This window comes from Nocardiopsis sp. NPDC057823, from assembly GCF_042797335.1.
Lineage (GTDB): Bacteria > Actinomycetota > Actinomycetes > Streptosporangiales > Streptosporangiaceae > Nocardiopsis > Nocardiopsis changdeensis.
In genome coordinates this window covers 1-57,671 of the sequence record NZ_JBHVLR010000017.1, presented here as the reverse complement: position 1 = coordinate 57,671, position 57,671 = coordinate 1, and the positions used below count along the sequence as shown (strand labels likewise).

Below are 57,671 nucleotides of genomic sequence, written 5' to 3'. Positions count from 1 at the left end.
TCACCGGGGACCACGGCGGTCTCCTCGCCGGAGGTGTCCACCGGTTTCGTGGACGCCTCCTCGGCCGGGGCCTCGCGGGTGTCCCTGCTCTCCGTGACCACCGGGGATTCCACCAGGGGTTCGACCGGTTCCTCGACCGGTTCCTCGACCGGTTCCTCGACCGGTGTCTCGACCGGTTCCTCGACCGGCTCCTCTACCGGGGGACCCTCTACCCCCGGCTCCTCCACCGGTGTCTCCGTGATCTCCTCCGCCGGCTCCTCCATCGGCGCCTCCGTCGGCCTCTCCGCCGTCCGCGGGTTGAGCGCGCGCAGGTCGCGCAGGGCGTCGACCATCTCCCGCATCGCCCGGTCCCTGGCCTCCTCCAGTTCGCGGTACCGCTCGTCCCGCTCCTGGTAGTCGATGCGCAGCGTGTCGTCGGCGAGGTCCGGGTCGACCCGGTTCACGAACTCGAACAGCTCCCCGCGCGCCTTGATATAGGCCGCGTCGGCCTTGGCGAAGGCCGCCTCCGCCTCCGCGTACCGGTCGATCTCCGGTGCGCCGGTGTCCAGCCCCCAGGCGCGCGCCCGGTCCTCGTCCACCCACCGCAGCACGGAGGAGTCGCTCTGGCTCCCCACGGGCGGGGTCCCAGGCTCGGCGGAGTTCTCCGCCCACACCAGCCACCGGGCCGGAACCCGCACCAGGAACATCCGCCTGGTCCCCGGCCCCTCGGCCAGCGCCCCCTCGCGCTGGCCGGACGACACCCCGTCCTTGGCCCCGCTCAGGGCCGCGTTGTCGGCGTCGAGGTTCTCCCGGAGGCGGTCCGCCGGGCGCGCGGTCTCCGTGACCTGGCCGCCCAGGCCGGCGTTCTGCGCCCGGTTCTCCGAGGTGTTCTGGGACCGGCGGACGCCCTCCTGGTCCGAGTCCCGGGCGCGGCTCTCGCTGCTCACCCCCTCGATCACGGCGCCGTCCGTGTTCAGCAGCGCCCGCGTCTTGACCACCGTGTCGCCGTACTCGGCGAGCACCGCGGCGTCCTGCGTGGCCTCGGGGGTCAGGGACAGCAGCAGCATCTCGTGCCGGCGGACGGTGATCCCGGCGGCCCGCTCCAGGTCCGTGATCCTCCGGTCCAGGAACCGGGCCGCAGCGTCGACCTCGGCGGGGTCCAGGAGGCCCGGGCCGCCCGTGCGCGTCCACCCGGCCAGGAGCGCGGCGTTGACCACCGCCGCGTCGAGCACGCCGCGGCCCTCCCCCTCGATCGCCACGGGCACGGAGTCGAGCCCCGCCGTGCCGTCCTGGTACCCGCGCCCGTCGCGCCCCCGGTGCAGGTCCGCCCAGTCGTCCGGGTACGTCTCGGTCCCGGTGTGGTCGAAGTTCGCGGGGGTGTACGGGGTCCCGGTCGGCGCGGAGCCGTTGCCGGGGCCGAGCGTCTCCAGGTAGGGGAGCGGGTAGACCGCCTGCGCCTGCCGGTCCAGGACCGACGTGGTGAAGACCTGGTCGCCGATGCGCAGGCTCGCGTCCACCCGGGTCGGCGTCGTGACCACGGCGAAGGGCGTGAACACGACCCGCTCCTGTGTCTCCTCGCGGGTCCGGTTCCGCGAGGAGGAGTCCTCCACCAGCGTCTGCTGCCGGTACGCGGGGGTGCCGCCGGCGCTGATCGCGCCGACCTGCCGACCCGTGGCGGGGTCCTCGCGGTTGCCGATGGGCGCAAGAAGGTCGATGCCGGCGCCGTGGCCGTACCCCCGGAACGTGGTCTCCTTCTCGGAGGAGGAGGTCGCCTTGATGTTGCGGTCGACGAACTCCATCTTCCCGCCGATCTGCTCCACGCGGGACCCCAGCGGGCGCAGGTCCAGGTCGAGGGTGGCCGTCCGCGACCGGCCGTTGACGAGCGTGTTCGCCGGGACCACGCGCACCTCGATGCCCGACAGGTGGGTCATCCCGCGGTTGAGGTCCGAGGTGACCGTCTCGATCAGGTCCTCGCGCGAGTGGGTGGTCAGCTCCCAGCCTCCCCGCCGCAGCCGCTGCTCCAGCTCGGAGACGAGGGAGGCGACCTGGACGGGGCGGGAGTCGTAGCCCTTCCCGGCCAGGTCCGGCTTGAGCACCATCTGCCGGTGCGGCCCCCGCGGCGGCGGGTGCGGGCTCTTGTGGACCCGGCCGTCCGGCCCCCAGGTCAGGTGGTCGTCGACGAGCCCCTCCGCGAAGACCCAGAGCGCGGGGACCATCACCTTCTGCGCGTCGCGGACCTGGGACGTCCACGCCGTGTGGTCGCCGGTCCCGGGAGACCGCGGGACGGAGAACAGGAAGTCGAAGTCCTTCTTGTGCTCGGTGGCCTGGAGGACGACGCCGTGGGTGACGAACTCGAAGGTGGAACCGGTGAACTTGACCTCCCTGCGGGTGCGGAAGGACACGGAGGTGGATTCGCCGCGCCCGTGGCCATGGGGGGTGTACCGCAGCTCCACGCCCGGCTGGGCGATGGGCGCGGAGGAACCGCGCGGTGCCTGTTCCGCGGTCTCCGCGGTGGGCTGGGAGCTGAACACCCCCCGGGCGATCAGGACCGTGCTGAAGACCGAGTCCCGGGTCGTGCCGAACCCGTAGGAGATCTCCTTGACCTGGTTGGGCTCCATCACCGCGAACTCGCGCAGGACCACCGACGCGACGTGGGTGGGCACGTACCAGGTCACCGTGGTCGGCCGGGTCCGCCACGGGGCGATGCCGTCGTCGAGCTGCACCCGGAAGCGGGAGCCGCCGTCCCGCTGGATCCCCGGCGAGGCGGCCAGGGACTGCGGCGACGTGTGGTTGGCGATGATCGCCGCCGCGCCCTCCCGGGAGGACGCGGCGCGGGAGAACGCCCAGTGGTCGCGGTCCAGGCTCGCGTAGGTGAGCGAGGAGACGGTGATGATCTCGGAGCCCCGGCGCATCAGGGCCGGGTTGAACGCCTGGACGCTGGAGAACAGCCCCGACAGGCGCCGCGCCCGGTCCGTCCGGTCGATCCGCAGCTCCGGCTCGGGGACGGGGGCACGGCGGCGGCCGCTCCGGCCGGCCGGAGCGTCGGTGGTCCGCTCTCCGGGCGGTGCCGTCTCCGTCGTCCGCCGGGTCCCGGTCCCCGAGGTCCCCGTGTCCGTGTTCCCCGGGTCCGGGACCCCCGTCCCCGTGTCGGTGTTCCCGGTGTTCGTGCTCCCCGGATCCGGGGTCGTGGCGTCAGCGGTGTCCGCGGCCTCCTCGGTGCCCTCCCCGCTCTCGGTGACGGTCTCCGGTCCCTGTCCGGCGGGAGGGGGGAGCAGGCCCAGGTTCTCACTGAGGAACGCCGAGGGGCCGCGGTCGAAGAGCCGCTCCGCCTGGGACGGCGGCAGCCTCCTGGGCGGCTCCGGGGCCTGCGCCGGGGGCGTGTCGAGGGTGAACCGCCGGCCGGTCCGCGGGGTGTGCAGCTCCACCCGGGCCCGCACCGGGTCCGGCATGCCGTCGCCGTCGCCGAAGAGCTGTCGCCCCATCCCCGTCCGGGACGGCGCCTCCCACCGCGAGGAGCGCGGCACCACGGAGTCGTCGGGTCCCATCCACGCCGAGAACTCCACGTCGGCGAACAGCACCCTGCTCCCGCTCTTGTCCTTGACGTTGGTCTCGGAGGCCGCCGAGACCCCGTACTCGCTCTGCTTGCGCGAGCGGAACTCGTTGGCGGCCCGGAAGTACACGCCCCCGGCCCGGGAGGGCGTGCCGAAGGAGTCGACGCCGGCGGAGATGCTGCGCAGGGTCACCCCCGTCCGGCCCTCGGCGGTGACCGATGTGACCTTGTCGGACTTGCGGCCGATGCCCGAGGACGCCCCTGTGGTGCTGCCGGTGTGCGAGGAGTCCAGCGGGGCGGTGGCCTCGGAGTAGCCGGTGACCCGGACCCGCGGCCACACCGAGATGTGGTCCGGCACGGTGAACCTGCGCTCGCGCATCTCGTTGCGGAACGGCAGGAACTTCGTCTCCACCAGCTTGATCTCGACCTGGCCGGACAGCCAGGCGTCGCGGTCGGCCCGGAAGGAGGAGGAGTTGACCTGGGCCAGGACCTTCTCGGTGTTCAGCTCGGCGGTTCTGCGGTTGCGCCGGTGGTTCCAGCCCGCGTGCGAGCGCGCGGGCTCGGGGGCGCCGGGGACCGCCAGGTGCGGCAGCACCAGGCCGGGGTACTCCCGGTCGATCTCCGTCAGGAGCCTGTGCGCGAAGTCGCGGAAGAAGGACTGCGGGAGCTCCCCGTCCTCGGTGCGCACCTCCGACCCGTCGGCGTGGGTCACGTCGCGGACCAGCGCGTCGCCGAAGTGGGTCGGACCCCCCTCGCGGTCCAGGAACGGGTCGCCCGTCCGCTCCAGGTGCTCCGTCTCGGGGCGCTCCCCGTCGAGGCGGCGGACGTCGTCGGCGGTGACGGCCTCCAGCGAGGACGCGTCGAAGTACGTGGGCTCGGCGTCCCCGTCGAGCCACACGGCGATCGTCCGCCGGGTCCGGTAGACGGCCGTGTCCGTGCTGTGGAACAGGTGGGCGTCCCACGTGTTGCCCGAACGCCCCCGGCCCGTGGACCACACCTGCTGGAAGCGCGTCTCGAAGTAGGGCGCGTCGACCCGGACCGCGTCGCCCGGGGTCCGGGTCACCATGCCGCCCGACACCGCCACGAAGAAGCCCTTGAGCCGGTTGGCGAGCACCGAGGCGCCGCGGGCGTAGCGGTCGGTGAACTTCATGTTGAAGTCCTTGGGGGTCTCCGGGACCAGCTCCATGGAGGTCGGCGGAGCCCAGATGGTCAGCAGGCGCGTCCCGCCCCCGGCGTCGGGGACGCGCACGGTCCGGGGCTCGTCCGTCATCGTGGGCAGCTGGGTCATGACGATGTCGTCGGCGAACACCTCCAGGACGCCGCGCCGGTCCAGCTCGCGGCGCAGGGCGCGCGACCCCGTCTTGGGGTGGGTCACCACCTTGGGCTCGTCGCTGCCCGGGCGCGGCCGGTGGAGCACCCGGCGGGTGTTGGAGCCCTCCCCGGGGGCCTCGAAGCCCAGGCGGTCGGCGACCCAGGAGTTGAGGCCGGTGGGCGCCTCGGCCGGCTCGGCGGACCGCGTCCCCCACGTGGGCAGCAGGCCCCGCCACCGCGAGCGGCCCCCGCGCGGTGAGCCGGTGCCCTCGCCGGGGGTCTCGGTGCGGCGCGTGATGGACTCGATCGAGATCGGGTGGGAGTTGGCCAGGTAGCCGCCGTACTTCGTGGCGTCCGGCGCCGTGGTCGGCGGGTCTCCCTCGGCCGGGTCTCCCTCGGTCCGGGACCCGTCCTCGGACGCGGTGTCCTCCGCGGCCGTGGCCGGGGGACGGAAGGGGTCGGTGAACGTGATCCGCGGGGGGAGGTCGTCGCGCCGCTTCAACCCGCCCATGAGGACGAGTTCCACACCGTCGTCGAGCCGGGTCTCGGTCCGGACCGGGCCGAGGTCCATGCCGTCGGCCGGGTCGTTCCCGCCCGCCGTCTGCGGCGGGGGCGGCCGGTGCGGGGTCCACTCGGCGGTGAGGGTGCTGCTGTAGGTGGTCCCCTCGCCGGTCATCTCCGTGGTGAGGAGCCGTGTGTGGCCGCCGTCGCCGGACTGCTGCTGGATCGCCGAACCTCCGAAGGCGGAGGCCCGGAAGCCGACGGCCGGCGCGGGGAGCCCGCTGACGCCCAGCAGGTTGGCCTGGAAGGCCACGACCGGGCGGCGCGCGGAGCCGACCAGCCCCGACTCGCCCCGCGACTCCTGGGTCTGCATGTCGTGCAGGCCCTTGTACTTGGCCACCGGGGCGCCGCCCCGGTTCCGGCCGCCCTCGTGCCAGTCGTCGTCGGAGCGCAGCCGCAGCGTGAAAGCGGTGCCGTCGGCGGAGGTCTCGGTGACCCCGTCGCGGGAGAAGAAGTCGCGGGGGTCGGTGCCGAGCCTCGTGTGCAGGGAGGCGCGCACGTCCGCGGGCAGGTCCGGGCGCGTGTCCAGGACGGCGTCCGGGTCCACGCGGACGCCGTAGGACTCGATCCACCGCGACTCGATCAGGTAGTTGAGCCGCAGCGGGTCCGCGCCCTCCTCCGTGCCGTCCGATTCCTCGGTCGGGACCTCGGTGCGCACTTCCTCCTCCGCGGGCGGGGGTGGGGGAGGCGGCGGAACCCTGGTGACCTCCTCGGACTCCTCGGTACGGGTGTCCTCGGCCTCTTCGGTGCGGGTCTCCTCGGGCGGGGTGGTCCGGGCGACCTCGGAGTCCGTGTCCTCGTCCTTCGGCGGCGGTGGCGGGGCCGGGGTCTCGGTGGGCCTCTCGGTCTCCGTGGTGCCCTCGGGCGGGGTGGTCCGGGTGCCCCCGGTGTCCGTGTCCTCGTCCTTCGGCGGCGGGGACGGGGCCTTGGGGGGCTCCGTGGTCTCCCCGGGGGCCCGCGTGTCCGTGCCCTCCCCGCCCGGCGGCGGTGACGGGGCGCGTTCGTGTTCGTCGGCGGGTGCGGGATTCCGGGTGTCCGCTTCTCCGCCCTGCGGCGGAGCCGGGGGTGTGAACGCGGTGCCGGACTCCCCGGATTCCGGCGTGCTCTCCAGCCGAGGGGGCCGCCCCTCGACGTTCGGAACGGTGAGGGTGCCGCGATCGGGTCCCCCTCCGGTGCCCCCGGCCGTTTCCGCGGCGGGAGCCGACTCGGTGTCGATGGGTATGTACACCGGCTCGTCCGCGAACCGGACCCGCCGCTCGCGGCGGACGCCGTTCCGTTCCTGCTCCCTCGCCGTGTCGGAACGGCCGGGGTCGCGGGTCGTGTCCTCGGGGGTGGGGGACACGCCCGACGGGGTCAGCGAGCTGAAGAAGAGGTCCAGGTCCACCCCGCTCCCGCGCCGCTCCGGGGAGCCGGAGGCAGCGGACGGCGGCGGGAAGCCCCCCGCGTCGTCCGGGGCCGTGAGGGCGCCCTCACGGCGGAACGGCCCGTCGCCGGAGGGGGTGCCGGGCGGCGTGCCGTTCCCGGTATTCCCCTCCCCATTCTCGCCCATGGCCTGGGACGGGGACGGCTCGGTCCGGTCGCCGGACACCGGGCCGCGTTCGCCCTCGGGGGACGCCGCGGCGGAGTCCCCCCGCGTATCGGAGGACTCCCCGGGAGGCGGGGCATGCCCGCCGGGGAGCGTGGTCGGCCCCTCCGGGGGCTGGGTGGAGGACTCGTCCCCGCCTTCGGCGGAGGTTTGGGTGCTTCCCTCCGGGGTGGTTTCGCGCTGGTCCTCCCGGGTGTCCCCGCCCTCTTCCTCTGGGGTGGTTTCGTGCTGGCCTTCTCGGGTTTCCCCGCTCTCTTCCTGCGGGGCGGTTTCGCGCTGGTCCCCCTGGGCGTCCCCGCCCTCTTCCTCCGGGGCGGTCTCGCGGTGGTCCTCCCGGGTGCCCTCTTCCGCGTCCCGGTTGGTGGCGGTGCTGCCGCCCTCCTCCTCGGCGGGCGGGGGAGAGGGCGCGGTGGCGGTGTCGTCCTCCTGTGCGCCGGACTCCGCGGGCGCCTCCTCGGTGACACCGCTCTCGGCTGCGCCGCCCTCGTCGGCCGGACCGCGATCATCCCCCTGGCCGGAGCCGCTCTCCGACCCGCTCCCGGACAGGGGCGCGCCCGCGCCCGAGCCGGGCCCGGCACCGGCCGGCCCACGCCCGCTCCCGCCCTCCGTCACGGGCGTGGTCGTGTGCCGCGTGTCGGGACCGCGGCTCTCGGTGCGCGGCGACCGGTTCCCGTCGTCCGACCCCGACCCAGCCTCCGAAGCGCCCGGTTCGCCGGACCCGGGGGGACCGGCGGGGACGTTCCCGGTCTCCGACCGTTCCGACCGGCCGGACACCGACGCGCCGTCCTCGTCCCCGTCCTCGTTATCCGTGCCGTACCCGTCGTCCGTTCCGTATTCGGATCCGAGGTCGAACGACATGTCGTCGCCGCCCCCGCCCCGCAGGTGCAGGACCGGCCCCTCACCGTCCTCGTCGTCCGACTCGAACCCGTAGTCCGACCCGTACTCGTCGTCCGTTCCGTATTCGGATCCGAGGTCGAACGACATGTCGTCGCCGCCTCCACCCCGCAGGTGCAGGACCGGCCCCTCACCGTTCCCGGACGAGGACCCCGGCCACCCGCCCCCTCCGGTCCCCGGCCCCGGAGCGAACGGCCGGTCGCCGGCGTCCTCCCCGTCCGGGCCGAGCCCGCGCGGCCCGGACCCGTCCGGCTCCGGGAGGTCCACCGGGGTGTTGTTGAGATTGCGCAGGTCGTCGAGGGCGTCGATGGCCCTGAGTCCGCCGGTCACGGCCAGGTCGTGCACGACCGAGGTGGCGGCGCCCGCTACCGCCGACATCCCCGACGCCTCCCACTGCTGCTCGGGGGAGAAGAGCAGGTTGGTCAGGCCCTCGCCCATGTAGCCCTCGAACGCGCCCGAGCCCGCGCCGATGCCCAGCGCGGTCAACCGGTCCCGCCACCGGGTCCCGAACTCGGCCACCGTGTCGGCGAAGGCGTTCGGGACGTCGCGGGCGAGGTGGTCCCGGGTGCTCTGCGGCAGCGGCGCGCCGCCCAGCACGTCGTCGAGCGCCGAGGTCGCACCCGGCGTGTTCCACGTCCGCAGCAGGGTCTCCGCGTACTCGCGGCCCAGCGCCCTGGCGGCGTCATCGCCCAGCTCGTCCCCGAAGTGGCGGGCGAACACGTTCCCCGCCCCGTCGATGAAGCGTTCTCCGTGCCCGATGCCGCTGCTCGCGGTGTTGGGCCGCTGCGCGGGCCCGGTGAACTCGTTGGAGTTGCGGGCGAACAGGGTCACCAGGTCCCGGTTGAACTCCGGCGTGATGCTCCCCGGCGGCCAGGTCACCGCGGGGCCGTCCTGCCCCGCCCCGTCGCGCCCGGGCCCCTCGCCCGGCGGCGGCCCCGGCGGGTCGTTCGGCGGCCCGGGCGGGCCGCCCGCGTCGTCGCGGACGTTCGGCGGCCCCGGCGGGCCGGAGCCCGTCCCGTCCGGAACCGTCTCGGGGACGTCCCGCAGCGGCGGCGGGTCCGGGGTCGGCTCCGGGCCCCGGCCGACGGGCCCGGGCGGCGGCTCGGGGACGATGTCGCGGACCGGCGGCGGGACGGGGGGATCGGGGAGGTTGTTCCCGAAGAGGTCCGCCAGCTGCCTGCTGAGGAACAGGTCGGCGCCCATGGACAGGCCCGCGCCGAGCAGCCCCTCCACGAACGCGCCCGCGGCGGCCATCCGGGTGAGCTCCTTGTCCCACTCGTCCCGGTTGCCCTGGTCCATCTGGATGCGCTGGATGAGCAGGTCCATGGTGGTGCCGAACAGCTGGGCCACGAACAGGTGGCTCAGCAGGTTCCACACCAGCCAGTTGAGGATGCGGCGGATCGCCTGGCTGCGGATGAACCTGAACATCGAGATCCACGCGAGCGACGCCCCGAACGTGAACTTCGACATCGCGATCGCCCAGGCGATCTCCAGCGCCAGCTGGACGAGCTGGCCGATGATCATCCACTTGGCGTACTCGACCTGGTTGGCGGACTCCTTGGCGTACGCCCGGATCTCCCCGGCCAGTTTCGCGGCCTCGCCGACGTAGTCCCGTTGTCCCGCGGTGAACTGGGCGAGGGAGTTCTCGAAGTACTCGGTGGTGCGCCCGTCGAACGTCGACCGCACCTTGCGGCGCAGCACCACGATCAGCTCGGGCAGCTCGGTCGCCAGGATGTACTCGACCGTGGCGTACATGTCGGAGACGTCCCGCAACCGGTCCTCGTCCACGTTCGGCCACTCGGTGCCGGTGAGGCCGTAGAAGAGGTCGGCCAGTCCGTCGGGGATCTCCATCCCCATGCGCGTCCCCGCCCCCGATCCGTTCCGCCGCCGGTCGCCCGCCGCCGGGAGCCGCGGGGCCCGGCGGACGCGACGATCCTAGGGCGGGACGGAGCCCCGGAACGGGCCCCGTGCGGTCCTTCCCGGAGTGTTCGCCCGGCCGTCACCGGGCGCCCGCCCGGCGCTGACCGGACGGCCGCGAACCCCTGGGGGACGGGTCATCCGGGCGCGGCGGACCGCCGCGCGCCGTGCCGGACCACTGCGCGCCGTGCCGGACCACTGCGCGCCGTGCCGGACCACTGCGCGCCGTGCCGGGCGGGACGGCGCCGAGGCGCCCGCCCGGCGGTGCGGCCCGTCCTGTCGGCCCAGCCCTGTTCCGCCCCGTCCGGTCCTGCCCCGTCCGGCCCCGCCGATCCCACCGCGACCGGGCCCCGCTGCGGGCCCGGGTCAGAGGTCCTCCGTGCCGAGGAACGCGCGCACCTCCGCCAGGAACCGGTCGTGGCACTCCACCTGCGCCCAGTGCCCGCAGTCCGGCACCGTGACCAGCCGCGCCCGCGGCATCAGCCGGGCGGCCCGCCGGGAGCCGCGCGGGTCCACCAGGGGGTCGTCCTCCCCGTGGAAGAACAGGGCGGGCACCCCGATCCGGTGCACCCGGCCGCTCAGGTCGTTGAGCATCCCGCGGCGTCCCACGGTGGCCCGGTTGTACCCCAGGTGCCCCAGCTGCGACCCCGGCCTGCGGATCAGGCGGGTGAACTCCTCCACCACCGGCGCCGGGATCGCCGACGGGTTCCGGACCACGGCCCGCACGGACATCTCGGGGAAGTACCGGTCGACCGCGCGCAGCACGGGCAGCACCAGCGGGTCGGGGGTGTGCACCACCGCCCAGGCGCCCGCCTGCGTGAACCGGTCGCGCAGCCGCGGCACCAGCCCGGCGGGGGCGACCAGGACCAGCCCGGCGACCCGTTCCGGGTGCTCCAGGGCCAGGTTGAGCGCGATGTCCCCGCCCATGGACACCCCGGCCACGACCGCCCGCTCCACCCCCAGCGCGCCCATCGCCTCGTCCACGACCGCCGCCAGCTCCCGCGGTCCGCCCACCGGCCCGGCCTCCAGGCTGCCGCCCCACCCGGGCAGGTCCAGCGCCCACACCCGGCGGTCGGCGGACAGCGGCTCCAGCAGCCGGTACCAGGAGACCGCCGCGCCGTCCGGGCCGCTGCCGTGCAGCAGGACCAGGGGCGCAGGTCCGGGCCGCGCGCCGCCGGCCCGCAGCACCCGCAGGCGCCCGACCCCGACGTCCACGTACTCCTCCCGCGCCCCGGGCGGTACGAGGTGGTCCATGGCGGCTCCCTTCCGTCCGCCGCCCACCCTACGCACGCCGGCCCCCGACCGGTCGGAGGATTCCCGTACCGCCGGGCCCTCCCGTTGCCCGGACCCCGTTGCGCGGGCGCCCCCGGGGACACGAGAATGCCGGTGTCGCACGGTAACGGAGGCCACGCACACCATGACCGACCCCTCATCCGACGAACACCCGCCCCCCATCGACACCACGGCGGCCCACTCCGCCCGGGTCTGGAACTACTGGCTCGGCGGCAAGGACAACTACCCCGTGGACCGCGAGGTCGGCGACTACGTGCTCGCCGCCTACCCGGAGATGGTCGAGGCCGCCCGCGCCGACCGGGGCTTCCTCATCCGGGCGGTCACCCACATGGCCCGCGAGGAGGGCGTCCGCCAGTTCCTCGACGTCGGCACCGGCCTGCCCACCCACAACAACACCCACGAGGTCGCCCGGCGGGTGGACCCCGGCGCCGCCGTGGTCTACGTCGACAACGACCCCATGGTCCTGGCCCACGCCCGGGCGCTGCTCACCGGCGGCGCGGGCGACGTCCACTACGTCGACGCCGACCTGCGCGAACCGGACAAGGTGCTGGCCGCCGCCCGCGACCACCTGGACTTCACCCGCCCCATCGGCCTGACGATCCTGGGCACCATGGGGCACACCGAGGACACCGCCGAGGCCTACGCCCTCACCCGCGCCTACATCGACGCCCTGCCCCCGGGGAGCTTCTTCGCCCTGTGCGACGGCACCGACACCAGCGAACCGATGGTGGAGGCGGCCCGCCGGTGGAACGACACCGCCGCGCTGCCCTACCACCTGCGCACCCCGCAGGAGATCGCCGGGTTCTTCGCGGGGCTCGAACTCGTGGAACCGGGTGTGGTCTCGGCGTCGCTGTGGCGGCCTGACGGGACCGAGGTGGGCGACCCCGCCCACGTGGACCAGTACTGCGGGCTGGCCCGCAAGCCCTGACCCCAGGCCGGCGGCGGCCCGCGGTCCCCGGCCGGCGGGCTCCGGCCCTCCGGGACCGGCGGCGGGCGGCCCCGGACGGACGCGCGCAGGCGGTTCCGGGCCGCCGCCCCCGAGGCCCCGAGACCCGCCCCGGAACCGGTCCCGTCACCGGCCCCTCGCCTTCCGCAACCTCCGCCACCGGCACTCGTGACACAGCGGTGACGGCCCGTTCAGCAGGGGTATCCCCCCGGGTCACCCCGGTCGGGCACGATGTTCGCCTTCCCCCGCACACCGTGAAAGCGAGCACCCGTGCCCTCTCCCACCTCCCCCGAGGGGACCGGCCCGGCCCGGCCCGTCCAGGTCGGCACCGGCGGGCACCGGCCCGGCATCGAGGGCCTGCGCGCCGTGGCCGTGCTCCTGGTCGCCGCCTACCACATCTGGTTCGGCCGGGTCTCCGGCGGCGTCGACGTGTTCCTCATGCTCACGGGCCTGCTCGTCACCGCCTCCCTGCTGCGCGCCGCCACCGGCCCGGGCATCCGCTACGGCGCGTTCCTCGCCCGGCTGGCCGCCCGCCTGCTGCCGACCGCGGCCCTGGTCGTCCTGTTCACCCTGGCCGGGACCTGGCTGTTCCTGCCCCGGTCGCAGTGGAGCGAGGCGCCCGGGGGAGCGGTCGCCGCCCTGCTCGGCCACACCAACTGGCGCCTGGCCCTGGACTCGGTGGACTACCTGGCCCGCACCGGCGTCCCCGACCCCTTCCAGCACTTCTGGTCGCTGTCGGTGCAGTGGCAGTTCTACCTGCTGTGGCCCGCCCTCATCGCGGGAGCGGTGCTGCTCGCCCGGCGCGGGGGGCGCGACCCGCGCCGGCCGCTGTTCTGGGCGCTGGCGGCGGTGTTCGCGCTCTCCCTGGCCTACTCGGTGGTGACGACCCGCACCGACCAGCCGTGGGCGTACTTCGACACCGGGGCCCGGCTGTGGGAGCTCGCGCTCGGCGGGCTGGTGGCCCTGCTGCTGCCGGCCCTGCGACCCGGGCGCACCGCCCGGCTGCTGCTGGGCTGGGGCGGGCTGGCGGCGCTGGTGCTGTGCGGGGCGCTGCTCCAGGTGTCCACGGCGTTCCCGGGCTTCGCCGCGCTGTGGCCCACCCTGGCGGCCGCGGCCGTCATCGCCGCGGGGGCGCCCGCGGGCGAGGCCGTCGGCGTCGACCGGGTGCTGTCCTCCCGGCCGCTGCGCTACCTCGGCTCCATCTCCTACGCCCTGTACCTGTGGCACTGGCCGATCCTGGTCTTCTACCTGGCCGCCACCGACCGCGACCTGGCCACCCCGCAGGGAGGGGCGGCCGTCCTGGCGGTGTCGCTGCTGGCCGCCGCCGCGACCACCCCGCTCGCCGACCGGCTCGCCGGGCTCGGGCGCGGCGCGGGCCGCCGTGCGGTGCTGCGCGGCACCGCCGTGGCGCTGGCCTGCCTTCTCCCGGCCCTGGGCGCGGCGGGAGCCTGGGCGCAGGCCCAGGAGGCCGAACGCGCCCGCTGGGACGCCCTGCTCGCCGACGGCGGCGGCTACCCGGGCGCCGCCGCCACCGACGGCGGCGCGGCGGCACCGGACCTGCCGGTCTACCCGCCGGTGTCCCTGGCCGCCGAGGACGCCCCGGTCACCTACGCCGACGGGTGCAACCAGACCACCATGGACTCCGAGGTCATCGTCTGCGACTACGGGCCCGACCACGCGGAACGCACCGTCGCCCTCGTGGGCGGCTCGCACGCCGCGCACTGGTTCCCGGCCCTGGAGGCCATCGCCGTCGAGAACGACTGGCGGCTGCTCAACATCGTCAAGGGCGCCTGCCTGTTCACCGACGCCCCGCAGATTTACAAGGGCGAGCCCTACACCTCCTGCGCCGAGTGGAACCGGGGGGTGATGGCGGAGCTGGAGCGGCTGCGGCCCGACACGGTCTTCACCACCGGCACCACCACCAGCCTGGACGCCTCCGCCGGGTTCGGCGAGGAGCAGATCGTGGACGGGTACGTGGAGCGCTGGCGCGAACTGGGGGAGTGGGGCATCGAGGTGGTCGCGGTGCGCGACACCCCCAGGTTCGGGTTCGACGTGCCCGGCTGCCTGGCCGAGGCGGACCCCGCCGACCCGGACGCCTGCACCACCGAACCGGAGCGGTCCCTGGCGCCGGTCTCCCCGCTGGCGGAGGCCGTCCTGCCCGCGAACGTGACGGTGCTGGACCTGACCGACCTGTTCTGCGACGTGGACGTGTGCCGCCCGGTGATCGGCAACGTGCTCGTGTACTGGGACGGCAGCCACATCGGCTCCACCTTCATGCGCACCCTCGCCCCGGAGCTCGAACGCCGCTGGCTCCTCGCCGAACGCCGCTGACGACCGGGACGGCCGCCCGACCGCGGAGGAAGTGAAATTGAAGGGTAGGCAAATAAAGATATATATCCATCCGGATGATCAGCCGGCGGTTCGCAATTTTGTGGAAGGTGAGGCGAAATCTCTTCTGCTCCATGAGCGCGCCGAGAGTTCGCAAGGGCTAGTGGTAGAAGATTTTGGTGATCGTGGAATATCGAGGATGATATGCCCTCGCGAGTTGTTTTTCAGGGTGGAGCCGAGATATATTGAGTCGATTGGAGAATGGAACATAGGAGTACATGAAAACCCGGTTGTCGAGTGGCGGCTATCCAAGTTGGATGGGATGGTCATCTATCCTGGAAGATTCTATTTCGTTCCCCCCGTTCAGGGCTCGAAGGGTGATGGAACAGGTGAGGTTGCAGAATTTCTCAGAATGACCAAAATGTTGTTTGGCTGGCTGCGCTCCTGGGCTGTTCTGCATCAGTTCCCGTGGGGGAGTGAAAGGCTCAGTCCTTCGGTGAGTAATCTCGTGGAGAGCGGCGCTTTGCGCCTGAATAGGAATCCCCCCGGATCGAGGATTTAAAAACCCTCTTCTGGACCCTCTGCGGTTGTTCGGGACCGAACGCGACGCCCTTGCCGGTGAGCCCCTCTCCGGGGGCGTGGTTCAGGTCGACACAGAGAGCGCGGGTATTTCGGGCCCGGCGGCGGTCGGCGACGTGGTCATTGCGACCGATGGCCCCCGTTCTGGGGCTCGGAGTTGAAGGCGTGGGTCGACGCGGTCGACCTGGCTCCGGGTATGTGGTTGCAGACCTCGGCCGGCACCTGGGTTCAGATCGACGTGATCCAGGCCTGGTCCCAGTCCGCCACGGTCCATAACCTGACCGTCCAGGGCGTCCACACCTACCATGTGGCCACGGGGACGCTCGACGTCCTCAACCACAACTGCGGTGGAGCTCGATTTGAAGTAGGTAGTGACGGTCTGGTTACTGATACGCAAACCTCAATGCCTGCGACGAGATATAACAGGAAGCGCGATTACGGGGGAGCCCGGACAAATTCCCCTGTTGGTGTGGCGGCTCGAGCCGCTGGAGAGGGGAAGCCGTGCCCCGAATGTGGTATTACCATGCAATCGGGAACAAAAAATGCTCCGACCCCCGAATATGACCTCCCGCTTGTTGGTCATTTTTGCTTCCATGGTGGTTGGAAAATGACCGATGGGCATCGCAGGGCTCATGCTTGAATTTTCATCAATGGCGCCGTGTGTCACACTTGCCAGAACAGGCGGGGCTCTGCCATGGCTGCAATCTCTATTCGGATGGCGAGGGCTTTTGGGATGAAGAGATGAGTTACTTCGATATTTATGAGGACTTGGATGACCACCTTGCCAGAGGCTGGGAGGGTAGGAGGCAAGAGGATTATAGGTGGACCCTGGGTCCAGCTATTGAAGAGATGCCAAATTTCTTTGTTCGGAGAATAGACCCTCGAAGAAACGAGAGTCCTTATGTCTATGCCACCGTAGGTGCGTTTGAGGTTGATGAGCATGCCATGAGAGAGTTCTTCATACTTTCTCCAGTGGAATCTCCAAGGCACGTTGAAACCTTGGCGATGGTATCCCACTACCACAGTTTTTTTCAGCATAGACTGCACCATGGTTCCGTTTTGGATCTGGGACGTCCTTGGATTGATGGATCCGCCGGTCATCATATTTTTGTTTCTTGGCCGTATGTTTTGGAAGAGGGGCAGGATATTTGTAGAACCTCGATGGGCGATGTGACCTATTTGTGGCTGATTCCAATTTTCAAAAATGAGGCGAAGTTTATCAAAAATAAGGGGGCTGAGGCTTTTGGTGATTTGCTTGAGGAATCTGGCGTTGATCTGGTTGATCCTCGCCGCCTTTCGGTTGTTTAGAATATTTTGTAGGTCTGGGGAATGGGTTATCGTTGAGTGAGGAGCCCTGCTGTTTCCCCGGGCTTCGGATAGACGAGGTGAACGCCCGGGGCTGTTGATCCGTCTGTCCGGTCGGTTCGGTCACCGAGGGGGGCAACGGAGCCACCTTCCACGTCTACGACGCTGACAGCGGCCGACTGATTCGGCACGCCCTGGAGGCCTTGACCCTTGCGAAGGCGTTGGTGGAGATCACCATCGACCCCACCACCGAGCGCGACGCTCCCGAGGGAGAGACCGTCTCCGCGGGCGTGGTCGAGGTCGACACCGAGGACGCGGGTATCCCGGGTCCGGTGGCGGCCGGTGAGGTCATCATCGCGACCGACGAGCACCCCTTCTGGGTCCCTGACCTGAAGGCGTGGGTCGACGCCATCGATCTGGCCCCGGGTATGTGGTTGCAGACCTCGGCCGGCACCTGGGTCCAGATCAACGCCATCCAGACCTGGTCCCAGCCCGCCACGGTCCACAACCTCACCGTCCAGGGCGTCCACACCTACCATGTGGCCACAGGGTCGCTCGACGTCCTCAACCACAACTGCGGTGGAAATTTTCCCTGGGATCAAAAATGAGAGAATTTTTGCGGTGGTCATCTGGCAACCTAAGGCATTAGTGCGATATTGGATAAATGCGGTGTACTGGAGATGGCGGTCCGATCCCCAAAAGTGTTCCCGGACTTCCTTTGGGTGCGAAAATGGCAAACAATGCTATTGCGGCCTTTGGGGCAGTGGGCGAAGCGTAGGCGCTATTCGTGATGTGTGGAATCAGGGTGAGTTGGGGGGTAATTTGGATTCGCTTAATTTCGCTGTCCGTGGAGGGGTTTCAGCCGAGGATGCGGTGAGGGGAGTTCGCCGGAAGGTATGCCGCCAGAAACGGCTGGTCTAGTTCGTCGCTCGATTGGGAAAGCGTGGTCGACTCTCCGGGGTGCTACGCGGAGTTTGTTGTAGAATTTTCGCGGTAGGAGAACTTATGGAATCTTCCGGCGATCGATATAAGCTAGAGGCCATTGCTCGCTCTCTTCGGAGTCATTGGATTAATGAGAAATCAGTTATAGGGATCCTTAATTTTCTGGTTGAAGAACTTGATTCAAGGGATGATCCCGGGGCGCTCGCCTTTGGTGTGGTTGTGTGCATGCATGAGGCATTCGATATGTCAATGGGGGATGCTAAAAGGATATCTGGATGGAATGCGATTGGTGGCATCCTGTCGGATGAAGAAATAGAAAAGAGGTTGAGTCCGCTCATTCCTCGCGTTCCTGAATCCTGACCTATCGCTTTGAATAATTTTTTCTTAGAAGGTGTCTGAAAAGGGCCGAAAGGGCGCATGCTCAGCTTGAACTCGTGATGTCCGGTGCCTGATGCCATCGGCTGGCCACAGAGGTACGACATCCTTATGAGGTACGCACAAAGGGGGCGTGGCCACGGGATCACTCGACGTCCTCAACCATGTCTGTGATGTAAGCGCGACCGTTTACTATGACCCGGAACGGGGTGCGCAAGGGCATGCAATTATTGGAATCAACATGCCCGATGGCCGTTCGATGATCGCTGAAGCCATGCCGCAAGGGCTTTCCGGGAGTCACGGAGACTACCGTGGGCTGCCGAATGGGGAGAGGCTTTTATGGAGGATATGGGTAAGAGGGCCGTTTTTAGAAAGCTAGATCTCCCTGATGCTGAAGGTGCTCGGGAGCGGCAAATGATTTGATTGGAGTCGGCGGGATTCCTGCGGGGTAACTAATGATTGCGTGTTCTATTGTGTTGGTATTCTTTGGGGTGGGGGTTGAATGGAAGGGGTGTGATCAGTTCATTCCTTGAAATGTGAAGGGAGGTGAGGTGAGAATAATGGTGTACGAGCCCGCGCCGGCGGTTCGTGTGCTGGCGGAGATTCTACTCAGTGAAAAAGTGGGAGGAATTCACCATCGGCGCGTTGGGGAGCTGTTGGTGGCCCGATCTGAAGTGGATGAAAGATACTTCTATTGCAACTCCAGGCGTCGAATCGCGGGTGCGGAGTTTGACGATATATTCATGGCTCTTTCTGAGGCGGAGGATGTTTATGTAGACGCATGGGGGCGGTGTGAATCCGGAACCAGGGAGTGGCGAATCGAGGAGGGGTTGAAGGTTCTCGAAAATGCTCTCTCGGGTGCCATAGATCTTTTCCGTGAGGCGGCGAACAAAGAATAGAAAGTGTCTTCGATGTCTTGCAGGCGAAGTTGTCCATAGAAAGGAAGAGCGCTGCCATGTCCCACCGTGCTCGAGTGTGGGGTGCCGCCGTGCCGGCCCTCGCGCTCCTGCTCCCCGTTCTGTCCACCCCCGCCCATGCGGAGCAGGAACCGGCCACCGACACCCCGGCCGTCTCCATCGCCGGTCCGGCCGTCGGAGACAACCCTCCTGAGATACCTGCCGAACTCTCGGACTCCCACGGGGGCGCTTGTTCCTCCGACCCCGATACCCCTCTGCTGATCAACGAGGTGGCACCTGCTCTCACCGCCTACGTCCGCGACCGCGACTCCACGTCGTCCGGCCGGCAGAAGGTCAAGACCGAATTCACCTGGTCCGTCGACGGTTCCCGGATCGGCGGCGCGGAGAGCCCGTCCACCGACGTTGCGGTCTGGCCCTCGGGTTCCTTCCAGTCGGCTGATGCCTCCGGACTGCCCGAGGGCGTGCTGATCGCCTATCGCGCGCGGGCCCACGACGGCACCTCGTGGTCGGGCTGGTCCCCGGACTGCTACCTGACGGTCAATACCTCGCGCCCCGACCAGGGACCGGCGGTGACCTCGACCGACTACCCGGCCGACGGCATGGCGCACGGCTCCCCGGGTCTGCCGGGTGAGTTCACGTTCAGTAACAACGGGGTGGACACGGCCGAGGAGTACTACTACGGGTTCAACGACGACTCCTGCACCACCAAGGTCACCCCGTCGACGCAGGGCGGATCGGTCACGGCGACCCTCACGCCCGGGCAGGAGGGGCTGAACCGGATCTACGCCCGCACGGTGGACGGCTTCGGGAACTCCTCCGACTGCGTGCTGGTGTACTCCTTCCTGGTGGCATCGCCGAGTGACCCCGTCCTCCACCTCGGTTTCGACGAGGGTGAGGGGAACCGCGCGGTCGACGCCGTCGACCCCGACCGCGGTGCCACGCTCTCTGACGGTGTCGACCGGGTGCGCGGCCGCGTCGGCGCCACCGAGAATCCCGGCACGAATCCGTTCCCCCGTATGAACGGCACGGCGGTGCACACCAGCGGTTACACCGATGGTGCTCCCGGGCCGTTCGACGAGATCGACACCGATCTCCTGACGGTCGACACCTCCGGCACGTTCTCCGTGTCGGTATGGGTCAAGCTGGACCGCGCAGACGCGGATCACACCGTTGTGGCCCAAGGGGGCGCCCGGCAGAGTGCCTTCCGTCTCGGCTATGACGACTACAGCGGCCGGTGGGCGTTCGAGATGTCCCCGGAGGACGAGCACTGGGACGGGGCGCGCCCATGGGTCTCGGCCCTTTCGTCGGAAGCCGCCGAAGTGGACGTGTGGACCCACCTGCTCGGCACCCATGATTCCCGGACGGGACGGTTCACCCTCTACGTCGACGGTGTCGAGCAGAGCGAGGCGACCCACACCGGCGCATGGAACGCGACAGGACCGTTGGCCGTGGGCCGCGGCCTTTCCCGGACCGCCGGAGACCACTACTGGCCCGGGGCGATCGACGACCTTCGTATGTGGGACCGCCTGGTCCATGACCAGGCCGTGTCCGACCGCGAGTTCGAGGACGAGGTCTGGCGCCTGGCCAACCGCCCCGTCGCCCCGCAGGGGCGTTGGACTCTGGACGAGTACGACGGGACGCAGGTGGCCGACTCCACCGACCACGGTCTGAACGCCACACTGCACGGCGACCCGCTCACCGCATGGAACCTCGCGGAGAACGACGCCACCGCCTCTCCCGGTGTGCGGCTCAACGGGGACGGGGAGCACATCGAAAGCCCCGGACCCGCACTGCGCACCGACCGCAGCTTCAGTGTCGCGGCCTGGGTGCGCCTGGACGCAACGGCTCAGGGCGCCGATGCCGTTGCCGTGAGCCAGTCCGGGCAGTACCAGAGCGCTTTCCACCTGGGCTACCGGGGATCCAACGGCGGGTGGACCTTCGGGCTCTCAGCCCACGACGACCCGCCCGCCACCGGTTCGGAAGAGTGGAGCCGCATCCACTCGGCGGCCCCGGCCCGCCTGGGGGAGTGGACCCACCTCGTGGGGGTCTACGACCACACCCGCAGGGAGATGATCCTGTACGTCAACGGACTCGAGGAGGCCCGGGCGAGTGTGGACCACGCGTGGCACGCCGAAGGCGGACTGCGCATCGGCGGAGCCCGGTACCAGGGTGCGGACGGCCGCCACTGGACCGGCGATATCGACGACGTCCACGTCTACCAGGGTGTTCTGGGCGAGCGGGACAGGGACCGCGTGTACATGGGGGAGTTCCCCAACATCCAGATCTGACCCCTCCGCAGGTCGCACGTCTCCCGGCCACCTGTGACCGTCGCCGTGCCGTGAAGGCGCGGGGACGGTCACAGGGGGCGTCGCCGGATCCCGGCGGTTTGGAGAACGATCCTTTTCTTCAAACGGGTCCCTTTTGTTCTCAAGGGTGAGAGGAGAAAGGGTTGTTCTCCTTGAAGTCGGGACTTTGTTTTGATGCGGTTTCGAGTGTTCATTGCATGGCTGTCGGGAAGGGATCTCAGCTGTTCTAGGGATAGGCTGGCCGGGGTGGAACCGTTTCCGGGGTGCTGTCGCGGGACGGTGTCGAATGCGCGAAGAGTGCTTTTCGGGGAAAAGGGGAGATCATGGCCGGGGTCGAGGAGAAGGGGCGTCTGGAGAAGCGCTTCGAGCTCTGGGACCGGGAGGGGAAGGGGTACGTCGAGCGTTCCGACGTCGAGGCCGGGGCCCGGCGCTTCGCGCAGGAGTTCGGTGAGCAGGGCTCGGCGAAGGAGCAAGCGCTCATCGACGCCTACAGGGGCATGTGGGACTCCCTGTCCCGGGCCGCGGGCACGGACCGGGTCGGGAAGGACGACTTCCTGCGGCTCTCCGAGACGGCGGTCATCGGTCAGGGCGACGACGGGTTCGACCGGGTGCTGCGCCCGGTGGTGGAGGCGCTCGCGGACCTGCTGGACACCGACGGCGACGGGCGGATCGGCGAGCGGGAGTTCCTGAGGTGGGCCGGTGTCATGGGGGTGCGCGGCCCCGATTCCGCCAGGGCGTTCGAGCACCTGGACGGGGACGGCGACGGGACCCTCTCCCGCGAGGAGTTCACCGTCGCGGTCCGGGACTACCTGTTCGGCAGGCACGACGCCCCGCTGTTCGGCGCCCGCTGACCGGCGGCGCCGTCACCACGGCGGGTCGCCGACCGACCCGGCGGGCCTCGGGGTGCGGACCAGGACGCCGGTCCGGGCCGCCGCCTCCAGGAGCACCGGGTCGGCCGGGAGGGTCATCGGGGACCAGGCCGGGGCGTCCGGCCAGGCCCGGGCCAGGGCGGCGGCGGTGACGCGGTGGAAGTCGTCCAGGACGGCGGACGCCTCCTCCCGCGCGTCCCACCGCCGCTCCGCCCAGCACCACAGAAGCACCGTGGCGGCGGTCCACCGGCCCACGCCCCGCCGCCTGGCCGGTCCGGTCAGGTCGGACCGGGCGTGCGGCGGCGGCAGGAGGACCTCGGCCCGGCCCTGGTAGACCTCACCGGCCGCGGCCCGTTCCAGGGCGGTCGCCGCCTCCGCCAGGAGCCCGGCGAGGGTCTCGGGTCGGGTGCCCGCGGGGACGGCCGCCGTCAGTGATACCGGCACCCTCGCCCACACCGGTGCGGCCTGGTCGGAAACGGACATGATCCTCCTCGTGTTCCTCGTTCGTCGGGCGGTCCCCTTCCCCCGCCGGAGCGGCGGGGGAAGGGGACCTCGGTCCGGCGCGCCCCGGGGCCGCGCGGCCCCGGGGCGCTCTCCCGTCAGCCCCGGTGGCCGGGGAACAGGTCCTGGAGGACGCGGGCCGCCTCGGCGAAGGTCGGGGCGGCGTTCAGCCGGTCGCGCGGGACCGGCGCGCCCAGCCGGGCCGAGAGGCGGGAGCGGATCTCCACCGCGGTGATGGAGTCCACCCCGGCCTCCGCGAACTCCATGTCGGGCTCCAGGTCCCGGAGGTCGTCGTGGCCGAGCACGGCGGCCGTGCACTCCATGACGACGTCCAGCAGCAGCCGCTCCCGCTCGGCGGCGGGCATCGCGGCCAGCCGCGCCTTCAACGGCCGTGTGTCGGCGGTCATCCGGCGCCCCCCGCTTCCCGGGCCCCGGCGCCCGCGGACGCCCCGGCCCCTGCCCCGGCCCGGGTCCCAGCCCCGGCCCCGGCCCCTGTGCCGACCTCGCCCTCGCCCCCTCCCGGGCGTTCCGCCCGCGGCCCGCCGGTCTCCTCCAGCCAGGACAGCAGCGCCGCGGCGAACCCCTCCGGCGCGTCGAGGTGGAGCATGTGGCCCGTCCCCGCGACGGTGCGGACGTCGAAGCCGCGCGCCCGGCCGTCGTCCCCGTCGATCTCCGGGACGAGCCCGCGCCGCTCGGCCAGCAGGATGAGCGACGGCACCGAGGTCGACTCCGGGAGCGCCGGCATGTCGAAGGCGTGCAGGTCCACCATGGTCCGCGGGTCCCAGAGGGCGCGGGCGCGCGCCTCCGCCTCGACCTCGGCGCGGGACCAGCCCGGGTTGCGCTCGGCGATCTCCTCCGGGGTCAGGCCCACCAGCCGGATCGCCGACCGGGGGTCGGGGAGGTCGGTGACCGCCCGGATGCCCCAGTACGGTTCGGCGTAGACCAGCCGCGCCGGGCGCAGGCCGTCGGCCGCGAGCCCGAGGAGGGCCGCGCCCAGCGAGTGCCCCAGCGCCAGGTCGGCCCCCGCAGGCAGTGTCTCCACCAGGTCGTCGGCGAGCGCCCGCGGACTGTAGTAGCCGCGCGGGCTCGCGCCGTGCCCGCGCAGGTCGGGGGCGACGACCCAGTAGCCCAGTCCGGCGAGCACGCCGGCCGTGCGCTCCCAGGTACCGGAGTCGCACGCGAACCCGTGCACCAGCAGCGCGGTCCGTTCGCCCTCGCCCCACGTGCGGGTTTCGAGCCTCACTTCGCCTCCTCCTTCGTGTTCCGCAGCCGGGCCACCACGCGCCCGGCCAGTTCGGTGACGGACGGCCCGGACACGATCTCCACGAGGGCCAGGTCGCAGCCGAACTCCTTGCGGATCGCCCCCAGGAGCTCGGTCGCCATGATCGAGTCGAACCCCAGGTGGTCCAAGGTGCGGTCGCGGTCGACCCGTTCCGGGGGCGCGCCCACCACGCGGGCCACCACTCCGGCGAGCATCTCCGCGGCCACCGCCTCGGCCTCCTCCGGCGGCGCCTCCGCCAGCCGGCGCCGGGCCTTCTCCAGGGTGGTGGCGTCGCACCCGGAGGACTCCGGGACCAGGCCCCGCAGCCGCGGCCTCTGCACGACGTAGGGCCGGATCTCGGCGAGCCGGGCCCAGTCGATGTTCAGCACCGCGGCCACCTCGGCGTCGCGGCCCAGGAGCTCCTCCAGGGCGGCGAACGCCCGGTCGGCGGAGATCAGGCCCATGCCGAGCCGGACCACGGTGCGGGCGACGCCCTCCTCGGCCAGGGTGCCCACGTCGCGGATGCTGCCCCACTGCACGGCGATGCCGGGGAGTCCGGCCCGCCGCCTGGATCGGACGACCGCCTCCGCGGCGGCGTTGGCCGCCGCGTAGCCCGCCTGGTGCAGGTTGCCGATGGCCGAGGTCACCGACGAGTAGACCGCGAACAGGTCGAGGTCCATGCCGCGGGTCGCCCGGTCCAGGACGTGCGCGCCGCCCAGCTTGGGCGCCAGTACGGCCCGGATCCGCCCGTCGTCGGAGTCCTCGAACGGCTCGTCGTGGAGCACCATCGCGGCGTGCACCACACCGCGCAGCGGACGGCCCTCCTCGGCGAACCCGGCGATCAGCGACCGGACGCCCGCCTCGTCGGTCGCGTCCAGCGCGTGCACGGAGGCCCGCGCGCCGAGCTCCTCCAGGTCCCGCAGGAGCGCGGGGACCTCCGGGGCGGCACCGCCGCGCCGGCTCGCCAGCGCCAGGTGCCGGGCGCCGCGCCGGGCCAGCCACCGGGCGGTGGCCGCGCCGAACCCGCTCGTCCCACCGGTGATCAGGTAGGTGCCCGCGGGGTCGAAGGCGGCCGGGCGGGGCGGGACCACCGCGGCGGGGGTCCGCTCCAGGGACACCACCGCGCATCCGGCGGTGGCCGGGGCGCGCGGCGCGCGGAAGGCCTCCCCGGCGCCCTCCGGCTCGTGCAGCTCCAGCGGGAGCGGGCGGTAGGCGCCCGCCCCGACGCGTTCGGCGACGCGGGCGAAGCATGCGGCTGCTGCGGCGGGGCGCTCGGCCGCCATGCGCGCGGCGTCGACCGAGGCGAGCAGCAGGTCGCCGTGGAGCGGCGGCAGCGGGGACGGCAGGGCGGGGCCGTCGGCCGCCTGGACGAACCGGCCGCCCGGCGGCAGCAGTTCCAGTGCGAGGGCCGCGGCGGGGCCGGCGGCGGTGTTGAAGACCACGTCGGGGCCGCGCCCGCCGGTCAGCTCCGACACCCTGCGGGCCAGGGCGGGGTCGCCGGTGTCGAGCACGTCCGCCACCCCCAGCATGCTGAGCAGGTCGCGGCCGTTGGGGTGCTCGGCGGTGGCGATGACCCGGGCCCCGACCTCGCGGGCGTGGGCGGCCGCGGCGGCCGCGGTCCCCCCGCCCAGGCCGTGCACGAGCAGCGTCTCGCCCGCCTCCAGGCCCGCCAGGTGCTCCAGGCCGTGCTGCACGGCCAGGTAGGCGGGCAGGGTGGCGGCCTCGGCGAACCGCGTCCCGTCGGGGATCCGCCCGACCATGTCGGCGCGGGCGCACACCCGGGTCGCGCCGGCCCCCGGGGTGAAGGCGTAGACCCGGTCGCCCGGCGCGAGGCCGTCGACGCGGCCGCCGACCGCCCGCACCACCCCGGCGCAGGCGTACCCCGCGGAGTGGCCTCCGCCGGCCGCGGCGCGCGCGGGCGCCTCGCCCAGCGCCTCCGCGGCATCCCGCCCGGTCACCGCCACCGCCCGCACGTCGATGAGGACCTCGTCCCCGGGCGGCTCCGGGACGGCGGTGCGCACCCACTCCAGCCGGTGGGAGGGTCCGGGGTCGGTGAGCCGCAGGGCGCACGCCCCGTCCGGCCCGGGCACGTCCGCGGCGGGGCCGAGCGGTGCGAGGCGGGGCACGAACCGGCCCTGCCCGTTCAGCACCACCTCGTCCTCGTCGTCGGGGTCGGCCAGCTCGGCGGCCAGCGCCGCGGTGTCGGCGCCGGGGTCGCCGGTCCGGAGCAGGGAGACGTGCCGCAGGTCCAGCCACGGCCGCTCCCCGTCCAGGACGCGGGCCACGCCCCAGGTGGCCGCGTCCTCCGGTGCCCCGCAGGGCTCCGGGGCGGGGAGCACCCCGCAGGGGCGGGTCACCGCCCACACCCGGGGCGGGGTGTCGCGTTCCTCGAGGGCGTCGACCAGGGCGCGGAGCGCGGCGACGCGCTCCACCGCGGCGCCCACACCGCCGTCCGGGTCCTGCGGCCGGTCGCCCAGGAACAGCACGACCTCGGAGGGGGCGTCCCGGTCCAGGGCCCGGGCCCATTCCGCGGCGCACCGGGGCAGGCCGGTCCGCGCGGCGTCGCCCCCGCCCTCGACGATCCGCTCCCGCAGCGCCCGGGCGTGCTCCCCGGCTCCGTCCTCGGCGGCGATGAGCACCCGGGCGCCGCTGAAGCCGGGCACGGGGTCCCGCGGCGCGGGAGAGCGGTCGGAGCGCCGGGTCAGGAGCACCGACGACCGCTCGTCGGCGTCGCTGAGCCGGGTGGTCTCCTCGAACCCGGACGACTCCAGCAGGTCCGTCCACTGCCGCGCGGTCAGCAGCGGGGAGTCGGTGCGCAGGTCGGTGTCGGTGTAGGCCCAGAAACCGTCCAGCAGCCCGAACGCCAGCGCCAGCTGCCCGGCGTCGTGGTGCTCCACGGCCAGGAGCCGGCCGCCGTCGGCGAGCACCTCCGACAGCCGCCCCAGCACCGCCCGCAGGTCGGAGGTGGCGTGCAGCACGTTGGCGGCCACCACCAGGTCGAACCCGCCCTCGTCGAGCCCCTGCTCCGTGGCCGGGACCTCCAGGTCGAGGGTGCGGCACTCGACGAAGCCGTGGTCGGCGAACCTCCGCACGGCCCCGGACACCAGGGAGGGGGACAGGTCGGTGAAGACGTACCGGGTGCGTTCGGCGGGCAGGAGCGGCAGCAGCGCTGCGGCGGTGGCCCCGGTGCCGCCGCCGACCTCCAGGACGCGCAGCGGCCGGTCGGCGGGCCAGCGCTCGACCAGCGCCGCGACCGCTGCGGCGGCGTACCGGTTGGCCGCGCGCGAGAAGGGCAGCGACTCGTAGATGTACCGGGCCAGGCGCGCGCCGGAGTCGGAGAAGACGAGCTCCACCGGGTCGAGCTCCCCGCGCAGCGCCTCGGCCAGGCGCCACCCGCAGCGCTCGTAGAGCACCAGGGCCGGGGCGGCCTCGGGCAGGGCCCAGGCGGCCTCCTCCATGGCGCGCCCGGGGTCGGCGGGCCCGCACACCCGCCAGCGGGGTGCGCCGCCGTCCGTGGAGACGTCCTCCAGCAGCCCTTCCGCTCGGGCGACCGAGGCGAGGATCCCCAGGAGCCGGTCGTAGTGCGGGCGCACGCCCGCGGCGACCAGGTCGGCGGTGCCGAAGGTCTCGGCGCCCGCCGCCAGCTCGGCCAGGGCCCGGGCGGCGTGGTGCGCGGTCAGGGTCAGGGCGGCGGCGTCGGAGGCGAGGCCGCGGGAGCCGGCCCACTCCCGCTCGGCCTCCCCGATCCCGTCGGCGGCCGCCTCCGCCAGCTCCCGGGGACCGGGCAGGGCGGCGGGCGGTGGGGACCCCTTGGGGGCCGCGCGCATCCGGGTGCCGTAGAGGACCGGGCGGGAGGACCCGGCGCGGAACCGCCGGCCGCGGTACCCCTCGATCTCGACGGCGACCGTCCCGTCCCCGTCGGTGATGACCAGGTCGCAGACGATCTCGTCGTCGGTCGCCTCGCGCAGCCGGGCGTGGACGAGGCCGGAGGCCGCGGGACGGCGCCAGCGGCGCACCGCCCCGATGGCGGCGGGCAGGAACGCGTCCCCGCCGGGGTCCGTGCCGCACAGGGCCGCCGTGGTCTGGAGGGCGGCGTCCATCAGGACCGGGGAGACCTCGAAGTCCTCCGCGTCGGCGGTCCCGTAGTCGGCCAGCACCTCGCCCCCGGCCGCGTGCAGGCGTCGCAGCGGGCGGAAGACGGGCCCGTACCCGATCCCCGCCTCCGCCATCCGGGCGTAGTGGCCGTTGACGCCCAGGTCCGGGCCGCACCGGGAGCGCACCCGCCCGGCGTCCAGCGGGGGCGGTGCCTCACCGGACAGCGGCCGGACCCGCGCCCGGGCGTGCGTCCGCCAGTCGCCGCCGGTCCGGGCGGCGATGCGCACCGTTCCGGCGCCGTCCGGGACCGAGACCTGGGTGCGCACGTCCATCTCCGGGTCCTCCCAGGGCAGGGGGAGGACCCGGAGGATGTCCAGGGAGACGACCTCGACGGGGCCCGAGAGCGCCCGGCGCCCCGCGGCCAGCGCCATCTCGGCGAAGGCGGCCGCGGGCATCACCACCGCGCCGCCCACCCGGTGGTCGGCCAGCCACGGCAGGCGCGCGGGCTCGACCTCGCCGGACCAGGCCGGGTCGGGGCCGGGGACGCGCTGGCCGAGCAGCGGGTGCTCGTAGGGGCCGCGGCCGGCGCCGGTGAGCGGCGCCCACCAGTCCGCGGACCCGTTCCAGTGCCGTTCGCGCTGCCAGGGGACGCCGGGCAGGTCGGCCACGCGCCCCGGTTCGGGGAAGAACCCGGCCGGGTCGGCCGCCCCCGCGGCGATGACCCGGCAGGCGGCGGAGTCGAGGGCGGCCCGTTCGTCCGTTGTCCCGTCCTCGGCGGGCCTGCGCAGTGTCGGCAGCACCGCGGTCCGGCCGCGGCCGGTGCCGGCCGCCCGCCGCAGGTAGCCGCCCAGCACCGGGTGCGGCGCGACCTCCACGAACACGTCGCAGCCCTCCTCCGCCAGCGCCCGGACGGCCTGGGCGAACAGGACCGGCTCGCGGACGTTGCGCCACCAGTAGGCGGCGTCGGGCTCGCCGTCGAGCAGGCGGCACGCGGTGACGGAGGAGACCATCGGGGTGTGCGGGGTCCGGGGCGCCAGCCCCTCCAGCGCCCGCAGCAGGTCGGCCCGGACCGGGTCCATCATGCGGCTGTGGAAGGCGTAGTCGAGGTCCAGCTCGCGGTGGAAGACCCCGCGCAGTGCGAGCAGCCCGCCCAGTTCGCGCAGGGCTCCGGTCTCCCCGGCGACGTTGACGTCGGTGTCGCCGTTGACGCCGGCGATCTCCAGCCGGCCCCGGAACGGGGCGAGCTCCTTCTCCGCCTCCGCCGGGGACAGGCCTACCGCGGCCATCCTGCCTGTTCCGGCGGTCGTCCCCTGCGCCCGGCTCCGCTCCGCGATCACCCGGGCGGCGGAGTCCAGGTCCAGCGCCCCGCAGGCGTAGGCGGCGGCGACCTCGCCCGCGCTGTGCCCGACCACGGCCGCGGGGCGGACGCCCCGCTCGGCCAGCGCCGCGACCAGGCCGGCCTGGACCGCGAACAGGGCGGGCTGGGCGACCTCGGTGCGCGCCAGGGCGGACCGCTCCCGCGGGGCGCGCAGCTCGTCGACGACCGACCACCCCAGGTGGGGGCGGAGGGCGGCGTCGACGCGCTCCACCTCCTCCCGGAACACGGGCTCGGAGCCGAGCAGGCCGGCTCCCATGCCGGCCCACTGCGACCCGTTCCCGGAGAAGACGAAGGCCGCCCGTGCGCCGTCGGCGTCCGTCGTGTTCGCCCCCTCGACGCCGTCGGCGCCCGGGGTCCCGTCCGCGACCGCCTCCAGCAGGTCGGCGGCCTCGGCCGTGTCCCGTGCCAGGACGGCGGCGCGGTGCCGAAGCCGTCCCCGCCGGACGGAGGCGGTGCGGGCCAGGTCGTAGAACTCCTCCGGGGCGGCCGAGCGCAGCCGGTCGGCGTGCGCCCGGGCCGCCTGCCGCAGTGCCTCCCCGGTGTGGCCGGACACCACGACCGGCAGCCTCGGCGCCGCGGACCGGGCGGGGCGCACCGACCGGTCCGGCGCCGTGTGGGCGCCCAGGACCACGTGGGCGTTGGCGCCGCCCGCGCCGAAGGAGCTCACCCCCACCAGGGGGTGCTCCCCGCCGCCCAGGGGGAGCCTCTCCCGCACCGGCAGCAGCCCCAGCCCGTCGAAGTCGATCCCGGGGTTGAGGGTCCGCGAGTGCAGCGACGGCGGGATCTCCCGGTGGCGCAGGACCACGATCGCCTTCAGCAGGCCGGCCACCCCGGCGGCGGCCTCCAGGTGCCCGAGGTTGGTCTTGACCGACCCCACCGGGAGCGGCCCGGCCGGGCCGCGGCGCACGCCCAGGGCGCGCCCGAGCGCCGTGCACTCGACCACGTCGCCGACCCGCGTCCCGGTGCCGTGCGCCTCCAGGTAGGCGAGGTCCCGCGGCGAGACCCCCGCGCCCGCGTACACCCCGCGCAGCAGCTCCTCCTGGGCCTCCTCGCCGGGGTGGGCCAGGCCGGGGGTGCGGCCGTCGCAGTTGATCCCGGTGCCCAGGACGACCGCGTGCACCCGGTCGCCGTCGGCGACCGCGTCGGACAGCCGCTTGAGCAGGAGCATCCCGCCGCCCTCGGCGCGGACGAACCCGTCGGCGTCGGCGGAGAAGGTCCGGCAGCGGCCGGTGGGCGAGAGCATCCGGGCCTTGGCGGCGACGATGTACTCGTAGGGGTCGAGCAGGAGGTTGACCCCGCCGGCCAGCGCCAGCCCGGTCCGCCCGGACAGCAGCTCCCCGCAGGCGTGGTGGAGCGCCACGAGGGAGGAGGAGCAGGCGGTGTCGGTCACCGTGCTGGGGCCGCGCAGGTCGAAGTGGTAGGAGACCCGGTTGGGCACCGCCGTCGCGCTGCTGCCCAGGGCGGTGGGCGCGTCGATCGACGCCGTGTCCCGGCACTGCAGGGAGCCGAAGGGGAGCGAGTAGACGCCGAGGTGGACCGCGGTGTCGGAGCCGTGCAGCCCGCGCGGGTCGACCCCGGCGTCGTCGAACGCCTCCACGGCCAGCTCCAGCGCCATCCGCTGGCGGGGGTCGATCCGCGCGGCCTCGCGGGGGGAGATCCCGAAGAAGCCGGGGTCCCACTCCTCGACGCCGTCGACGATCCCGCCCGCGAAGGTGTAGCTCTTGCCGGGGCGGTCCTGGTCGGCGGAGTGGAACCAGGCCTTGTCGAAGCGGTCGGCGGGGACCTCGGTCACCAGGTCGCGGCCGTCCCGGAGCGCTTCCCACAGGCCGTCCAGGCCGGTGATGCCGCCGGGGAGGCGGCAGGCGGCGCCGATCACGGCGACGGTGTCCTTCCCGGGGGTCGGAGTTCGTTTCATGCTGCCCTTTCGGTCGGGTTCGGCGGGGCGCTCGGGGCGGGCCCGCGGCAGGCCGGTCGTGGTAGGTCTCTGGTGCCGGTGGGGAGGCGGGCGGGGCGAGGGGCGGGGGACGCATGGGGCACCGTGGCCGGATCGGGTGCGGGTGCGGGGGCGGGGGCGGCCGTCACACCGACGGGACGGGGCCGGCCGCGCGGTCGGCGGCCAGGCGCCGCAGCGCCTCCTTGTCGACCTTGCCGATCCCGACCGTGGGCAGGGCGTCGAGGACCACCACCCGGTCGGGGAGCTTGAACGCGGCCACGCCCTCCCCGCGCAGGAACGCGCGCAGGCCGCGCAGGGTGAGCCGCTCGGCGGCCTCCGCCGGGCCGCCGCCGGGGACGACGACGGCGCACACCCCCTCCCCGTACAGGGGGTGGGGGAAGCCGACCGCCGCTGCCGCGCGCACCCCCGGGTGGCGGGTGAGCACGGCTTCGAGGTCGTCGGCGGCGATCTTCTCGCCGCCCCGGTTGATGACGTCCTTGACCCGGCCGGTCACCGCCACGTTCCCCGCCGGGTCGACGCGCACCAGGTCGCCGGTGCGGTAGTGCCCCTCGGGGCCGAACCGGCCCGGTTCGCCCGCGGCGCGGCCCGCGTAGGCGGTGATGGTGCTCGGCCCGCGGGTCCACAGCTCCCCCTGCTCCCCGGGGGCGACCGGGCGGCCGTCCGCCCCGACCACGAGCAGCTCGTCGCCGGGGGCCACCGGGCGGCCCTGGGTCAGGTCGGTGACGGCCTCGGGGTCGTCCAGGCGGGTGAAGGTCAGCAGCCCCTCGCTCATCCCGTACACCTGCTGGACGCGGCATCCCAGCTCCGCCCTGATCCGGCGGGCGGTGTCCGGCGCCAGCCGCGCCCCGCCCACCTGCACCACCCGCAGGGACCGCGGCGCGACGCCGGAGTCGGCGGCCCGGGAGGCCAGCTGCCCGGCGAGGCCGGGGACCAGCGCGGTGTGCGTGACGCGGTGCAGGTCGGCCAGCTCCAGCAGGGCGTCGGCGTCGGCGGTGCCGGCGAAGGCGACGGAGCCGCCTCGCGCGAGCGCGCCGAACATCCCGGGGTGGGCGCAGGTGAAGCTGTGCGTGGCGGGGAGCGCCGCCAGGTAGACCGAGTCCGGACCCAGGCCCGCCGCCGCGGCGGCTGCGCGGACCACCGAGCCGAGCGCCTCGTGGGTGCGGGGGATGGGCTTGGGCGGGCCGGTGGTCCCGCTGGACAGGAAGTACAGGGCGGTGTCGCCGGGGCCGGCGGTGTGCGGACGGGGCCCGGGGGCCGTGCCGGGCGCGCACAGCGCCGCGAGGTCCGCCCCGTCCGGGCCCGGGGCGCCGGGGCCGAGCACCAGGACGGTGCGCGGACCGGGAGCCTGCCGGAGGAGCCCGCGCAGCATCGCCGGGTGGTCGGTGCGCCCGGTGGCGGCCGGCACCGCGGCCGCCACGGGGGCGAGGTCGGCCACGACCGGCTCCAGTTCGTGCTCGCGCAGGGCGGGGTGGGCCAGGATCGGCGGGCAGCCGGCCCGGATCAGCGCGAGCGTGAGGACGAGGAGCTCGACGCTGTTGGACAGCTGCACGAGGACGGGGCCGGGGGCCCGCACGCCCAGTCCGGCCAGGCGGCGGGACGCGGCGTCGACGGCCCCGGCGAGCTCCCGGTGGGTCAGCGGCCGCGGTCCGGCGACCGCGGGCCGGTCCGCGGCCGCCGGACCGCCCGCGGCGTGCCGCAGTACCAGGTCGTCCAGGAGTTCGGCCCGCCACCAGCCCCGGGCCCGGTAGAGTTCCGGTCCGCTCGCCGCCCGCATCTCCATCGCCCCCTGGAATTCCTTTTTGTGAACACGGCCCGAAGGCCGCACGCGAATGGACAGTACTACAGGTGGAGAAGCGAATGCAGAAGGTTTCCTTTTTGGCCGTGTATTCCGTTGTCCGTTTTTTGTGAGCTGAGTGGGAGTGTGTTTTGGAAGGGTTCTCCTTTGCTCTGTGATTTCCGGTTCTTCTGCCCTTTCACGGAGGGTTCACGGCCTCCGACCCGGTCGCTGCGGGTTTCGGAACCGGGGAGGAGGTGCTGTCAGAGCCAACGAAACGGGCGTATCCGGCTTCGGAAAGGGGGTGGCGCGCATGCCGGGCCGGGCCGCGCGACCGTGCCGCCGCCGGGGCCGGACCGGGCCCGGAGAGGGCGGCCCTGCGGCGGATAGGATGGCCGCCGCGCGGCATGCGGGCCCGACGCCCGGCCCGTCGCGAGAATTCCTCCGAACCCCTGGGAGAAAGGGGCCCGAACCGTGGCCCAGCGCACCCTCTACCTCGTACGCCACGGAGCGGCCGACGCCCTGGGACAGGTGACCGCCGACGGCCGGGAGCAGGCCCGGCTGCTCGGGCGGCGGCTCGCCGGGGCGCCCGTCGACGCCGTCTGGCACTCGCCGCTGCCGCGCGCGGTGGACAGCGCCCGGATCATCGCGGCCGAGATGCCGCGCGTGCTGGTCGACGAGGCGGCCGAACTCGTGGACAACGTTCCGTTCGTCCCCGGACCCGAGGACGTGCCGCCCTCGTGGAAGGGGTTCTTCGACGGTTACGACCGCGGCGAAGCCGATGCCGGGCGAAGGACCGCGGACGCTTTGACGGCACGGTTCTGCGGGCCCAACGGCCGGGGGCGCCGCGCGACGCACGAAGTGGTGGTGACGCACGCGTACCCGATCGCCTGGATCGTCCGCGAGGTATTGAACGCGCCGCCCGCGCAATGGATGTCCCTGGCGGGCGTCGCGAACGCCTCCCTCACGGTGGTCGAATTCAGCGACGACGGACCCCCGGCCGTCGTGATGTTCAACGACATGTCCCACCTGCCCGCCGGGCTGCGGTGGACGGGGTTCGCGGGCGGCGGCCGGCCCTGAGCGCCGCCGGGGCGGCGAGGGGGGCGGGCCTCAGCCGGGGAAGCCCAGGGCGAGCTGTTCGGGGCGCCGGTCGGCCGGGGCCGCGGCGGGCCGCTCCGGGGCGCGGGCGCGGTGGGCGGCGCCCGGACGGTTCAGTCCGTGGCGGCCGGCGATCTCGCGGACGGCCTCGGTGACGATCCGCCGGTAGGACTCGGGCGCGTAGGAGCCGCGGCCGTACAGCCTGCCGTACAGCGGCAGCAGCCCCGGGTGCTCGCGTGAGAGCCAGGCCCGGTACCACTCGCGAGCGCCCGGCCTCAGGTGCAGCACGATCGGGGTGACGCGGGCGGCCCCCGCCGCGGCGATGGCGGTCACGGTCTCCTCGATCTGTTCGGCCGAGTCGGTCAGGCCGGGCAGGATCGGCGCCATCAGCACCGAGCACTCCAGGCCGCGTTCGGCCAGGCGGCGCACCACGTCCAGGCGCGCCCGCGGGCTCGGGGTCCCCGGCTCCACCGTGCGCCACACGGCCTCGTCCACGGAGCCCACCGAGACCGCCATGCCGACCTCGGTGACACGGGCCGCCTGTTCGAGCAGGTCCAGGTCGCGCAGGACCAGCGTGCCCTTGGTGAGGATCGAGAAGGGGTTGGCGGCGTCGCGCAGGGCGGCGATGATCTGCGGCATGAGCCGGTAGCGGCCCTCGGCGCGCTGGTAGGGGTCGGTGTTGGTGCCCATCGCGATGTGCTCCCCGCGCCAGGAGGGGCGGGCGAGTTCGGCGCGCAGCCGTTCACCGGCGTTGACCTTGACGACGATACGGGTGTCGAAGTCATGGCCGCTGTCCAGGTCCAGGTATTCGTGGGTGCGCCGGGCGAAGCAGTACACGCAGGCGTGCGAACAGCCGCGGTAGGGGTTGACGCTCCAGCGGAACAGCGGGGAGTCGCCGGGGACCCGGTTGATGATGGACCGGGCCCGGACCTCGATCGCGACGGGTTCGCCGTCCTGCCCCGCCTGCACCGGCCCGGGCCCGGCCGTCCGAAGCCCCGCCCGCCCGGTGCCCCGGGTCGGGGGCGGCGTGTGGTCGAACAGGGCGGTCTGCTCGACGGTCGTGGTCGCCTCTCTCAGGTTCTCCCAGCGCATGACTGTGATTCGAACATGTTTTCGAACATCTGTCGAGTGGTTCGAACACCGGACGGGGTGTTCGGGCGGTGGGCAGGGGGCGCGGCGCGGACCGGTTCCCCGGGTGGGCAGGGGATTCCGGCGGTCGGGGCCGGCGGCCGGGAAGGAAGAAGAAATCGTGTCGGTGAGCCGGGCTCCGGGGCAGGGGGACCCGTCGCGGAGGCCTGTGTCCGGTCGCCCCGTCCGATCCGATGGCGGGAGTCGGTCCCGGGACCGGTCCCCGTGAGGTCACAGCCCGGCGGCGGCGAGGATGCGGTACATCCGGTCCGGGGGCAGGGCGGGGTTGGCGGCGGCGTGGTCGGCGACTTCGGGGTCGGGATCGGAGAGCAGCCGGTCCAGCAGCGCGTCCGTGACGTTGGGGTGCTCGGCCACCCCGCTGCGCAGGGCGGGGTCGGCGGCGAGCCGTTCGAGGTCCCGCGCGGGGAGTTCCGGGTCGTGCAGGGCCAGGCGGCGCACCTGCGGGTCCGGGTCGTCGACGAACGTGCGCAGTGCGTGCCGGGGGAAGTTCGGGTGGTCCACGAGCAATGGCCGGGGGCGGCGGGCATCGCCGTGTTCGCGTACCAGGCGTTCCAGGACGTCCGGCGGTGTGTCCGGGCGGTGGGCGGCGATCTGGCGGACCATGGGGTCGGGGTCGTCGTCCAGTCGGCGCCAGGCCTCTTCGGGAAGGTCGTGGCAGGAGGCCAGGACACGCCGGAACACCGCGTGCGGGCAGTCGAGGTAGGCCAGCCGCTCATCGAGAGGGGCCTCGCGCAGCCAGCCGGGCTCGGCGGGGTACCAGTACAGGGCTATCTCCGCCTCGACGCTCCCGTTCGCGTACTCGGCCTCGACGAGCGCGTACAGCCGGTCCCGGGTCGCGGTGTCCACGTGGCGGCTCAGCGCCGCCGCGATTCGCACGTACGGGTGGTCGACGTCCGCCACCAGTCGGGCGACCATCTCCGCGGAGAGGTGGGGGTTGTCGGCGACGGCCGTGAGGACGTCCTCGTCTCCGCTGCGCACCAGCCGCTCGAACTGCTCCGCCGTGAGCGGGACGCTGCGGGCCGCGTTGGCGCGCACGGCGGGGTCGGCGAGGCAGCGCTCCCGCCATTCGGGCGGGATGCCGGGCCGCTCGTGCCGGGTGGCGGCCGCCCGGACCCGGGGGTCGGGGTCGGCGAGCAGTTCGGCCTGCACGGCCGGAGGGCGGTCGTGCCAGAGGTCCGCGATGGCGGCGCGCAGCTTCGGATCCTCCGCGCGGGCGAGCACGTCGAGGGGACGGGCGTAGACCCGTTCCAGGTCGTCGAGGCCGAGCGGCACCCCGCGCTCCACCATGTCGCGGACGAAGTCCGGGTACGCGTCGCGGATCTCGGGGTCGGGGTGCTCTGCGATCCTCCTGCGCATCTCCGGGGAGACCCGGTCCCCGTACAGGGTCACCGAGCTCCGGCGGTCGCCGTGCGCCAGCAGGGCTTCGACGACGGCGTCCTCCAGCCGCCCGGGGCGCCGGGTCAGGCCGCTTCGGCCGGCCCGGTGTGCGGCCAGGCGCACCAGGACGTCCCGGGGCGCCGCGGGATTCCGCCCGAGTCCGGACAGCCGCGGGTGCGCGAGGTTCGTCATGGGGCCAACCTAGCCGGGCCGTTCCGGCCGGGACAGCCGTCCTTTTCCGCCGCCGGTACCGGGGACGGGGGCCGTCAGGCGGCCTCCAGGACGAAGAACAGGAAGGCCGGGCTGGTGGACAGGACGCGGAAGTCGTCGGGGAACAGCTCGCGGGCGGCCGGGTCGGGCAGCGGTTCGCTGATGGCGGAGATCCGGAAGCCGGCCGCGGTGAAGGCGTCCGTCATGGCGTGCAGCGGCCGGTTCCAGAAGCCCATGGTCGCGGTCAGGCCGCCCATGGTCCACTCCTCGGTCCAGTGGTGGGTCGCGAAGTAGTCGGTCTTCTTCCCGGCCGCCCGCTGGACGGCGTGGACGGCGAAGGGGTGGTCGACGGACATGATGAGGCGGCCTCCGGCCGTCAGCACGCGCCGGAACTCGGCCAGTGTCGGGCCCCAGTCCCGGAGGTAGTGCAGCACCAGCGACGCCACGACGTCGTCGAACGCGCCGTCGGGGAAGGGGAGCGGGTCGCGCAGGTCCGCCACCCGCAGGTCCGCCTCCCCGCCCAGCCTGCGCCGGGCCAGTTCGAGCATCCCGGGGCTGCGGTCGATGCCGCTCACCGCGGCACCCCGGTCGCGTAGCGCGGCGAACAGCGGGCCGGAACCGCAGCCGGCGTCGAGGACCCGGCGGCCGGCGACGTCCCCGGCCAGGGCCAGGATCGCGGGCCGTTCGTAGTAGGCGTTCATGATGTTGGACGCGTTCTCGGAGTCGTAGCCCGCGGCCAGGTGGTCGTAGTCGTTCATCCGGGTCGGGCGGGAGGGCGCGGCATGGTCTTCGGGCGGGTTCGGCATACCGGGCATCCTCGCCCACCCGGACGGCGCGGCACAACGCGGCTCCGGCGCCGCATATCCGCTCCCGCGCAGCCGGACCCGCGACGGATGTCCGGCCGCCCCGTTCCGCGCGCCCGCGTCCGTGGGCGGGTGTCACCGACTGTCGGCTGTCGGAGGTTCTGTTACAGTCATGACCACTGCAAGTGGAGTACTTTGAATGGAGTGGTTTCATGCGTGAGCTGGTCTACTACGCCGCCGTCTCCCTCGACGGGCGCATCGCCGGACCCGCGGGCGAGTTCGACTTCTTCTTCGCCCCGCTGGCCGACGAGGAGCGCTCGGCCGCCTACAACGCCTGGGTCGACGCCCACTACCCCGAGGCCACCCCCACCGCCGGCCGTGAGGCCTCCGGGCTGGCCGACGCCCCCAACGTCCGCTTCGACACGGTGGTCATGGGTCTGGGCACCTACCGGGCCGCCTACGACCACGGCATCGAGAGCCCCTACGCTCACCTGCGCCAGTACGTGCTCTCCACGACCCTGGGGCCGGTCTCGGCCCCGGAGGTCACGGTCGTGGACCGTGACCCCGTCGGCCTGGTGCGGGCGCTCAAGGAGGAGGACTCCGACCTGGACATCTGGCTGTGCGGCGGCGGGAAGCTGGCGGGGGTCCTCCTGGCGGAGATCGACCGCCTGGTGCTCAAGAGCTACCCGGTGCTGGCCGGGGCGGGCGTCCCCCTGGTCGAGGGCGGCTTCGACCCCGGCCTGTTCACCGTCGTGGACCGGCAGGTGTTCGACAACGGGGTGGCCGTCACCGAATACGCCCGCGCGTGAACCGGGGCGGCCCGGACGCGGCCGCCACGGCCGCGCCCCGCGCCACCACCGCCTCCGGCAGGGCGTGGCCGCACCGGGCGGCGGCCGGTCAGCCCCTCTCCTCGCGGACGTCCCTCCCCTGCTCGGCGAACGCCTTGAAGTCCTCCATGTGCCGCTGCGACTGCTTGTGGAAGGCGCCGGGCATGAGGAGCGCCACCAGCCGCATCAGCAGGCCGCTGAACCGGTACTCGCTCTCGCTCTCCCAGAGCGTCGCCTCCGGGCCGGCCTCGGTCAGCGAATCGCGCACGACGCTCCACATGCCCGCGCCGACGATCTCGCGGTCGAAGTGGACGACGGTCCCCTCGGGGATCGCGCGCAGGTCCGCCGGCTCCCGGCGGGTGATCGTCTCGACGCACTCGAGTTCCTGCTTCCCCGACCGCATCACGACCCGCGACTCGGTGCCGAGCTCTCCGTGCACCCCGTTCAGCGGCTCGTGCACCACCAGGTCCCGCAGCCACATCGGCAGGTGCGCCGGGTCGGCCAGCAGCTGGGCCACCCTCTCCCGGGGCAGAGCGATCTCGATCGAGTTGGTGTACTTCACGGCGCGCGTTCCCTCCAGGTGCCCGGCTGCGGCGGCGACGTGCCCCGGTTCGCCACCGGCGGGCCGGTGGGCCCGTCCCCGGGCCGGGGACGGCCGCTCGCGGCGGAACGCGGAGGGGTCACGACGTCCCATGATGCCCTCCAGGGGGGACAGGAACCCGGAGCCCGGTGATCCGGCGCCGGGAAACGCAGGACACGCCGCACCGTTCCGAAGGGTCCGGCGCGGGGCGGTGCCCGGGCGTCGTCCGTATCCGGCTGAGTCGGCGCCGACTCCGGATGAGGCGACGGCCGGCGGGGGCACATGGCCGGCGCCGGATGCGTCCGCATACCCCCATCAGCCAGGAGGCGGAAGGGCAGTGGGCGGCAGGTCTTCGGGGAACCGCACCGGCTCCGCCGGACGTCCGGTCCGGCTCCTGCACCAGGGCGGATGCGCTTCCCCGCTCCCGGACGGGGCCCGCCGCCGAAGGCTTCGGGGTGCCGGTTGCCGGGCTGTTCGCGGACCCGGGTGTGGAGGGGGATCCGGTGGTGTCAGGGCGCGACGGAGGGTCGGCGGGGCGTCGCGAGTACGTCCTGGAGCACGTTCTCGAGCGTGACGCGGGCCAGTTCGCACCTCAGGGTCTGCTCGATGCCCGCGTAGATGCCCTGCATCACCGGCTGGATGCCGTGGCCCACCACGCACTCCTGGTCCGGGGTGGTCCGGTGCATCGCGAACAGCGGGCCGGGCTCCACCGCTTCGTACACGTCGAGCAGGGTCATCGACTCCAGTTCGCGCGCCAGAGACCAGCCCGCGCCCGCGCCCCGCCGGGACTCCACGAGCCCGGCCCTGCGCAGCTCGCCGAGCAGCCGCCTGATCACCACAGGGTTGGTGTTCGCGCTGGCCGCGATCTGCTCGGAGGTGGCGACCTCATGGCCCCGGCGCTGGTAGAGGCCGATCCAGGCCAACGCGTGGGCGGCCAGGGTCACCCTGCTGTTGGCGCTCATGCACCCCTCCTCCCGGACGCAACGCTTCATGTTACGACGGCTCAGTCGTAACAGCAAAGGTTGCGACTGTGTTGTCGTAACAGTTAGTGTTACGACTGCTGGGAAGGATCGATCAACGAGGTGAGAAGAATGAGCAAGCCCCTCACGGGCAAGACCGCCCTGGTCACCGGCGGGTCCCGCGGACTGGGAGCCGCGACCGTGCGCCTACTGGCCGAGCAGGGCGCCGACGTCGCCTTCACCTACGTCAGCTCGGAGAAGCAGGCGCAGGCTGTTGTCGACGAGGTGCGCGACAAGGGAGCGAAGGCCGTCGCCTTCAAGTCCGACCAGGCGGACACGAGCCGGGCGCCGGCCCTGATTGATGAGGTGGTCGCACACTTCGGCGGCCTGGACATCCTCGTCAACAACGCGGCGATCTCGGTGGAGCAGGGCCGCACCGTCGACGACCCGGAGGCCGATACCGCCGCACTGGACCGGATGCACGCCACCAACTACCTCGGCGTGATCGCCCTCATCCGGGCCGCCTCCCGGGTGCTGCGCTCGGGCGGCCGCATCATCACCGTGAGTTCCGGACTGGGCTCCCGTGTCGGTGCCCCGGGCCTTGCCGACTACTCGGCGACCAAGTCGGGGGTCGAGCGGTACACCATGGGCGTCGCACGGGACCTCGGGCCTCGGAACATCACGGCCAACGTCGTGGAGGCAGGGCTGATGGAGACCGGGATGCAGCCGCCGGACCCCGAGGTCCTCAAGGCCCTGATCGGCTCGCTGTCCCTGCAACGCGTGGGCCACCCCGATGAGATCGCCGCGGCGATCGGCTTTCTGGCGAGCCCCGCCGCGTCGTACGTCACGGGCGCGGTGCTGGACGCCCACGGCGGCTATAACGCCTGAACCGGAACCCGGTGGCGTGTCCCCGAAGCGCAGCGCGCCTTCGGGGGCGCGCCACCGAAGGCCCGCGGGGGTAGGCCCATGGCTTCCCATGGTTCGCGCGGGTCACGTGGATATGTGGATGAGCGGTGCCCGGCAGGGGTTGGCCTTGCCGGGCACCGGTGGTGTTGTGCGGGGGTGGGGAGGAGGGCGGTTCGGGGTCAGCCGCGGGTGGAGTGGAGGAAGGCGGTCCACTCGGGGGAGGGGAAGGGGAGGTGTCCGGCGGTGGGGTGCTTGGAGTCGCGGACGGCGGCCCCGCAGGGCAGGTCGGCGATCTCGACACAGTTCTGATCCTGTGCGCTGTAGCTGCTTTTCCGGAAGTTCGCGGGAAGGTGTGCGACCTCGACGCAATTGCCGTTGACGCCGCTGTAGCTGCTCTTGCGCCACACCATCTGGTCGGTCACTGTAGTCACTCTTCTAGGTCGTGGAGACGGCGGTCGATGAGCGCCAGGGACTGCGCAGCGGTCATCGAGCAGCTCTGTGCGCTGCCGAACATGTCGTTGAACAGTCGGACCTGGCGGTCTTCTTCCAGATACATGCTAGTGACGGGTGTTTCCAGATAGGCGATGCTGGCGTCCCTGGGATCGGGGAAGTCCATGACCACGAAACTTCCCTCGGTGGCCGGATGGGCGCCGGCGGAGAACGGCAGTACGTAGAGGTCGATGTTGTGCCGGGCGGCCAGGTGCACCAGATGGCGCAACTGCTCGGCCATCACCGCGGGCGAACCGACCTGCCGGTGCAGCACGGCCTCGTCCAGGATCGCCATGTAGGTGGGCGGGTCGACCCGGTGCAGGATCTCCTGGCGCTTGATGCGGGCTGCCACGCGCTGGGCGATCTCGTCGTCGTCGCGGACCTGGTTGGCGCGGAAGATCGCGTCGGCGTAAGAGGGCGTCTGCAACAGGCCCGGAATGACCTGGGCTTCGTAGGTGCGCAGAGCACACGCCTCAGCTTCGAAGTCGGCGAGCATCTGCGGCATGAGGTCTTTGTACTGGGCCCACCAGCCCTTCTCCCCGGCGAGTTTGGCCAGCTCATGCAGGGATGCTCGGTCGGCGGGATCGTCCACGCCGTACAGGTCCAGGAGTTTGTCGAGGGTGGCGGAGGGGACGGTCCTGGACTCGGCCTGTTCGATCTTGCTCAGGTTCGACTTGCCCATGCCGATGCCCTTGGCGGCGTCGATGAGGGTCAGGCCGGATTCGCCGCGCAGACGCCTGAGTTCGGAGGAGAGGCGTCGGCGGCGGATGCTGGGGCTGTAGGGAGTGGGCATGGAGTGAGCCTAGCGAAAAAGTTCTAGTGGAATCCACTTAAGACGCTTGACTGGAGTGGATTCCATTACGATGATGAATGTGTAGCCGGTGATCGGCTTCTCACTGAGAGTTGGTGGGGGTCGTTGCTGGTCAGGCTATGCCGTGGCCGTCCCCCGCGTCTGCGAAACGCGCACGTTCACCCTGTTCCACCTTGCGCGGATGGACGCACCGGTCGGGTCCGTTCGAGGCTCTTCGCCACATCCATGCCAAGGAGTGTCTTTGTCATGCTCGCAATCGTTCCCTCACCCCCGCCGATGCCGCCGTTGCCGGAGGTGACCCTTCCCCTCGGGGAACTGGTGCCGCGGCGGTGCCGGCACTACTTCAACCCGCACGCCCGCCGGGCGCACTACAAGGTGCGCTCCTACGAGTTCGGGTCCTCGCCGCAGCTGATGCCGCTGGTCCGGGCGTTCCTGGACGCCAGCGCCGCCGAACGCGACGCCGACTACCGGTACCTGTTCACCCTGCTCGGGTCGGAGCTGGCCGCGAACGCGCTCACCCACTCCCGCTCGGGTCGGCCGTTCGGCACCTTCACGTTGCGCTGCGAGCGCAGCCGTACGGGACTTCGCCTGACCTGCACCGACCAGGGCGATCCCTCCGGCCGCACCACCCCGGACGGGCAGCGCGACCACCTGACCGCCGACCCGGTCGGCCTGGACCCCGACGCCGAATCCGGGCGGGGGCTGGCCCTGGTTGACGCGCTGGCCACCTCCTGGGGCGACAACGGCATCGCCGACCACCGCCAGGTGTGGTTCTTTCTCGCCTACGACCTGACCGGCAACCCCTGGACCACCGCGGCCTGAACCGGTTCGGGCGGGAAGCGCAGCCCCACCGGGCCAATGACACCCGCCCCCGGAACAACTGAGAACACAGGTGCCCCGACCGGTGCTGGAACACCGGATCGGGGCGTGATCACCACCTGCACCAGCCAGGAGATGACCGTGGAACACCCTACAACCGGCCGCCACCGACGGCCCTGCACTGGCATGCCCGCACGCGTGTGGTCCCTGGCCGCCGCACTCCTTGCCACAGCCCTGACCGCGCTCTTCGTCCCCCGCCGAGCCGACCGAAAGCCGCGCGCACTCCCGTCCGCACCCGAACGCAAAGATGTTCCCGGGCGCGGTGACCTGCTCGCCGCTCCGCCCGGATCCCCCGACCGGAACACCTGGCCCGCCGGAGCCTCCGATGCATCCGCCCGCTGGGAGCGGGCCTTCACCAGCCCGAGCGACCGGACGGACACCGACCCCGACCGGATCGCCGGAGCCCTGGTCCGCCCCTACCTGGACCTCGTCCCCCGGCCGCGCCCGGCGGAGCCGGAGGACTACCCGGCCGCGCCCCCGGCCACGGACCAGGGCGAGTTCGCCGAGCCGGCCGACCGAATCCGCGCCTACCTGGCTCTGAACCCGGGTTCCGGGGAGGTCTCCTGACAACCGGGGTCGCCGCGGGGCCGCCCGTGTGCGACGCTCGCTTGCGGGAGACCGCCGGGTGACAGGGGAGGACCATGGGCGAGTCCGAGTTGTTGGTGGTGGGGCCCGCGCTGGCCGTCGCCGTCGTGGTGGCCGTCGCGGCCGCGGCCGGGGTGTCCGCGCTGGGCCGCCTCGGCCACGGCCTCGCCGTGCTGCGCGCCGGCGGCCGCGCGGTCCTGCAACTGGGCGCGGTCTCCTTCCTCATCGCGGCCGTCGTTTCCTCCGGCCCGCTCACCCTCGGCTTCGTCGCGGTCATGCTCACCGTGGCCTCCCTGACCGCCGGACGCCGCATCACCACCACCCGGTGGCGGCCCCTGTGGGCGTTCCTGCCCGTCTGCCTCCCGGTCGTCCCCGTCGTGGTCGCGCTGCTGCTCACCGGCCTGACCCCCGTCAGCGGCCTGGCCGTCATCCCGCTGACCGGGATCCTCACCGGCGGCGCGCTGACCGCGACGGTCCTGGCCGGGCGCCGGGCCACCGAGGAGCTGCGCACCCGCAGGGGCGAGGTCGAGGCCGCCCTGTCCCTGGGCCTGTCGCCGCGCGACGCCGCCCTGGAGATCGGCCGCCCCGCCGCCGCCTCCGCGCTGCTCCCGGCCCTGGACCAGACCCGGACCGTGGGCCTGGTGACCCTGCCCGGGGCGTTCGTGGGCATGCTGCTCGGCGGCGCGACGCCGTTCGAGGCCGGGGCGGTCCAGGTGTTCGTCCTGGCGGGTCTGCTGCTGGTGGAGAGCCTGGCGATCGTGCTCACCGTGGAGCTGGTGGCCCGCGGGGCCCTCCCGGTTCCGGAAAGGGAGTGAGGCCCGGGCACGCGACGCCTCTGCCATGCTGGGCCGCACCGGTCCGGAGAACGGAAAGGCGCGTGCGGCGGATGGGCGGGCGGGAGTACGAGCGGGCGCGGTGGCGGGAGTGGGTCGGCGCCGCGCTCGCCGACCATGAGAGCGGCACGGCCGGGCTGGACCGGGTCGCCGACCTCCTCGTGCTGGGCGCGGCCGAGGCGACCTCGCGCCGCGGCCTGCTCTACGAGCAGGCGTACGAGCTGGCCGCGGAGCTGGAGCGCCACCACGACCTCCGTACGTCCACCTGGAACACCCCCGACGACGTCACCCCCGCCGATGACCGGCAGCCGGCGCGGACCGTCGCGGAGGTCCGGCGCCTGGTCGGGGCGGTATGAGGAACGCCGCGCTGTGGGCGCGGTACGCGGAGACGACCGGTGAGGTGGAGGTGTCCGGGACGCGGGCCGGGCTGCTCGCCCTGGCCGGGGTGCTCCGGGGCGGCGGTGACCTCGCCCTCGCCCCGGTAGCGGATCCGGCGCCCTACGACCGGGCGCTGGCACGGCTCCGTGTTCGGCTCCGAGAGGCGGGCAGGGTCCGGGTGTCCGTCGACGACACCATCCTGCTGATCGAGGGCGGACCCGGGTCCATCGCCGTCCTGGCCGAGAACGTCGAGGGCTTCGCTGCCGAGGCGGACGACCCCCGCCACCACCTCCACATCGATTACTTCCCCGGCCACTTCTACCTGGCCGAGGGCTCGGCGCCGCTCGTCGTGGGTTGGGACACCTCCGCTGACACCTGAGCCGCCGTGGGTCCGCCCGGGCGCTACGGCCTCGCGGAGGGCTCCGCGCCCGTGGCGGCGGCCTTCGGCGGGGCCCCTTCGGACACCCGGGGCGCCCGGCCGCCCGGCGCCCGGCCCGAGCGGTCTGCGAGCACGCCCGCCAACAGCACCACAGCGACACCCGCCGCCGGCACCACCATCAGGCCCGTCCGCAGCGTCGTCGCGTCCGCGATCGCCCCCACCACCGGCGGCGAGCACAGGAACCCCACCCGCATCAGCCAGCTCACCAGCGCCAGCCCCGTCCCCGGCTTCAGCCCGCGCAGCTCGTCGGCCGCGTGCATGGCCGACGGGATGAGCGTCGCCACGCCGAACCCCGCCGCAGCGAACCCCGCGATCGTCCCTGGAACGCTCGGGAACAGCAGCGCCGCGCCCAGCCCCAGCGCGGCGATCGCCCCGCCCGCGCGGGCCACCGCGCGCTGCCCGAACCGGTCGGTGAGCGCGTCGCCCGCCATGCGGCCGACGAACTGCGCTCCCACCAGGGCGATGTACCCGAACGCCGCCAGCGACGCCGTCGCCCCCAGGTGGTCGGACAGGTACACCGCACCCCAGGTGCTGCCCGCGTCCTCCACCATGATCCCGGCGATGGAGATGACGGCCAGCGCCGCCAGGATCGCGTACCTGGTCCAGGCCGCGCCGCTCACACCCCGGACCTCCTGCTCGGCCCCGCCGCCGGCCTCCGCGGCCCCCTCGCGGTCCGGTCCAGGCAGCGTCCAGCGGTAGGCGGTCAGCGCCGTCGCCGACAGCAGCACGGCCGCCACCGCCAGGTGGACGCCCGGGGACACTCCCAGCCCCGTGGCCGCCGCGCCCATCAGGCCGCCGATCACCGCGCCCACGCTCCACAGGGCGTGGAACGAGTTGAGCACCGACCGCCGGTACAGCCGCTGCACCCGCAGCCCGTGCGCGTTCTGGGCCACGTCCACGACCGCGTCGAACGCCCCCGCCAGGAACAGCGCACCCGCCAGCAGCGCCCACGTGGGGCCCACCGCCGCGCCGAGCATGCACAGCGCCGTCAGCACCGTTCCGAACGCCGCCACCCGGGACGACCGGAACCGGCGGATGACCGGCCCCGCCGCCATCCCCGCCACCAGCGCGCCCGCAGGGAACGCCGCGATGGCCAGCCCGTACTGGGCGTTGCCCAGCTCCAGCGCCGCCTTGATCTCCGGGTAGCGGGGGACGAGGTTGGCGTAGAGCGCGCCGTTGGTGAGGAACAGCAGCGACACCGCGGCCCGCGCGCGGCGGACGCTCCGGTCCACGGGCGCGCGCCCGGCGGCGGGTGCGGCGGGGGAGTCCGGCGCGCTCATGGTGGGACCTCCAGGGGAACGGCAGAAGGTGTACGACCGTACACCTGTCGCGTACGATCGTACACTCCGGAGAAGCGCGGATCGAGACCACGCCCCCCGGGGATCCGCGAGAATGGCCCCGTCGGAACCGGCGGCGGAGAGGAGTCAGGGTGGCGACCGGACGGGTGGACCCCGAACGCAGGGAGCGCATCATCGCCGCCGCCGCCGACCTCATCGCCGAGGAGGGCGTGGCCGGGACCTCCCACCGCAAGGTGGCCGCCCGCGCCGAAGTCCCGCTGGGCTCGATGACCTACCACTTCGCGGGCATGGACGAGCTGCTGCGCGAGGTGTTCTCCCGCTTCGCCCAGGACCTCAGCCGCAGGTTCGAGCAGCGCCTGGCCCGGGCCCGGAACCTGGAGGAGGCCCGCGAGGCCGTCACCGCCCTGGTCCACGACGAGCTGATGACCTCCCCGCGCGAGCTGGTCCTCACCCACGAGCTGTACACCCTGGCCGCCCGCCGCCCCGCCTACCGGGAGCTCACCCGGGCGTGGATGCTCCGCAGCAGGCGCGCCCTGGAGCGCCACTTCGACCCGCTGACCGCCCGGCAGGTCGACGCGCTCATCGAGGGGCTGACCATCCATCGCGCCCTGGAGCTGGAGCCCCACGACCGCGCGCTGACGGCGGACGCCGTCGCCCGCCTCACCGCCGCCCCGTCGCCGGGCGGCCCCACCGAGGGCTGAGGACGTCCCGAACGGCGACCGCTCGGGGCGGTTCGGGCGGATGGTGCGCCCGGCCGCCCGCGCGTCGGCTTCCGGTTCCGGGGTCGTACGGCCTGCCCGGGGCCCGGTCCCGGCCCCTACTCCTGTCCCAGCCCCAGCTCCTCGACGACGCGGGCGACGCGGTCGCGGTCCTGCGGACCGAGGCCGCGCAGCGGCAGCGGCAGGCTCGGGCCGCGCACCAGCCCCAGGTGCTCGGCGATCGCCGCGGCCACCCGGAGGCTGCCGTGCCGGGCGAACAGGTCCCACAGGGGGCCAAGGCGCGCGGAGAGTTCCTCGGCCCGCTCCGCCGCGCCGGACCGGGCGGCGCGCACGATCTCCAAGGCAGGGGCGGGCAGGGTGCCGCCGATGACCGAGTACCAGGCGTCGCAGCCCGCGTTCAGCCCGGTGGCGCCGAAGGCGTCCCCGGACACGCCGACCGTGACGCCCTGGGGCAGGAGCTCCCGGAGCCGGGCCACCCGCCGGGCGGCTTCCGCGGGGTCGGCGGGCACCCCGGGGATCTTCAGCGACGCGACGCCGGGCAGCCGCGCGACGTCGCGGTAGAGGTCGTCGGTGAAGGAGAAATGCGTGGTCCGCGGGTTGTCGTACACGACGAGCGGCACGGACAGGGCGCGGGTCACGTCCTCGTAGAGGCCGTACACGTCGTCCGGGGTGAGCTCCTGGTACGACACCGGCGCCAGTAGCACGCCGGACGCCCCGGCCCGCTGGGCGTCCTCGGCGAACTCCAGGACGTGCGAGGTGCGCAGGGCGCCGATGCCCGCTAGGACGGGCACCTCCCCGGCGTGCTCCACGGCCAGCCGGACCACACGGGCGCGCTCGTCGCGGGTGAGGTAGGCGTAGGAGCCGGTCGACCCCAGGGCGGTGATCGAGTCGACGCCGGCCCTGGCCAGGCGCCCGACCAGGCCGGCGAAGGCGGCCTCGTCGACGCGGTCGCGGTGGATCGGGGTGAGCGGGAAGGCGCTGAGGCCGGTGAACATGGGCACTTCCGTGGATCGTCGGGCGGACCGGCGGGGGCGCCGCCGGGCGGGCCGGGTCCGGGACCCGGCGGCGGGAAGACTACCGCGTCACCCCTCGCCCCTGGCGCCCTGTGACGGTGATCGCCCGGTCGCGGGGAGTGTCGCTCGCCCACCTTCGGCGGCCGCTCCGATAGAGAAAGGGGGACGCCCCCGGTGGGCGACGCGCTCCTTCAGCCGTCGAGAGGACCATATGGGCAGCATCCCCGACGAGGTCGCCCCCGGTGTCTTCCGCCTCGGCGACGAGGTGGTGAACTTCTACCTGGTGGACACCGACGAGGGCCTGGTCCTCGTCGACGCCGGGCTGCCCACGCACAGCTCCGCGTTCCTGGACGCGGCGTCCCGGGTGGGCGGGCGGCTGCGGGCCGTCCTGCTCACCCACGGCCACCCCGACCACATCGGCCTGGCCGCCCGCGTCCTGGAGCACTCGGGAACGGCGGTGTGGGTGCACGAGGGCGACGCGCCGCTGCTGGGCGGCGGCCCCGCGCAGGCGATCGTGCACGCCCCTCCCGAGCGCTCGATGCTGCCCTACCTGCTGCGCCGTCCGCGGGCCGCCCGCCTGCTCGCTCACCTGGAGGGGTCGGGGGCGTTCAACGCGCCGCCGGTGCCGGAGTACTCCACGTTCGTCCACGGCCAGGTCCTGGAGGAGGTGCCCGGAAGCCCGCGGGTGGTGGGCGCGCCCGGGCACACCCCGGGCAGCGCCGCGTTCGTCTGGGACGACCGCGGGGTGGTGTTCACGGGGGACGCGCTGGTCACCTACGACCCGACCACCGGCCGCAAGGGACCGACCACGATCAGCCGGATGTCCACGCACAAGGGCGCCCAGGCGATGGCCTCGCTGGAGCGGCTGGCGGAACTGGGGGAGGAGGCCGTGGTGCTGCCCGGCCACGGCGACCCCTTCACCGACGGGCCGCGCGCGGCGGCCGAGGAGGCGATCGCGCGCGGGATCCAGTAGGGCCGCCCGGGGGTGTCCGCGCGGCGGTGCCGGGCGGGGCCCGCCGGATCGGGGGAGAACCACGGGGCGTTCACGGCTGTCTACCCGGACGAACGAGTTGCACCGAACCTATTGACTTTCGATAGGTATCTATCGATACTCGATGCATGCGCAGCTACATCACCCTGGTCCTGCGGGCCGGCGTCGCGATGGCGATCCTCACCGGCCTCTTCGGCCAGATCGTCGTCATCCCCGGTGTCGCCGCCAGCGAGGTCGAAAGCTTCCCTCCCTACGCCCCCTACGAACTCCCCTATGTCACCCTTGCCGTTCTCGGCGTCGCCTGTGTGCAGGTCGCCCTGGTCGCCGTGTGGGCGCTGCTCGCGATGGTCGAGCGCGATGCGATCTTCACCCGCCGGGCGTTCTTCTGGGTGGACGTCATCATCGGGGCCACCCTCGCGGCGTCCCTGATCACCGCCGGGGTCACCGGGCACCTGTTGGTGGACTCGAACATCCCCTCTCCCGCCGACGGCATGGAGTTGATCGGCGCCCTGGGCGCCGCCGTCGTCACCACTGCCGGGGGCATCGCCTTCGCCCTGCTGCTCATCCTCATGCGCGGACTGCTGCGCAAGGCGGCCGACCTGCAGACGGAGATGTCCGAGGTCGTCTGAAGCGGATGGTGTATCCGGTCGAGTGCTTCGACTCCTTGAAGCGGATGTCTTATCCGGTTGGTCGAATCGGCCCACCGAACCGGATGGCCGATCCGGTTGGGTGAACTGGATAGTCTATCCGGGTGGTTGGATCGTCCCACTGAACCGGATGGCCTATCCGGATGGTGGGATCAGCCCGCCGAAACGGTACGCGCGGGCTCTGGGCCCCGATCCGCCTTCGGTCGCGCCCCGACCGTCCACGGCGCACGAGGGCTGCCGGACGATGGCCTTGCCGGAGCGGTCGGCGGAACCGGGGGAGGAGGCCGTGGTGTCGCCCGGCCGCGCGTCTCCTTCGCTGCCCGGCCGCGCGGCGCCGAGCGGGTGATCGAGCGCGGGAGCCGGTAGGGCCGCCCGCCCGTGGCCGCCTGTCGAGGTCGTTCCCGCGCGATCGCCTGCTCGGATTCGACCGGCGGTCGCGACACCGCCCTGTCCCGGCAAGGCGGGCTGCTCCCGCGGAGCCTTGATCGGTGTCCTCCACTCGAGGTCTTCCGCGGCCGCCCGTTCAACGCCGCGGCAACGGCCCGCGGATCCCGCGCGTGGTCCGCGCCCGGGCGTTCGCACCGGGTTCCGAGTCGTACCGGTGCCGCCCGGCCACACGTTCCTCCGCCGGCGTGGCGGCCCCGGCGGCCGGGGCCGCCGAGTCAGCTCCCGTGCCGGGGCTCCTGGTTGAGGTCGTCGGCGGCCCGCTCGTTGAGCACGGCGGCCGTCCGCACGGCGCCGTTGACCATCCCCTCGTCCGCCTCGGCGCCCCGCTTCTCGGCGGGTTCCTCCGGCGGGCCCGGCAGGACCCCGGCCATGACCCGCATGAGCCGCTGCACCAGCGACGGGCACAGCCCGCGCGCCGCGACGACCGCCGCCGCCAGCGGCGTGATCACCAGGTACGGGCGCCCGCGCGCGGCCGCCTCGACGATCCGGCGGGCGGCGTGCCCGGCGCCCGCCGACACCAGCGGCAGGCCGGCGCCCAGGGCGAACCAGCTGTACTCGCGCTCGGCGTTCCCCGAGAACACCGCCGCCCGGTGCGAACCGGTGCGCATCAGCCCCGGCACCACCGTGGTGACCCGAACCCCCCGGCGCGCGAGCTCCGCGCCCAGCCCCTCCGACAGGGCGACCTCGGCGAACTTGGCGCACGAGTACGGCAGCAGGTGCGGCACGCTGAGGTGGCCGCCGATGGACGTGATGGTCACCAGCGAGCCGCCGGTCCGCGACAGCGGGCCGATCGCGGCCCGGGAGATCCGCAGCGGGGCCCAGAACATCGTCTCCATCGCGTCGCGGAAGTGCTCCTCGGTGAGCACCTCCTGCGGTCCCACCTGGATGATCCCGGCGTTGTTGACGACGAAGTCCAGGTGGCCGAAGGCCGCCTCGGCCTCCTTCACCAGGCGCTCGGCCCCCTCCGGGTCGCGCACGTCGCACCGGATGCCGCGGGCCGGAACGCCGCGTGCCTCCAGGTCGGCCACGGCCCGGTCCAGCTCGTCGCCGTCGCGCGCGCAGACCACCACGGACGCGCCGCGCTCGCCGAACTCCCGGGCCAGGCTCAGGCCGAGCCCGCGCGAGCCGCCGGTGACCAGGGCGACCCGCCCGGCGAGCCGTGTGGTGTGCGGCCGTGGTGCCAGCGCCGCCGCTCCGACGCCCAGCGCGGCGCCGGCCGCGGCCCAGGGCAGTACCCCGCCGCTCCGGCTCCGCCGCGCCTGCTGTGGCTCGTCCCGGCGGAGCCGGGACGCCGCCCGGGCCGCCAGGAGCGGGACCAGGACGGTCTTCGCCTTCATCACCGGTCGCCTCCTTCGCGTCTGCTCCGGTTCCGCGTTCCGCGCGGCCGGTCCGTTCCCGCGGAGCGAACCCCCACAGGCCCTCGGGCGGGGAGCGCCGGACGCGGCCCCTGCGGTCCCCCGTGGCGGCGCCCCCGAGCACCGCCGTCCTGTGGACCCGCCGTGTAGGGACGCGGCTACCCGGGACCGTACGGGCCGAAACAGCGGGCGCCCCGTGCCGCCCCGTCCCGCCCCGTGCCGCCCCGGAGCGGAACGGGTCGCGGAGGCCACGACCGGCGACCGGCGGGGCCGCCGCCCGCCGAACACCGCCGCTCCGGCTCAGCCGGTGGGGTCGGGCTCCTGGGCGCGTTCCCGCTCCCGGTAGGCCTGCGCCTGGAGGTCCCACAGCTCCCGGTACACGCCGCCCCGCTCCATCAGCTCCTCGTGGGACCCCCGGTCCACCACCCGCCCCCGCTCCAGCACCACGACCACGTCGGCCATCCGCACCGACGCCAACCGGTGCGTGATGAGCACGACCGTCGCCCCCGTCCGCCCCGCGTGCGCGTGCAGCGAGGAGAAGAACCGGTGCTCGGCCCGGGCGTCCAGCGCCGACGTGGGCTCGTCCGCGATCAGCAGCGGCACCGCCGACCCGTCGTCGCCCCGGTGGAACCCCCGGGCCGCCGCGAGCCGCTGCCACTGCCCGCCCGACGGCTCGTGGCCGTGCGCGAACCGCTTGTCCAGCAGCGTCTCCCACCCGCGCGGCAGGTCCGCCACCACCGTGTCGGCGTGCGCCGCCCCGGCCGCCCGCGCCAACCGCTCCGGGTCGTCCTCCGGGCCGCCCATCACCACGTTGCCGCGCGCCGTCATCGGCCAGTGCGTGTGGTCCTGGGCGATCACCGCGATCCGCGAGCGCAGGTCGTCGGCGTCCACCCCCGCCAGATCGGTCGCGTCCCAGCACACCCGTCCGGCGTCGGGCGTGTACAGCCCCGACAGCAGCTTGGCCAGGGTGCTCTTGCCCGACCCGTTCTCGCCGACCAGCGCCACCGTCCGCCCCCGGGGCAGCACCAGGTCCACCCCGGCCAGCGCCGGACCCGTGGCGCCGTCCCCGTCCCCGTCCGCCTTGGGATAGGAGAACGTCACGTCCTCCACCCGGATCTCCGCGAACCCCTCCGGGGCGGGCGGAAGGTCCCGGCGGGGCGTGCGCTCGCGGGCCTTCTCCTCCAGCTCCACCAGGTCGGCGACGTACAGCCCCGCCTCGTAGACCTGGCCCACCGACACCAGCACCGTGCCCAGCGCGCCCTGGGCGACCCGCACCGCCACCACGGCCGCCCCGGCCGCCGCGATCGGCACGACCCCCTCGACCAGCAGCACCCCCAGCGCGACGAACACCACCACCGTGGCGGCCCCGCCCAGGGCCCCGCCCGCCACCCGGATCAGCGCCATCCGCGTCGCCAGCCGCAACCGGGCCTGGAGCTCCCGTTCGGCGAACCGGTCGAACTCGGCGCGCAGCCGCGGGCCCATCGTGTACGAGCGCAGCTCGGCGGCGGTGCGCCGGTCGATCATCAGCTGCTGGAGCATGAACTTGCGGCGCATGACCTCGGTGAGCCTCAGCGTCAGCCGGTACCGCAGCCGGGCGGACGCCGCCGAGCTCCACCACTGGGGGACCATCGCCACCAGGATCAGCGGCAGCAGCACCGGGTGCAGCGTGCCCAGCACACCCGCGGCCGCGGCGATCGCCACCAGGCCGGTGAGCACGTCCAGACTGGTGCGGACCAGCACCCCCATCTGGTCGCAGCCGGTGGCGTACCCGCGGAACACGTGGTCGTTGAAGGCGCTGTCGTCGAAGGCCGCCGCCTCCACCCCCGTGACCGTCTCGTTGAACCGGCGCTCGGCGGCCAGCACCACCTTGGGCTCCAGCCGGGCCTGGGCGCGCCCGGCCAGCGCCCCGCACGCGCCCCGGGCGAGCAGGGCCGCCGCGAGCAGGAGCAGCGAGGGCAGCGCCGCCCGGATCCGGTCGGGGGTGGGCACGGCCGCGAACACCTCCTCCAGGACGGCGTTGGTCGCCACCAGCGCCCACGCGGTGGCCGCGCCCATCCCCAGCCCGAACACGACGGTGGCGGCCAGGTCTCCGGGCCCCGCCCGGCGGCCCACGGCCAGGGCCCGACCGACCAGCACGGGCATCCGGCGCGCCATCGACCACCAGGTGGCCTGGCGGGCCCGTTCGCGGAACATCCGGTACTCCGAGGTGGCGAGCCGCTCGGCGTCCGCGTCGGGGGAGTCGGAGGAGGCGTCGTGCCCTGGATCGTTCCCGGCTCCGGTGTCGGCGCCGGAGCCGGCGTTGGTGTCGTGGTCGTGCAACAGGCGTTCCTCTCCGTTTCCGTGGCGGGGACAGGCCGATCATGACGGTCCGGTCCGTCGCCGGGGGAGGGGGCGACCGATTGCGGTCCGACCGCATCGGGCCACGGAGGGTCCCGCCGGGGGTGCACGCGCGCGTCCGGCGGCCGGGACGGGCCCGGACCGGCCGGGTAAGGGGCGATCCGAATCCGTGTTCGATGCGGTCTCCGGTGCCCTTCCGGGGGCCGTCGCGCCGCCTGTCACCGACCGGGGGAGAGCGTCACGGAGTTCGCCCTTTGAGTGCCAAGAGGCCTTTTGTCGCCTTGATGCCCGTTCGGGTTCCGTGTCCGGGTACGCGCCCCGCGCGAAACGCGGCGATCACGCAGAACCCGCACTCTCCCGACCCGTGCCGATATCAATGGAACCGCGACCGCGCCCGCCCCCCGCCACGGCGTCCGGACTCCGGTGAGGGAGAGGTGGTACATGGCTGGTCTTCGGGCGCGCACCCGTGACCTGCGGCACCGGATCGAGCAGACGGCGGCGGTGGTCCGCGACCGCCTCACCGCCCACACCTGGTCGGTGGTGCAGGCCACCCTCGCGGCCGTGATCGCCTGGACCGTCGCCGGCGGCCTCGTCCAGGACCACAGCCCGTTCTTCGCCCCCATCGCCGCCGTCATCGCGCTCAACGCCTCCGGCGGCGAACGCGGCTCCAACGCCCTCAAACTCCTCACCGGGGTGTTCATCGGCATCGGCGCGGGCGAGCTCGCCCTGGCCGTGGACGTCGGCGAGCTCGTCACCATGAGCGCGGCCACCCTGCTGGCCATGCTCGTGGCCGTCGCCATCAACGCCGAGCGCATCGTCATCGGGCAGGCCGCGGCCAGCGCCATCCTGACCACGATCTTCATCGGGGACGGCAGCCCCGGCATCGACCGGCTCGTCGACGCCCTCATCGGCGCGGGCGTCGCCCTGGTGTTCAGCCAGCTGCTGTTCCCCGCCCGGCTGGTCGCGCTGCTGCGGCGCATCGAGGTGGACGCGCTCGGCGAGATGTCGGGCATGCTCACCGGCGTCGCCCAGGCCCTGGACGAGGAGGGCGACGTCTCCAGCCAGCAGATGGTCAACCGGCTCGGCGACCTCAGCCGGCCGATGGCGGAGCTGAGCCGCGCCCGCGAGGCCAGCATGACCACCATCCGGCTGTCCACGATCCGCTGGGGCGACCCGCAGCCGGTGCTGGACGAGGACGAGATCATCGAGCGCCTCATCCTGCTCGGCGAGAGCTGCCTGTTCCTGTGCCGCAGCACCGCCGCGATGGGTGCCCACGAACGCCGCGAGCTGGTCCCGATCGTGTCCGGCATGGCCGACGTGCTGGCCACCCTCGCCGACGACCTCAGCAGCCGGGAGGCTCGCGAGCAGGCGGTGGAGCAGGCGCTGATGACCGCGCGCATGTACGGGCCGGGACGGCCCGACGACGACCAGGTCACCCAGGCCACCCACCTGGCGGTGGAGATGGTCGCCACCGACATCATGCTGTTCGCGGGCATCCGGTTCGAGGAGGTGGAGGAGGTCCTCCAGGGAGATCTGGAGGACCCGAGGATCCCGCCGCCGCCGGGGGTGCCCTGGCTGCCGTGGCTGCGCTGGCACCCCCGCCTGGGACCGGTCCGGGACCGCTTCGCCCGCTGGGGGCCGGGACCGCGCAGGCCGGGCGGGCCCCGGCGCTTCGGCCGCTGGCGCCCTGGGCCGCCCGGCTGACGGGCCGGCGCGTCCGGGGTTGCGGTTGACGCGGGGTCAACGCCTAACGTCGGTGACCGGACCGGAGGTACCGGTCCGACGAGGGGAGCGGTCATGCCGACCTGGCCGACCGGGCAGGTGTGCCGGATGACCGGCGTCAGCTCGCGGACCCTGCGGCACTACCACCGCATCGGCCTGCTGCGGCCCGCCGCGGTGGGGGCCGGCGGGGTGCGCCACTACGGCCGCGCCGAGCTGCTGCGGCTCCAGCGCATCCTGCTCATGCGCGAGCTGGGGCTGCCCCTGGCCGACATCGCCGCCGTGCTCGACGCCGGCGGCGACCCGGCCGGGGCGCTGCGCACCCACCTGCGCGACCTGCTGGCCGAACGCGACCGCATCGACACCCTCGTCACCACCGTGCGCCGCACCCTGGACGCACTGGAGGAGGAGGGGACCATGGGCGCACTCGACCCCGAGACGCTCTTCGCCGGATTCGACACCGCCGCCTACACGGACCGCGCCCGCGCGCAGTGGCCGGCCCAGTGGGAGCAGGCGGCCCGCGCCGCCGACGGCCGGGCCCCGGCCGACTGGGAGGCGGACCGGGCCGGACTGGCCGCCCAGCTGGAGCGGATGGCCGCCCACCTGGCGGCGGGGCGGCCGGTCACCGACCCGGCCGTGCAGGCGGAGGTGCACGACCACTACCTGCGTGTCTCCCGCATGTGGACGCCCGACGCCGACTCCTTCGCCCACCTGGGGCGCGTGTACGCCGAGGAGGGGCCCTGGCGGGAGGTGTACGAGGCGGTCGCGCCGGGGCTGGCCGACTACCAGTGCGAGGCCATGGCCGCCTACGCCCTGGCCCGCCTGGACACCCGGAGGGAGGGGACGTGATCCCGCCCCACTGGACGGCGCACCGCCGGGAGGAGGACGGCGAGGTCCTGGGCTACCTCGCCCCGGCGGGTGCGGGGGCCTACACCCCGATGACCCCGTTCGGGCACGCGGCGGGCGCCCCGTCCGCCGAGGCCGAGGCCCGCGCCGCCCTGGACGCCCGCGGGCTGGCCTATCTGGCCGACCGCTGGCTGCTGGAGCTGCCCGGGCGGGCCGAGCCGATCACCGTGCGGATCGTGGAGGTGGGCCCCGACCGCATGCGGGTGGCCAACGCCGACTTCGGCTATGAGGAGGCCGACCTGGGGCACGTCTTCACGCTGGACGTCCCCGAGCCCGGCCGCCTGCGCCCCGCCTGAGCGCCGGTCGCCGAGGCTGGGGGCCCGGGGCGCCGTGCCGCCGCCCGGCGGACGGGCCCGCCCGGCCGAGGGGTCCGCCGCCCTCCCGTCCTCGCGGCCGGAACGGAGCGCCCCGGCCCGGGGCCGTCGCCGGTGGGCGGCGGCCCCGGGCGGCTGCTCGGCGGGGGCGACCTGGAATTCCAGGTGACGGGAAAGTGGCCGGGAGATGAATGGAATCCTCGGTGATCGGGGTAGGGAACACACAACGTGACCCTCCGTGTACGGTTCCCCCGGAATGTTCCCGACAGGAGACTTTTGCAGACCCGACGGATCCCTGCCCCCGTTCCGTTCGCCCGTCCCCGCGCCCGCTCCCGCCCGGTGAGAAGACCCGGGCCCCGCCGCGCGCCCGCCGCCGCGGCGGGCGGACCCTCCCGCTCCTGAGGAGGGCGGCGCGCGGGGTGGCACGGCCCGCTCCCCGGCGGGTCATCGCACCGCGTCCCCGCGGCGGTCCTCCCGGACCGGCCCCCGTACCGCGCGCCCCGTGTCCGGCACGCCCCCGGACCGCCCCCTCCCGACGCGCCCCGTGACGCGCGGCCGGTCCCCGGCCGCGTCCGCACCGCCGGTGCCCCGCACAGCACCCGCGGTCCTTCGGCGACCCCCGAGCGGCATCCCGACACCACCGCCCGGGCCCTTGCCGTACCCGGAAACGGGGCGCCTCCCGACGCCGCCCCGACCACCGGAAAGCGTGGAACGCAGTGACCGTACAGATCGATCCCCCCTCCCACCAGCCCTTCCCCCTGCCGCACGCCTCCGTGGACGCCCCCGTCCACGCGGGGACGGCGGCCCCGGAGACGCATGCGCGGCTCCGGGCTCCCGGGCGCGACCGCCGCACCGCCCCGCCCCGGCCGGGCGCCGTCCCCGGCCCCCGCCCGAGCACCGACGACACGGCCCGGCCGCCGGGGGAGGACCCGCCGGGCCCGCCCGCCCGCGCACCCCGCGCGCCCCGCCGGCCCCCCGGCGG

At 73.5% G+C, this 57,671-nt stretch carries 40 protein-coding genes and 1 pseudogene (1 of these 41 running past the window's edge); 23 read left to right on the top strand and 18 right to left on the bottom strand.

The genetic code is table 11. The annotated features are described in order from the left end of the window. Both ACFVNO_RS23880 and ACFVNO_RS23875 read right to left on the bottom strand, forming a co-directional pair. Window positions 1-9,737 carry the 5' portion of an ADP-ribosyltransferase gene (locus ACFVNO_RS23880; protein WP_378895826.1) on the bottom strand. It extends 1,726 nt beyond the left edge of the window, so the window shows 9,737 of its 11,463 coding nt (coding positions 1-9,737); its start codon is at window positions 9,735-9,737; its stop codon lies beyond the left edge, outside the window. A gap of 426 nt (window positions 9,738-10,163) precedes the next feature. Continuing rightward, on the bottom strand, window positions 10,164-11,051 hold the full coding sequence (locus tag ACFVNO_RS23875; RefSeq protein WP_378895824.1) for an alpha/beta fold hydrolase: 888 nt from the start codon (window positions 11,049-11,051) through the stop codon (window positions 10,164-10,166). A 163-nt stretch (window positions 11,052-11,214) separates the two neighbouring features. Between ACFVNO_RS23875 and ACFVNO_RS23870 the strand changes: the two genes are divergently transcribed. The 8 genes from ACFVNO_RS23870 to ACFVNO_RS23835 all read left to right on the top strand — a co-directional run bounded on the left by ACFVNO_RS23870 (window position 11,215) and on the right by ACFVNO_RS23835 (window position 21,639). Continuing rightward, window positions 11,215-12,018 (top strand): SAM-dependent methyltransferase, encoded by an 804-nt coding sequence (locus ACFVNO_RS23870; RefSeq protein ID WP_355264840.1) that lies wholly within the window; start codon window positions 11,215-11,217, stop codon window positions 12,016-12,018. Window positions 12,019-12,306: 288 nt separating this feature from the next. Beyond that, a complete protein-coding gene (locus tag ACFVNO_RS23865; protein ID WP_378895822.1) occupies window positions 12,307-14,367 on the top strand; it encodes an acyltransferase family protein in 2,061 nt (686 codons plus the stop codon). 1,317 nt (window positions 14,368-15,684) lie between these two features. Next, complete coding sequence (locus tag ACFVNO_RS23860) at window positions 15,685-16,251, top strand: suppressor of fused domain protein (protein ID WP_378895820.1); 567 nt, start codon at window positions 15,685-15,687, stop codon at window positions 16,249-16,251. Between the two features lie 200 nt (window positions 16,252-16,451). Further along, window positions 16,452-16,856, top strand: coding sequence for a polymorphic toxin-type HINT domain-containing protein (locus ACFVNO_RS23855; protein WP_378895818.1), 405 nt, complete (start codon window positions 16,452-16,454; stop codon window positions 16,854-16,856). Window positions 16,857-17,253: 397 nt separating this feature from the next. Further along, window positions 17,254-17,550, top strand: a complete 297-nt coding sequence (locus tag ACFVNO_RS23850) for a hypothetical protein (RefSeq protein WP_378895816.1) — start codon at window positions 17,254-17,256, stop codon at window positions 17,548-17,550. A 551-nt stretch (window positions 17,551-18,101) separates the two neighbouring features. After that, the gene (locus ACFVNO_RS23845) at window positions 18,102-18,464 is read left to right on the top strand and encodes a hypothetical protein (protein WP_378895814.1); all 363 of its coding nucleotides are present in this window, start codon (window positions 18,102-18,104) and stop codon (window positions 18,462-18,464) included. A gap of 89 nt (window positions 18,465-18,553) precedes the next feature. After that, complete coding sequence (locus tag ACFVNO_RS23840) at window positions 18,554-20,770, top strand: LamG domain-containing protein (RefSeq protein ID WP_378895812.1); 2,217 nt, start codon at window positions 18,554-18,556, stop codon at window positions 20,768-20,770. Between the two features lie 341 nt (window positions 20,771-21,111). After that, entirely contained in the window at window positions 21,112-21,639 is a 528-nt protein-coding gene (locus tag ACFVNO_RS23835) for an EF-hand domain-containing protein (protein WP_378895810.1), read from the top strand. Window positions 21,640-21,651: 12 nt separating this feature from the next. Here the strand turns inward: ACFVNO_RS23835 and ACFVNO_RS23830 are convergent, their stop codons facing one another. The 5 genes from ACFVNO_RS23830 to ACFVNO_RS23810 all read right to left on the bottom strand — a co-directional run bounded on the left by ACFVNO_RS23830 (window position 21,652) and on the right by ACFVNO_RS23810 (window position 32,626). Then, complete coding sequence (locus ACFVNO_RS23830) at window positions 21,652-22,140, bottom strand: hypothetical protein (RefSeq protein ID WP_378895808.1); 489 nt, start codon at window positions 22,138-22,140, stop codon at window positions 21,652-21,654. Between the two features lie 116 nt (window positions 22,141-22,256). Then, the gene (locus tag ACFVNO_RS23825; protein ID WP_355264819.1) at window positions 22,257-22,565 is read right to left on the bottom strand and encodes an acyl carrier protein; all 309 of its coding nucleotides are present in this window, start codon (window positions 22,563-22,565) and stop codon (window positions 22,257-22,259) included. Next, the gene (locus tag ACFVNO_RS23820; protein WP_378895806.1) at window positions 22,562-23,401 is read right to left on the bottom strand and encodes an alpha/beta fold hydrolase; all 840 of its coding nucleotides are present in this window, start codon (window positions 23,399-23,401) and stop codon (window positions 22,562-22,564) included. The genes ACFVNO_RS23825 and ACFVNO_RS23820 overlap by 4 nt, the downstream gene beginning before the upstream one ends. After that, window positions 23,398-30,807: an SDR family NAD(P)-dependent oxidoreductase gene (locus ACFVNO_RS23815; RefSeq protein WP_378895804.1), complete on the bottom strand. Its 7,410-nt coding sequence runs from the start codon at window positions 30,805-30,807 to the stop codon at window positions 23,398-23,400. Before ACFVNO_RS23815 ends, ACFVNO_RS23820 begins: the two co-directional genes overlap by 4 nt. A 163-nt stretch (window positions 30,808-30,970) precedes the next feature. Beyond that, complete coding sequence (locus tag ACFVNO_RS23810) at window positions 30,971-32,626, bottom strand: AMP-binding protein (protein WP_378895802.1); 1,656 nt, start codon at window positions 32,624-32,626, stop codon at window positions 30,971-30,973. Between the two features lie 468 nt (window positions 32,627-33,094). On the opposite strand from ACFVNO_RS23810, the gene ACFVNO_RS23805 reads away from it, so the two are divergent. Next, window positions 33,095-33,700 (top strand): histidine phosphatase family protein, encoded by a 606-nt coding sequence (locus tag ACFVNO_RS23805; RefSeq protein WP_378895800.1) that lies wholly within the window; start codon window positions 33,095-33,097, stop codon window positions 33,698-33,700. A gap of 30 nt (window positions 33,701-33,730) precedes the next feature. Here ACFVNO_RS23805 and ACFVNO_RS23800 read toward each other — a convergent pair whose 3' ends face one another. The 3 genes from ACFVNO_RS23800 to ACFVNO_RS23790 form a co-directional block, all read right to left on the bottom strand. Continuing rightward, window positions 33,731-34,810: an Rv2578c family radical SAM protein gene (locus ACFVNO_RS23800; protein WP_378895799.1), complete on the bottom strand. Its 1,080-nt coding sequence runs from the start codon at window positions 34,808-34,810 to the stop codon at window positions 33,731-33,733. Window positions 34,811-35,077: 267 nt separating this feature from the next. Beyond that, on the bottom strand, window positions 35,078-36,436 hold the full coding sequence (locus ACFVNO_RS23795; RefSeq protein WP_378895797.1) for a hypothetical protein: 1,359 nt from the start codon (window positions 36,434-36,436) through the stop codon (window positions 35,078-35,080). 74 nt (window positions 36,437-36,510) lie between these two features. After that, window positions 36,511-37,269, bottom strand: coding sequence for a class I SAM-dependent methyltransferase (locus ACFVNO_RS23790; protein WP_378895795.1), 759 nt, complete (start codon window positions 37,267-37,269; stop codon window positions 36,511-36,513). 200 nt (window positions 37,270-37,469) lie between these two features. Here ACFVNO_RS23790 and ACFVNO_RS23785 point away from each other — a divergent pair, with 200 nt between their 5' ends. Next, window positions 37,470-38,066 carry a dihydrofolate reductase family protein gene (locus ACFVNO_RS23785; protein ID WP_378895793.1) on the top strand — a complete coding sequence of 199 codons (597 nt, stop codon included), beginning with the start codon at window positions 37,470-37,472 and terminating at the stop codon, window positions 38,064-38,066. Between the two features lie 88 nt (window positions 38,067-38,154). Here ACFVNO_RS23785 and ACFVNO_RS23780 read toward each other — a convergent pair whose 3' ends face one another. Together ACFVNO_RS23780 and ACFVNO_RS23775 are read right to left on the bottom strand one after the other, a co-directional pair. Next, complete coding sequence (locus ACFVNO_RS23780) at window positions 38,155-38,778, bottom strand: SRPBCC family protein (protein WP_378895791.1); 624 nt, start codon at window positions 38,776-38,778, stop codon at window positions 38,155-38,157. A 395-nt stretch (window positions 38,779-39,173) separates the two neighbouring features. Next, complete coding sequence (locus ACFVNO_RS23775) at window positions 39,174-39,626, bottom strand: Rrf2 family transcriptional regulator (RefSeq protein WP_355264792.1); 453 nt, start codon at window positions 39,624-39,626, stop codon at window positions 39,174-39,176. Between the two features lie 129 nt (window positions 39,627-39,755). Between ACFVNO_RS23775 and ACFVNO_RS23770 the strand changes: the two genes are divergently transcribed. Continuing rightward, entirely contained in the window at window positions 39,756-40,511 is a 756-nt protein-coding gene (locus tag ACFVNO_RS23770; RefSeq protein ID WP_378895789.1) for an SDR family NAD(P)-dependent oxidoreductase, read from the top strand. 197 nt (window positions 40,512-40,708) lie between these two features. On the opposite strand, the gene ACFVNO_RS23765 is transcribed toward ACFVNO_RS23770, so the two are convergent. After that, complete coding sequence (locus tag ACFVNO_RS23765) at window positions 40,709-40,939, bottom strand: DUF397 domain-containing protein (protein WP_355264989.1); 231 nt, start codon at window positions 40,937-40,939, stop codon at window positions 40,709-40,711. A 17-nt stretch (window positions 40,940-40,956) separates the two neighbouring features. Next, a complete protein-coding gene (locus tag ACFVNO_RS23760; protein ID WP_355264786.1) occupies window positions 40,957-41,811 on the bottom strand; it encodes a helix-turn-helix transcriptional regulator in 855 nt (284 codons plus the stop codon). A gap of 264 nt (window positions 41,812-42,075) precedes the next feature. Between ACFVNO_RS23760 and ACFVNO_RS23755 the strand changes: the two genes are divergently transcribed. The 5 genes from ACFVNO_RS23755 to ACFVNO_RS23735 all read left to right on the top strand — a co-directional run bounded on the left by ACFVNO_RS23755 (window position 42,076) and on the right by ACFVNO_RS23735 (window position 44,883). Further along, window positions 42,076-42,651 (top strand): ATP-binding protein, encoded by a 576-nt coding sequence (locus ACFVNO_RS23755; protein ID WP_378895786.1) that lies wholly within the window; start codon window positions 42,076-42,078, stop codon window positions 42,649-42,651. A gap of 183 nt (window positions 42,652-42,834) precedes the next feature. Continuing rightward, complete coding sequence (locus ACFVNO_RS23750) at window positions 42,835-43,275, top strand: hypothetical protein (RefSeq protein WP_378895784.1); 441 nt, start codon at window positions 42,835-42,837, stop codon at window positions 43,273-43,275. A gap of 74 nt (window positions 43,276-43,349) precedes the next feature. Further along, the gene (locus ACFVNO_RS23745; protein WP_378895783.1) at window positions 43,350-44,108 is read left to right on the top strand and encodes an ABC transporter permease; all 759 of its coding nucleotides are present in this window, start codon (window positions 43,350-43,352) and stop codon (window positions 44,106-44,108) included. A 62-nt stretch (window positions 44,109-44,170) separates the two neighbouring features. Then, window positions 44,171-44,482 (top strand): hypothetical protein, encoded by a 312-nt coding sequence (locus ACFVNO_RS23740; protein ID WP_378895781.1) that lies wholly within the window; start codon window positions 44,171-44,173, stop codon window positions 44,480-44,482. Continuing rightward, a complete protein-coding gene (locus ACFVNO_RS23735) occupies window positions 44,479-44,883 on the top strand; it encodes a hypothetical protein (RefSeq protein WP_378895779.1) in 405 nt (134 codons plus the stop codon). The genes ACFVNO_RS23740 and ACFVNO_RS23735 overlap by 4 nt, the downstream gene beginning before the upstream one ends. Window positions 44,884-44,906: 23 nt before the next feature. Here the strand turns inward: ACFVNO_RS23735 and ACFVNO_RS23730 are convergent, their stop codons facing one another. Beyond that, window positions 44,907-46,223, bottom strand: coding sequence for an MFS transporter (locus ACFVNO_RS23730; protein WP_378895777.1), 1,317 nt, complete (start codon window positions 46,221-46,223; stop codon window positions 44,907-44,909). 149 nt (window positions 46,224-46,372) lie between these two features. On the opposite strand from ACFVNO_RS23730, the gene ACFVNO_RS23725 reads away from it, so the two are divergent. Continuing rightward, the gene (locus tag ACFVNO_RS23725; RefSeq protein WP_378895775.1) at window positions 46,373-46,942 is read left to right on the top strand and encodes a TetR/AcrR family transcriptional regulator; all 570 of its coding nucleotides are present in this window, start codon (window positions 46,373-46,375) and stop codon (window positions 46,940-46,942) included. Between the two features lie 116 nt (window positions 46,943-47,058). Here ACFVNO_RS23725 and ACFVNO_RS23720 read toward each other — a convergent pair whose 3' ends face one another. Further along, window positions 47,059-47,955, bottom strand: coding sequence for a dihydrodipicolinate synthase family protein (locus ACFVNO_RS23720; RefSeq protein ID WP_378895773.1), 897 nt, complete (start codon window positions 47,953-47,955; stop codon window positions 47,059-47,061). Between the two features lie 229 nt (window positions 47,956-48,184). Here ACFVNO_RS23720 and ACFVNO_RS23715 point away from each other — a divergent pair, with 229 nt between their 5' ends. Both ACFVNO_RS23715 and ACFVNO_RS23710 read left to right on the top strand, forming a co-directional pair. Then, window positions 48,185-48,946 carry an MBL fold metallo-hydrolase gene (locus ACFVNO_RS23715; RefSeq protein WP_378895771.1) on the top strand — a complete coding sequence of 254 codons (762 nt, stop codon included), beginning with the start codon at window positions 48,185-48,187 and terminating at the stop codon, window positions 48,944-48,946. 146 nt (window positions 48,947-49,092) lie between these two features. Next, complete coding sequence (locus ACFVNO_RS23710) at window positions 49,093-49,593, top strand: DUF2975 domain-containing protein (RefSeq protein ID WP_378895769.1); 501 nt, start codon at window positions 49,093-49,095, stop codon at window positions 49,591-49,593. Between the two features lie 680 nt (window positions 49,594-50,273). On the opposite strand, the gene ACFVNO_RS23705 is transcribed toward ACFVNO_RS23710, so the two are convergent. After that, window positions 50,274-51,395, bottom strand: a complete 1,122-nt coding sequence (locus ACFVNO_RS23705; protein ID WP_378895767.1) for an SDR family NAD(P)-dependent oxidoreductase — start codon at window positions 51,393-51,395, stop codon at window positions 50,274-50,276. 318 nt (window positions 51,396-51,713) lie between these two features. Further along, the gene (locus tag ACFVNO_RS23700; protein WP_378895765.1) at window positions 51,714-53,732 is read right to left on the bottom strand and encodes an ABC transporter ATP-binding protein; all 2,019 of its coding nucleotides are present in this window, start codon (window positions 53,730-53,732) and stop codon (window positions 51,714-51,716) included. Window positions 53,733-54,191: 459 nt separating this feature from the next. Between ACFVNO_RS23700 and ACFVNO_RS23695 the strand changes: the two genes are divergently transcribed. The 4 genes and pseudogenes from ACFVNO_RS23695 to ACFVNO_RS23680 form a co-directional block, all read left to right on the top strand. Next, on the top strand, window positions 54,192-55,454 hold the full coding sequence (locus tag ACFVNO_RS23695; RefSeq protein WP_355264746.1) for an FUSC family protein: 1,263 nt from the start codon (window positions 54,192-54,194) through the stop codon (window positions 55,452-55,454). 93 nt (window positions 55,455-55,547) lie between these two features. Beyond that, window positions 55,548-56,318 carry a MerR family transcriptional regulator gene (locus ACFVNO_RS23690; RefSeq protein WP_378895763.1) on the top strand — a complete coding sequence of 257 codons (771 nt, stop codon included), beginning with the start codon at window positions 55,548-55,550 and terminating at the stop codon, window positions 56,316-56,318. Beyond that, the gene (locus ACFVNO_RS23685; protein WP_220561954.1) at window positions 56,315-56,671 is read left to right on the top strand and encodes a hypothetical protein; all 357 of its coding nucleotides are present in this window, start codon (window positions 56,315-56,317) and stop codon (window positions 56,669-56,671) included. Before ACFVNO_RS23690 ends, ACFVNO_RS23685 begins: the two co-directional genes overlap by 4 nt. A 734-nt stretch (window positions 56,672-57,405) precedes the next feature. Then, window positions 57,406-57,671 (top strand): annotated as a pseudogene (locus ACFVNO_RS23680) (hypothetical protein); the annotation flags it as partial.

Coding starts and splice junctions, on each gene's coding strand:
- ACFVNO_RS23715 (WP_378895771.1), top strand. CDS start 48,185: ATGGGCAGCATCCCCGACGAGGTCGCCCCCGGTGTCTTCCGCCTCGGC.
- ACFVNO_RS23730 (WP_378895777.1), bottom strand. CDS start 46,223: ATGAGCGCGCCGGACTCCCCCGCCGCACCCGCCGCCGGGCGCGCGCCC.
- ACFVNO_RS23760 (WP_355264786.1), bottom strand. CDS start 41,811: ATGCCCACTCCCTACAGCCCCAGCATCCGCCGCCGACGCCTCTCCTCC.
- ACFVNO_RS23705 (WP_378895767.1), bottom strand. CDS start 51,395: ATGAAGGCGAAGACCGTCCTGGTCCCGCTCCTGGCGGCCCGGGCGGCG.
- ACFVNO_RS23750 (WP_378895784.1), top strand. CDS start 42,835: ATGCCCGCACGCGTGTGGTCCCTGGCCGCCGCACTCCTTGCCACAGCC.
- ACFVNO_RS23790 (WP_378895795.1), bottom strand. CDS start 37,269: ATGCCCGGTATGCCGAACCCGCCCGAAGACCATGCCGCGCCCTCCCGC.
- ACFVNO_RS23695 (WP_355264746.1), top strand. CDS start 54,192: ATGGCTGGTCTTCGGGCGCGCACCCGTGACCTGCGGCACCGGATCGAG.
- ACFVNO_RS23755 (WP_378895786.1), top strand. CDS start 42,076: ATGCTCGCAATCGTTCCCTCACCCCCGCCGATGCCGCCGTTGCCGGAG.
- ACFVNO_RS23830 (WP_378895808.1), bottom strand. CDS start 22,140: ATGTCCGTTTCCGACCAGGCCGCACCGGTGTGGGCGAGGGTGCCGGTA.
- ACFVNO_RS23720 (WP_378895773.1), bottom strand. CDS start 47,955: ATGTTCACCGGCCTCAGCGCCTTCCCGCTCACCCCGATCCACCGCGAC.
- ACFVNO_RS23860 (WP_378895820.1), top strand. CDS start 15,685: ATGAGTTACTTCGATATTTATGAGGACTTGGATGACCACCTTGCCAGA.
- ACFVNO_RS23780 (WP_378895791.1), bottom strand. CDS start 38,778: ATGGGACGTCGTGACCCCTCCGCGTTCCGCCGCGAGCGGCCGTCCCCG.
- ACFVNO_RS23690 (WP_378895763.1), top strand. CDS start 55,548: ATGCCGACCTGGCCGACCGGGCAGGTGTGCCGGATGACCGGCGTCAGC.
- ACFVNO_RS23745 (WP_378895783.1), top strand. CDS start 43,350: ATGGGCGAGTCCGAGTTGTTGGTGGTGGGGCCCGCGCTGGCCGTCGCC.
- ACFVNO_RS23815 (WP_378895804.1), bottom strand. CDS start 30,807: ATGAAACGAACTCCGACCCCCGGGAAGGACACCGTCGCCGTGATCGGC.
- ACFVNO_RS23795 (WP_378895797.1), bottom strand. CDS start 36,436: ATGACGAACCTCGCGCACCCGCGGCTGTCCGGACTCGGGCGGAATCCC.
- ACFVNO_RS23775 (WP_355264792.1), bottom strand. CDS start 39,626: ATGAGCGCCAACAGCAGGGTGACCCTGGCCGCCCACGCGTTGGCCTGG.
- ACFVNO_RS23800 (WP_378895799.1), bottom strand. CDS start 34,810: ATGCGCTGGGAGAACCTGAGAGAGGCGACCACGACCGTCGAGCAGACC.
- ACFVNO_RS23735 (WP_378895779.1), top strand. CDS start 44,479: ATGAGGAACGCCGCGCTGTGGGCGCGGTACGCGGAGACGACCGGTGAG.
- ACFVNO_RS23785 (WP_378895793.1), top strand. CDS start 37,470: ATGCGTGAGCTGGTCTACTACGCCGCCGTCTCCCTCGACGGGCGCATC.
- ACFVNO_RS23850 (WP_378895816.1), top strand. CDS start 17,254: ATGGAATCTTCCGGCGATCGATATAAGCTAGAGGCCATTGCTCGCTCT.
- ACFVNO_RS23875 (WP_378895824.1), bottom strand. CDS start 11,051: ATGGACCACCTCGTACCGCCCGGGGCGCGGGAGGAGTACGTGGACGTC.
- ACFVNO_RS23765 (WP_355264989.1), bottom strand. CDS start 40,939: ATGGTGTGGCGCAAGAGCAGCTACAGCGGCGTCAACGGCAATTGCGTC.
- ACFVNO_RS23825 (WP_355264819.1), bottom strand. CDS start 22,565: ATGACCGCCGACACACGGCCGTTGAAGGCGCGGCTGGCCGCGATGCCC.
- ACFVNO_RS23810 (WP_378895802.1), bottom strand. CDS start 32,626: ATGGAGATGCGGGCGGCGAGCGGACCGGAACTCTACCGGGCCCGGGGC.
- ACFVNO_RS23835 (WP_378895810.1), top strand. CDS start 21,112: ATGGCCGGGGTCGAGGAGAAGGGGCGTCTGGAGAAGCGCTTCGAGCTC.
- ACFVNO_RS23770 (WP_378895789.1), top strand. CDS start 39,756: ATGAGCAAGCCCCTCACGGGCAAGACCGCCCTGGTCACCGGCGGGTCC.
- ACFVNO_RS23870 (WP_355264840.1), top strand. CDS start 11,215: ATGACCGACCCCTCATCCGACGAACACCCGCCCCCCATCGACACCACG.
- ACFVNO_RS23710 (WP_378895769.1), top strand. CDS start 49,093: ATGCGCAGCTACATCACCCTGGTCCTGCGGGCCGGCGTCGCGATGGCG.